The sequence below is a fragment of the Saccharopolyspora terrae genome (assembly GCF_004348435.1).
Lineage (GTDB): Bacteria > Actinomycetota > Actinomycetes > Mycobacteriales > Pseudonocardiaceae > Saccharopolyspora > Saccharopolyspora endophytica.
In genome coordinates this window covers 1-57,260 of record NZ_SMKS01000040.1, presented here as the reverse complement: position 1 = coordinate 57,260, position 57,260 = coordinate 1, and the positions used below count along the sequence as shown (strand labels likewise).

The 57,260-nt window shown below is 67.1% G+C and carries 50 protein-coding genes, 1 tRNA gene and 2 pseudogenes; 29 read left to right on the top strand and 24 right to left on the bottom strand.

The window, feature by feature from the left end; all coding sequences use genetic code 11:
• Positions 1-173 precede the first annotated feature (173 nt).
• Together E1181_RS20840 and E1181_RS20835 are read right to left on the bottom strand one after the other, a co-directional pair.
• Entirely contained in the window at positions 174-1,508 is a 1,335-nt protein-coding gene (locus tag E1181_RS20840; RefSeq protein WP_132677317.1) for an NAD-dependent succinate-semialdehyde dehydrogenase, read from the bottom strand.
• A gap of 871 nt (positions 1,509-2,379) precedes the next feature.
• Positions 2,380-2,982: a TetR/AcrR family transcriptional regulator gene (locus E1181_RS20835; RefSeq protein WP_132677315.1), complete on the bottom strand. Its 603-nt coding sequence runs from the start codon at positions 2,980-2,982 to the stop codon at positions 2,380-2,382.
• Between the two features lie 148 nt (positions 2,983-3,130).
• Between E1181_RS20835 and E1181_RS20830 the strand changes: the two genes are divergently transcribed.
• Together E1181_RS20830 and E1181_RS20825 are read left to right on the top strand one after the other, a co-directional pair.
• Positions 3,131-4,651, top strand: a complete 1,521-nt coding sequence (locus E1181_RS20830; RefSeq protein ID WP_132677313.1) for an APC family permease — start codon at positions 3,131-3,133, stop codon at positions 4,649-4,651.
• A 99-nt stretch (positions 4,652-4,750) separates the two neighbouring features.
• Complete coding sequence (locus E1181_RS20825; RefSeq protein WP_132677311.1) at positions 4,751-5,875, top strand: aromatic ring-hydroxylating oxygenase subunit alpha; 1,125 nt, start codon at positions 4,751-4,753, stop codon at positions 5,873-5,875.
• A 63-nt stretch (positions 5,876-5,938) separates the two neighbouring features.
• Here the strand turns inward: E1181_RS20825 and E1181_RS31520 are convergent, their stop codons facing one another.
• The gene (locus E1181_RS31520; RefSeq protein ID WP_165944697.1) at positions 5,939-6,511 is read right to left on the bottom strand and encodes a hypothetical protein; all 573 of its coding nucleotides are present in this window, start codon (positions 6,509-6,511) and stop codon (positions 5,939-5,941) included.
• Between E1181_RS31520 and E1181_RS20815 the strand changes: the two genes are divergently transcribed.
• The 12 genes from E1181_RS20815 (at position 6,414) to E1181_RS20760 (ending at position 19,854) form a co-directional block, all read left to right on the top strand.
• On the top strand, positions 6,414-7,250 hold the full coding sequence (locus E1181_RS20815) for an HpcH/HpaI aldolase/citrate lyase family protein (RefSeq protein WP_235876918.1): 837 nt from the start codon (positions 6,414-6,416) through the stop codon (positions 7,248-7,250). The two genes, E1181_RS31520 and E1181_RS20815, sit on opposite strands and share 98 nt — an antisense overlap.
• Positions 7,247-8,239, top strand: coding sequence for a hotdog family protein (locus E1181_RS20810; RefSeq protein ID WP_132677305.1), 993 nt, complete (start codon positions 7,247-7,249; stop codon positions 8,237-8,239). The genes E1181_RS20815 and E1181_RS20810 overlap by 4 nt, the downstream gene beginning before the upstream one ends.
• Positions 8,236-9,420, top strand: coding sequence for a CaiB/BaiF CoA transferase family protein (locus E1181_RS20805; RefSeq protein ID WP_132677303.1), 1,185 nt, complete (start codon positions 8,236-8,238; stop codon positions 9,418-9,420). Before E1181_RS20810 ends, E1181_RS20805 begins: the two co-directional genes overlap by 4 nt.
• Positions 9,417-10,847 carry an NAD-dependent succinate-semialdehyde dehydrogenase gene (locus E1181_RS20800; protein ID WP_132677301.1) on the top strand — a complete coding sequence of 477 codons (1,431 nt, stop codon included), beginning with the start codon at positions 9,417-9,419 and terminating at the stop codon, positions 10,845-10,847. Before E1181_RS20805 ends, E1181_RS20800 begins: the two co-directional genes overlap by 4 nt.
• Positions 10,844-12,199: a 4-aminobutyrate--2-oxoglutarate transaminase gene (gene gabT, locus E1181_RS20795; RefSeq protein ID WP_408010300.1), complete on the top strand. Its 1,356-nt coding sequence runs from the start codon at positions 10,844-10,846 to the stop codon at positions 12,197-12,199. Before E1181_RS20800 ends, gabT begins: the two co-directional genes overlap by 4 nt.
• Before the next feature lie 244 nt (positions 12,200-12,443).
• Positions 12,444-13,259, top strand: a complete 816-nt coding sequence (locus tag E1181_RS20790; protein ID WP_132677299.1) for a coniferyl-alcohol dehydrogenase — start codon at positions 12,444-12,446, stop codon at positions 13,257-13,259.
• The gene (locus E1181_RS20785; protein WP_132677297.1) at positions 13,256-14,260 is read left to right on the top strand and encodes a PDR/VanB family oxidoreductase; all 1,005 of its coding nucleotides are present in this window, start codon (positions 13,256-13,258) and stop codon (positions 14,258-14,260) included. The genes E1181_RS20790 and E1181_RS20785 overlap by 4 nt, the downstream gene beginning before the upstream one ends.
• Positions 14,261-14,276: 16 nt before the next feature.
• Positions 14,277-15,515: a cytochrome P450 gene (locus E1181_RS20780; protein ID WP_132677295.1), complete on the top strand. Its 1,239-nt coding sequence runs from the start codon at positions 14,277-14,279 to the stop codon at positions 15,513-15,515.
• Complete coding sequence (locus E1181_RS20775) at positions 15,512-17,032, top strand: aldehyde dehydrogenase family protein (RefSeq protein WP_132677293.1); 1,521 nt, start codon at positions 15,512-15,514, stop codon at positions 17,030-17,032. The genes E1181_RS20780 and E1181_RS20775 overlap by 4 nt, the downstream gene beginning before the upstream one ends.
• A complete protein-coding gene (gene speB, locus E1181_RS20770; RefSeq protein WP_207922237.1) occupies positions 17,029-18,045 on the top strand; it encodes an agmatinase in 1,017 nt (338 codons plus the stop codon). The genes E1181_RS20775 and speB overlap by 4 nt, the downstream gene beginning before the upstream one ends.
• A gap of 37 nt (positions 18,046-18,082) precedes the next feature.
• Positions 18,083-19,075 carry an Lrp/AsnC family transcriptional regulator gene (locus tag E1181_RS20765; RefSeq protein ID WP_132677291.1) on the top strand — a complete coding sequence of 331 codons (993 nt, stop codon included), beginning with the start codon at positions 18,083-18,085 and terminating at the stop codon, positions 19,073-19,075.
• Positions 19,076-19,080: 5 nt separating this feature from the next.
• Positions 19,081-19,854 carry an MFS transporter gene (locus E1181_RS20760; protein WP_165944695.1) on the top strand — a complete coding sequence of 258 codons (774 nt, stop codon included), beginning with the start codon at positions 19,081-19,083 and terminating at the stop codon, positions 19,852-19,854.
• A 399-nt stretch (positions 19,855-20,253) separates the two neighbouring features.
• Here the strand turns inward: E1181_RS20760 and E1181_RS20755 are convergent, their stop codons facing one another.
• The gene (locus E1181_RS20755; protein ID WP_132677287.1) at positions 20,254-21,522 is read right to left on the bottom strand and encodes a hypothetical protein; all 1,269 of its coding nucleotides are present in this window, start codon (positions 21,520-21,522) and stop codon (positions 20,254-20,256) included.
• A 1,448-nt stretch (positions 21,523-22,970) separates the two neighbouring features.
• Between E1181_RS20755 and E1181_RS20750 the strand changes: the two genes are divergently transcribed.
• Complete coding sequence (locus E1181_RS20750) at positions 22,971-24,479, top strand: tetratricopeptide repeat protein (protein ID WP_132677285.1); 1,509 nt, start codon at positions 22,971-22,973, stop codon at positions 24,477-24,479.
• Positions 24,480-24,931: 452 nt separating this feature from the next.
• Here the strand turns inward: E1181_RS20750 and E1181_RS20745 are convergent, their stop codons facing one another.
• A complete protein-coding gene (locus tag E1181_RS20745; protein ID WP_132677283.1) occupies positions 24,932-25,423 on the bottom strand; it encodes a hypothetical protein in 492 nt (163 codons plus the stop codon).
• Between the two features lie 236 nt (positions 25,424-25,659).
• Here E1181_RS20745 and E1181_RS20740 point away from each other — a divergent pair, with 236 nt between their 5' ends.
• Positions 25,660-27,294, top strand: a complete 1,635-nt coding sequence (locus E1181_RS20740) for a transcriptional regulator (RefSeq protein ID WP_207922236.1) — start codon at positions 25,660-25,662, stop codon at positions 27,292-27,294.
• Positions 27,295-27,332: 38 nt separating this feature from the next.
• On the opposite strand, the gene E1181_RS20735 is transcribed toward E1181_RS20740, so the two are convergent.
• From E1181_RS20735 to E1181_RS20710, 6 genes are all read right to left on the bottom strand, one after another.
• Positions 27,333-27,953 (bottom strand): TMEM175 family protein, encoded by a 621-nt coding sequence (locus tag E1181_RS20735; protein WP_132677281.1) that lies wholly within the window; start codon positions 27,951-27,953, stop codon positions 27,333-27,335.
• Between the two features lie 503 nt (positions 27,954-28,456).
• Complete coding sequence (locus E1181_RS20730; RefSeq protein WP_132677279.1) at positions 28,457-29,014, bottom strand: hypothetical protein; 558 nt, start codon at positions 29,012-29,014, stop codon at positions 28,457-28,459.
• On the bottom strand, positions 29,014-29,277 hold the full coding sequence (locus E1181_RS32945; RefSeq protein ID WP_408010305.1) for a PadR family transcriptional regulator: 264 nt from the start codon (positions 29,275-29,277) through the stop codon (positions 29,014-29,016). The genes E1181_RS20730 and E1181_RS32945 overlap by 1 nt, the downstream gene beginning before the upstream one ends.
• A gap of 324 nt (positions 29,278-29,601) precedes the next feature.
• Entirely contained in the window at positions 29,602-29,973 is a 372-nt protein-coding gene (locus tag E1181_RS20720; RefSeq protein ID WP_132677275.1) for a signal peptidase I, read from the bottom strand.
• Positions 29,958-31,487, bottom strand: coding sequence for a transcriptional regulator (locus E1181_RS20715; protein WP_235876917.1), 1,530 nt, complete (start codon positions 31,485-31,487; stop codon positions 29,958-29,960). The genes E1181_RS20720 and E1181_RS20715 overlap by 16 nt, the downstream gene beginning before the upstream one ends.
• A gap of 204 nt (positions 31,488-31,691) precedes the next feature.
• On the bottom strand, positions 31,692-32,075 hold the full coding sequence (locus E1181_RS20710; protein ID WP_132677271.1) for a helix-turn-helix domain-containing protein: 384 nt from the start codon (positions 32,073-32,075) through the stop codon (positions 31,692-31,694).
• A 385-nt stretch (positions 32,076-32,460) separates the two neighbouring features.
• Here E1181_RS20710 and E1181_RS20700 point away from each other — a divergent pair, with 385 nt between their 5' ends.
• The 3 genes and pseudogenes from E1181_RS20700 to E1181_RS32235 form a co-directional block, all read left to right on the top strand.
• Entirely contained in the window at positions 32,461-32,811 is a 351-nt protein-coding gene (locus tag E1181_RS20700; protein WP_132677267.1) for a WhiB family transcriptional regulator, read from the top strand.
• Positions 32,808-33,140, top strand: coding sequence for a hypothetical protein (locus tag E1181_RS20695; protein ID WP_132677265.1), 333 nt, complete (start codon positions 32,808-32,810; stop codon positions 33,138-33,140). The genes E1181_RS20700 and E1181_RS20695 overlap by 4 nt, the downstream gene beginning before the upstream one ends.
• A pseudogene (locus E1181_RS32235) lies at positions 33,137-33,472 on the top strand (hypothetical protein); the annotation flags it as partial. The gene E1181_RS20695 and the pseudogene E1181_RS32235, both read left to right, overlap by 4 nt.
• A 15-nt stretch (positions 33,473-33,487) precedes the next feature.
• On the opposite strand, the gene E1181_RS20685 reads toward E1181_RS32235, so the two are convergent.
• A complete protein-coding gene (locus tag E1181_RS20685; RefSeq protein WP_132677263.1) occupies positions 33,488-33,895 on the bottom strand; it encodes a transposase in 408 nt (135 codons plus the stop codon).
• 96 nt (positions 33,896-33,991) lie between these two features.
• On the bottom strand, positions 33,992-34,564 hold the full coding sequence (locus E1181_RS20680) for an IS110 family transposase (protein WP_132677261.1): 573 nt from the start codon (positions 34,562-34,564) through the stop codon (positions 33,992-33,994).
• A 318-nt stretch (positions 34,565-34,882) separates the two neighbouring features.
• Between E1181_RS20680 and E1181_RS31515 the strand changes: the two genes are divergently transcribed.
• The 3 genes from E1181_RS31515 to E1181_RS20670 all read left to right on the top strand — a co-directional run bounded on the left by E1181_RS31515 (position 34,883) and on the right by E1181_RS20670 (position 39,262).
• A complete protein-coding gene (locus tag E1181_RS31515) occupies positions 34,883-35,203 on the top strand; it encodes a hypothetical protein (protein WP_165944693.1) in 321 nt (106 codons plus the stop codon).
• On the top strand, positions 35,200-37,350 hold the full coding sequence (locus tag E1181_RS20675; protein WP_132677259.1) for an FtsK/SpoIIIE domain-containing protein: 2,151 nt from the start codon (positions 35,200-35,202) through the stop codon (positions 37,348-37,350). Before E1181_RS31515 ends, E1181_RS20675 begins: the two co-directional genes overlap by 4 nt.
• A 145-nt stretch (positions 37,351-37,495) precedes the next feature.
• A complete protein-coding gene (locus E1181_RS20670) occupies positions 37,496-39,262 on the top strand; it encodes a recombinase family protein (RefSeq protein WP_132677257.1) in 1,767 nt (588 codons plus the stop codon).
• Here the strand turns inward: E1181_RS20670 and E1181_RS20665 are convergent.
• A tRNA-Leu gene (locus E1181_RS20665) sits at positions 39,244-39,329 on the bottom strand. The two genes, E1181_RS20670 and E1181_RS20665, sit on opposite strands and share 19 nt — an antisense overlap.
• A 120-nt stretch (positions 39,330-39,449) precedes the next feature.
• Here E1181_RS20665 and E1181_RS20660 point away from each other — a divergent pair.
• Together E1181_RS20660 and E1181_RS20655 are read left to right on the top strand one after the other, a co-directional pair.
• Complete coding sequence (locus E1181_RS20660; protein ID WP_132677255.1) at positions 39,450-40,802, top strand: M20/M25/M40 family metallo-hydrolase; 1,353 nt, start codon at positions 39,450-39,452, stop codon at positions 40,800-40,802.
• 58 nt (positions 40,803-40,860) lie between these two features.
• Positions 40,861-41,820 (top strand): tyrosine-type recombinase/integrase, encoded by a 960-nt coding sequence (locus tag E1181_RS20655; protein WP_132677253.1) that lies wholly within the window; start codon positions 40,861-40,863, stop codon positions 41,818-41,820.
• Here the strand turns inward: E1181_RS20655 and E1181_RS20650 are convergent.
• Both E1181_RS20650 and E1181_RS20645 read right to left on the bottom strand, forming a co-directional pair.
• Positions 41,817-42,449, bottom strand: a complete 633-nt coding sequence (locus tag E1181_RS20650; RefSeq protein ID WP_235876915.1) for a VOC family protein — start codon at positions 42,447-42,449, stop codon at positions 41,817-41,819. The two genes, E1181_RS20655 and E1181_RS20650, sit on opposite strands and share 4 nt — an antisense overlap.
• Before the next feature lie 119 nt (positions 42,450-42,568).
• The gene (locus E1181_RS20645; protein ID WP_132677325.1) at positions 42,569-42,931 is read right to left on the bottom strand and encodes a hypothetical protein; all 363 of its coding nucleotides are present in this window, start codon (positions 42,929-42,931) and stop codon (positions 42,569-42,571) included.
• Positions 42,932-43,029: 98 nt separating this feature from the next.
• Here E1181_RS20645 and E1181_RS20640 point away from each other — a divergent pair, with 98 nt between their 5' ends.
• The 3 genes from E1181_RS20640 to E1181_RS20630 all read left to right on the top strand — a co-directional run bounded on the left by E1181_RS20640 (position 43,030) and on the right by E1181_RS20630 (position 46,244).
• Entirely contained in the window at positions 43,030-43,914 is an 885-nt protein-coding gene (locus tag E1181_RS20640; protein ID WP_132677249.1) for a glycerophosphodiester phosphodiesterase family protein, read from the top strand.
• Between the two features lie 105 nt (positions 43,915-44,019).
• On the top strand, positions 44,020-45,426 hold the full coding sequence (locus E1181_RS20635; protein ID WP_132677247.1) for an MFS transporter: 1,407 nt from the start codon (positions 44,020-44,022) through the stop codon (positions 45,424-45,426).
• 479 nt (positions 45,427-45,905) lie between these two features.
• Positions 45,906-46,244: an RNA polymerase-binding protein RbpA gene (locus tag E1181_RS20630; RefSeq protein ID WP_132619748.1), complete on the top strand. Its 339-nt coding sequence runs from the start codon at positions 45,906-45,908 to the stop codon at positions 46,242-46,244.
• A 298-nt stretch (positions 46,245-46,542) separates the two neighbouring features.
• Here E1181_RS20630 and E1181_RS20625 read toward each other — a convergent pair whose 3' ends face one another.
• Together E1181_RS20625 and lnt are read right to left on the bottom strand one after the other, a co-directional pair.
• A complete protein-coding gene (locus tag E1181_RS20625; RefSeq protein WP_132677245.1) occupies positions 46,543-47,316 on the bottom strand; it encodes a polyprenol monophosphomannose synthase in 774 nt (257 codons plus the stop codon).
• Positions 47,317-47,367: 51 nt separating this feature from the next.
• Positions 47,368-48,924 carry an apolipoprotein N-acyltransferase gene (lnt, locus tag E1181_RS20620; protein WP_235876914.1) on the bottom strand — a complete coding sequence of 519 codons (1,557 nt, stop codon included), beginning with the start codon at positions 48,922-48,924 and terminating at the stop codon, positions 47,368-47,370.
• A 250-nt stretch (positions 48,925-49,174) separates the two neighbouring features.
• Between lnt and E1181_RS20615 the strand changes: the two genes are divergently transcribed.
• A complete protein-coding gene (locus E1181_RS20615) occupies positions 49,175-49,939 on the top strand; it encodes an alpha/beta fold hydrolase (RefSeq protein WP_132677243.1) in 765 nt (254 codons plus the stop codon).
• Between the two features lie 225 nt (positions 49,940-50,164).
• On the opposite strand, the gene E1181_RS20610 is transcribed toward E1181_RS20615, so the two are convergent.
• The 3 genes from E1181_RS20610 to E1181_RS20600 form a co-directional block, all read right to left on the bottom strand.
• Entirely contained in the window at positions 50,165-51,511 is a 1,347-nt protein-coding gene (locus E1181_RS20610; protein WP_132677241.1) for a vWA domain-containing protein, read from the bottom strand.
• Positions 51,508-52,380, bottom strand: a complete 873-nt coding sequence (locus tag E1181_RS20605) for an AAA family ATPase (RefSeq protein ID WP_207922235.1) — start codon at positions 52,378-52,380, stop codon at positions 51,508-51,510. The genes E1181_RS20610 and E1181_RS20605 overlap by 4 nt, the downstream gene beginning before the upstream one ends.
• 77 nt (positions 52,381-52,457) lie before the next feature.
• Complete coding sequence (locus tag E1181_RS20600; protein ID WP_132677237.1) at positions 52,458-53,960, bottom strand: molybdopterin-dependent oxidoreductase; 1,503 nt, start codon at positions 53,958-53,960, stop codon at positions 52,458-52,460.
• Positions 53,961-54,096: 136 nt separating this feature from the next.
• On the opposite strand from E1181_RS20600, the gene E1181_RS20595 reads away from it, so the two are divergent.
• Entirely contained in the window at positions 54,097-55,149 is a 1,053-nt protein-coding gene (locus E1181_RS20595; protein ID WP_132677235.1) for an NAD-dependent epimerase/dehydratase family protein, read from the top strand.
• 22 nt (positions 55,150-55,171) lie between these two features.
• Here E1181_RS20595 and E1181_RS20590 read toward each other — a convergent pair whose 3' ends face one another.
• From E1181_RS20590 to E1181_RS20580, 3 genes and pseudogenes are all read right to left on the bottom strand, one after another.
• Entirely contained in the window at positions 55,172-56,200 is a 1,029-nt protein-coding gene (locus tag E1181_RS20590; RefSeq protein ID WP_132677233.1) for a sensor histidine kinase, read from the bottom strand.
• On the bottom strand, positions 56,200-56,898 hold the full coding sequence (locus E1181_RS20585) for a response regulator transcription factor (protein ID WP_132677231.1): 699 nt from the start codon (positions 56,896-56,898) through the stop codon (positions 56,200-56,202). The genes E1181_RS20590 and E1181_RS20585 overlap by 1 nt, the downstream gene beginning before the upstream one ends.
• Before the next feature lie 5 nt (positions 56,899-56,903).
• Positions 56,904-57,122, bottom strand: a pseudogene (locus E1181_RS20580) (hypothetical protein); the annotation flags it as partial.
• Positions 57,123-57,260: the final 138 nt, after the last annotated feature.

The following is a 57,260-nucleotide window of genomic DNA, read 5'->3' as shown; positions in this document are numbered from 1 at the left end:
ACGCCACAGAGCTGGCCGCCCCGGCCAGCGCACTTCCGGCTACATTGCCTGCCGAGGACAACGCAGTGTGACACGGTCATTGAAACGTCTGAGTGCGGTGATCTCCGCACGGGTGGGTTCGTCGATGACTTCGTCGATGACGAAGCCCGCCAGCGCGGAGTCACCGGCCGCTCCTACCCGATTCGGATCAGCTTCTTATTGACGAACTCGTCGATCCCGTAGCGGCCGAGTTCGCGTCCGAAACCAGAGCGCTTGACTCCCCCGAAGGGCAGTTCGGCTCCCTCGACGCCGACCGCGTTGACGAATACCATCCCGGCCTCGATCTGATCGGCAATGCGGCGGGCCTGGTCTGCATCGGTTGTGTAGACATAGGAACCGAGCCCGAAGGGAGTGTCATTGGCCAGTTCGACGGCTTCGTCCTCGCCGCTGACTCGGTAGACGGCTGCGACCGGTCCGAACAGCTCTTCTCGGAAGTCGACGGGTAGATCGCTGAGGACGCCGGGTGGGAAGTAGGCTCCGTTGCGTTCTCCTTGTGTCACGAGTTTGGCGCCAGTGGCTACGGCTCGCTGTACTTGCTCGTCCAGGCGCTCAGCTGCCGCCACTGATGAGAGCGGAGCGAGGTGGTCGGCCTGCTGCAAGACTTTCGCGGTGAACTTTTCGAGGAATTCGCCGTAGATGCTGTTGTCGATGATGAAGCGTTTGGCCGCGTTGCATGCTTGACCCGTGTTCTCGAAACGGCCTGCGACGGCGGCATCGACGGTGGTATCGAGGTCGTCCGAACTGAGCACGATGAACGGGTCAGAGCCACCGAGTTCGAGGACGACCTTTTTGAGATGCCGGCCCGCTATTTCGGCGACGGCCGATCCAGCGCGTTCCGAGCCGGTGACGGAAACGCCTTGTACACGTGGGTCAGCGATGATGCCGGCGACTTGTTCGTTGGTGGCGTAGATGTTGACGTAAGCGCCATCGGAGTATCCCGCGTCGTTGAAGATCTGCTGCAGTGCGGCCGCCGATTCCGGACACTGGGGTGCGTGCTTCAGCAAGATTGTGTTTCCAAGCGTCAGGTTGGGTCCGACGAAGCGGGCAACCTGGTAGCTGGGGTAGTTCCAGGGCATGATGCCCAGGAGCACGCCCACCGAGAAGCGGCGGACCAGCGCGCTACCAGTCCCGGTAAGCAGAGAGATGGGCTCGTCTGCCAAGAACCTCTCGGCATTGTCGGCGTAGTATTTATAGATCGCCGCGCTGAATTCGATCTCGCCGATGCACTCCTCGAAGGGCTTGCCCATCTCGCGCTGGATGATCTGTGCCAGCTTGTCCTTGCGCTCGGTGTGCAGCTGGGACACGCGACGGATCAACGCGGCACGTTCGGTCACCGTGGTGGCACGTCCCCACTCCCGGTGTGTTCGTGAGGCTGCGGCGAGTGCGTTCCTGACCTGCTCATCGGTAGCCGTCGGATACTTTTCGATCACCTGACCCGTCGATGGATCAGTCACTGCGTACACAGTCATGAAGCCTTCTCTCTGCGCGACAGCACGCCTTCGGCCAATTCACGTGCGCTTGCGGATCTACGGCTGCGGCCAGCTTCCGATACGCCGCGTGGGCGCCTGGTGGTCTGACCCATCCGTGCGATGGCGTGGAGTGGCTTGCTCACCGGCGCGGCTTGCCTTCGGCGGGTCACGATGAGGCGTACTCGTCGTTGCTGGCGCCCGGTGTGGGCCCCTCGATCGCCATGACCATGACCAACACGCAACCGAGCGATCAGCAAGCCCGGTGCCCATAATTTGTGACAGTGCCATATAAGCATCCCTCGCGCTGAGTGTCCAGAGGCCCGACTGGGGCGCGAAGAGTTGCCAGTGGGCGCTGGGGCCTCAGGGCGCTATCGCGACAGGGGGTGCTGCTGGTACGCGGCGCATGGTCCGCTCGCCGGACGATATGCAATGTTTCCATCCAGATGAACGCATCCTGGCTAGAGAAACAGTCATACAGTTGCTGATTGACAAGAGTTTTAATCAGACCTAAGGTCTCGCGGTAACTGAGCTGAGAGGGCGGTCACATGGATTCACCTGCATCAGATGGGCTCGGCGCCGACGCCCCCAGTCGACGCTCCAGCAACCGATGTACCCGAAGTGGGGTAGCTCGCCGTGCGCGAGGTCCTGTCCGAGCGACATGTCACCAAGTTGCTGAAACTCCCAGGTTCCGCCATCGGCGAAGCAGGTTCCTGCCTGCGAACACGTCGAGGTTGTGGGGGCACGACGCCTTGTCGCTTACGGGTTTCTGGTGGTTCGGCCTGTCTTGTGTCGGGTGCGTACCCGAGAGCGGCCGCGTTCTGCTCGGTGAAGCGACGTTCTGCTGCTCGCGGGGCATTCAGCGTGGCCCGCCTTATGTTGCGCAGTCGAACCCCATGGCCTGCAGGAACATCCGCAGCGTTGACTCCAGCGTATCGGCGCTGTAGGTGTCCGGGTCCAGTGTGGCGGCGATGCCGAGGCCATCTACATATACGGTGATTTGCCTCGTCAGGGTCTCTGCGGGGAGCGGCGTGGAGACGCGGGCCGCTTCAAAGCACTCGTGAACATGGTCGAGGACTGCGGAATGGTAGTGGCTGTGTTCGCCGAGGACGGCCTTGGCCAGCGAGGGATCGTCGGCGACGCGTCCCATGAATCCCAGCCAAATTCGCAGATCCAATGACGCGTCCTTGTCGATTGGCAGGGCGCGCACGAGTAGGCCGACGAGGCGCTCGACGGGATCGGGCTGTTCTTTGGCGGTGGGAGCGCGTTCGAGTTCGCGCGTCAGTGCTAGGCGATAGGCAAAGAGCAGCAGGTCATCGCGGTTCTTGAAGTAGTGCGCGATCATCCCGTACGTCCAACCGCATTCGGCGGCGACGGCCCTGACGGAAGCGGCGTTGATTCCATCTCGTTGGACGACGGTCCACACCGCTTCAGCGACCTCGATACGTCGAGACTCGTGATCGACGATCTTTGGCATGATCCTCGCCCTTCCTCTGGTGTCCTCGTTGCGCGTCCGGAGATATCGGGTCGTAGACCCTGGCCTCAGTACCAAGGCCGGAACTCACACGAGACCGGCCGAATCCGAAGTGTTCCCTTCCTCTTCGGTGGATGACCTGTAGCGGTCAATGATGACTGTCTACCTACTCGAACGGGTTGATCTCTTGTCGGAAATCACTTCCCATCATGACCCCGAGCCGACCCGCCTGAAGGCTGGCGCCATTGGAGTACCCGGCGTCGCATTCATGGTGCTCTCGGCTGCGGCTCCACTGTCCCTGCTGGTCGGCTACGGCCCACTCGGGATCCTAGTCGGCGGTGCCGGAGCGCCCGCTGGATACCTGCTCGCAGGTGCTGTGTTGACGTTGTTCGCGGTGGGGTTCAGTGCCATGGCGCGGCGGCTGAGTCAGGCCGGCACCTTCTACGCCTACATCGAGCGCGGCTTCGGCCGCAGGGTGGGTCGCGGAGCCGCCGCAGGTGCGTTGTTCGCCTATTTCGTGGTTCAAGTCGGTGGTGTCGGTGTCTTCGTGGCCGCCGCAGGCTCGTCAATGGAGCACTTCTTAGGTGTCAGCGTGCACTGGATGGTTCCTGCTGTGGCGGTAATCGTCACGGTGTGGGCGATCGGGAGGCGCGGCATCGACGTGGGGGCCAAGATCCTTGGGGTCCTGCTCATTCTCGAGGCCGCGATCTTGCTGGTGCTTGCCGTCGCGATCGTCGTGCGGGGTGGCGGGCCCGAAGGGCTTTCGGTTGAATCGTTCGCCCCGTCGAACGTCTTCTCACCTGGGATGGCGGCCGCCTCAGTGGTGTGGTTCGGAGCCTTCATGGGCATTGAATCGACCGCGATCTACCGCAAAGAAGCGCGCAATCCCATGAAGACGGTTCCACGCGCGACCTTCCTGTCGATCGGTCTTCTGATTGCCTTCTACACCTTCGTTAGCTGGGCACTGATCCAAGCGTTCGGCACGACTGGAGCGATCGTCGCGGCCGAGCAGCACCCAGAGGAAATGATGTACATCGCCGCCGAGGAGTTCATGGGCGGCTGGGCTGCGAACGCGCTACGGCTGTTGATGATCGCCAGCACCCTGACCAGCGGCCTCGCCTTCTACAATGCCATCAACCGTTACGCGCACTCACTTGCACTCGACGGGGTATTCCCCCAGAGGATGGCGCGAGTGCATCCGGTCCACCGCTCACCCAACTTCGGAACTACTCAAAGTCTGATCACCTTGGTGATCGTCGCGTGTTTCGCAGGCGCGCAACTAGACCCGTACGGTCAGATGACCGTGTGGACCTCAACCCCGGGCGTAATCGGCATCGTCACTCTGCTCGCCGCGACCGCAGCTGCTGCCGCAGTGTATTTCTGGGGTCCGCATGCGTACCCCTCCCGGCGTCGGGGCCTTCTGATCACCACCTCAGCGTTGGCCGCTGCACTACTGGTGGGGGTCGTCTACCAGATGATCGAAAACGTAGCCCTGATGACGGGTACCGATAGTCCATGGACCAACATCCCGTGTTCGTTGGCCCCGTTCGTCGTCATCGCCGCAGCTGCGGTCGCAGCGTGGAAGACACGTGCGAAAGGTAGCGCGGACACTGAGTCTGACGTTTCTTCCGCTGCTCCGTACGAGAGCGAGGCAAGGCCGGCAGTGGAGTGAGCAGGGCAGCTCGCCGTGCTTGGTTTTTATGTCGCTGTCATATAACGTGGGGTTGCCGCCGTCCCCCGTCTCGCTCTGATCGACTGAGAAGGACTGATCATGCCGACCACACTTCCACCATGCACTGGTCTCGGACTGCCTCGGGAGGCCTACGTCTCCGAGAAGGTCTTCGACGCGGAACTGAAGAGGTTCTTCTACACGACCTGGTTGTACGCCGGTCACGAGTCGCAGGTGCGCGAGCCCGGCCAGTTCATCCGATTTGCTCTCGGCGATGCCGATGTCATCATCATTCGGGGCCGTGACGGCGTGCTGCGGGGCCTGCACAACACCTGCCGACACCGAGGCGCCCAGCTGCTAGGCGACAGCAGCGGGACGTGTCGGCGCGCGATCGTCTGTTCGTACCACGCTTGGTCCTACGACTTCGACGGCAAACTTAAGGGTGCGCCGAAGATGGGCTCGGACTTCGACCCGACCGTGCACCGCCTGCGACAGGCCGAGGTCGAGGTATGGAACGGCGTGGTGTTCGTCCACGTTGGCGGTGGAAATCCGGCACCCGTGGCCGAACAACTGGCCGGGGTGCAATTCGCCAACACCGACATCGCCCGCTCCAAGATCGCGAAAGTGGTTGACTTCGAGCTGACGACCAACTGGAAAGCCAGCTGGGAGAACGCGCTCGAGTGCTACCACTGCGCGGTGAACCATCCCGAGCTGGGCCGGATCTTCGACGTCGACGCCGATGGTGAAGATGGGCAGGGCTTCCCGGGCGGTCCGGAGTACATCTTCATCGAGAACACGTTGCGCCCGGGTTCGGTCTCGGTTACCCCGTCCGGACAGATCGAATCCAAGCGCCCCTACAAATGTGACCCCGAGGCTGGAATCGAACGTGGGTTCCTGCAGTGGCATCGCAGCGCCTTCGAGATGATCGCAAGCCCTGATCACGTGGCTCTGATGACCTACAAACCCTTGTCGCCGAGCAAGTCTATCGTGACCCAGACCTTCCTCGTCCCCGAAGAGGCTCAGCCCGGCGCCGAATTCGATCCCGACGAGCTGTTCGACATGCACATTGTGACTCGGCAACAGGACAATGCTTTGTGCGAGCAAATCTATGCCGGGTTGCGCAACATCGCCTACAGTCCAGGTCCGTTTAATGGCTCACTGGAACAGGAGAACTTCCGGTTCTTGTCGACTTACCGCTCGGTGATGGGCGACATCATCGCCGACTGAGTGGATGTTCTGGCGGTTCAAACCATCGTTCGTTTGCCCGTCCCGGGCCGGCGCGGCGGAACCTCAAATCTCCGCGCTGGCCCGGGAGCCGACTCGTGCTGGGCGGTCGTCGGCGATCTGCAGCGCTGCCCAGAGGTTCAGGCGAGTGGTGAGGTACATACCGATCTCGTCGGCGACGACATGCGCCCGCCCGTGATGACGGATGAATGAGATGGCGATTCGGTTCAGTTCGGCGCGGCCGGTTGGGGTGCCGTCCAGACGTCCGAGGAAATCCTCCGCACAGCCGCAGTCGTCGCGGAGGGAACCAATGGCCCCACCACTCCCGAAGCCGACGAGGTGGGCTCCCGGCTCGCGAACCGCGTGACCGCAGTGTGGCAAATCGTGCGCGAATTCGTGGCCGAACGCCACGGTTCGCTGCAAAAGGCCGCCACCACCGCGCTCGCCGTTGAACGCGTGGCATTGCCTAACCAGCTGCGCGGGCTCTCCCTGTGACGAACTCGCCGCTGTCACCAATCCGACCCGACAGGAGTTGAACATCGTGCCGACAAGCTCGCCGCCCCGCTCGCTGCTGGCGGTTCCAGCGGACAATCCGAGGTTGTTGAGTTCCGCCTTACGCAGGCCGGCCGACGCGCTCATGCCCGACCTGGAGGATGCCGTCGCACCGGCCGCGAAGGAACACGCGCGGGCGGAAGTCGTGCGCTTTCTGACCGATCCGGCCACCGTGGACACTACGCTGCTGGTGCGTGTCAACGATCCGGCGAGTGAAGCCGGTCGTCTGGACCTGGCAGCGCTTGCTCCGAACGCCGGTCGACTAGCCGGAGTGGTCGTTCCGAAGAGCAGCCGCCAGTCGGTGGCCGCGGTACGCGAAATTCTGAACGTACCGGTTCTCGCACTGATCGAGACCGCTGTCGGAGTCGAGGAAGCCTACGGCATCGCACGGCAGGACCACGTGGTCGGTGTGCTGTTCGGGTCCGTGGATTACACGGCCGAACTCGCCTCTCGGGGCGGACTGCACGTTAGCGAGCTCGGCTGGGCGAAGAGCCGTGTCGTCAACGCTGCGGCGGCCGGGGGAGTGTGGGCTGTGGCAGGACCGCGGACGGTTCTCGATGACGAGCCGGGGCTGCGGGGTGAGGCCGAGACGGACCGATCCCTGGGCTTCGCGGGCAAGCTGTGCGTTCACCCAGGGCAGCTTGCGGTCGTGAACGCGGCGTTCGCGCCATCGAGCGAGCAGCGGGCGTGGGCCCGGCGGGTGTTCGACGCTCTTGAATCGGATGGTGCCGCCGGTGTGCTCCGCGTCGACGGTCAGATGATCGACCGGCCCCTGATCGAACAAGCACGTAGCGTCCTCAGCGGGCCCCGGGCGGTGGTCGCATGAGCCTCGATGGCCCCTTCGCCGACGACTTCACGCTCGGCGTTTCACTGCCGGCCGCCCCGTCGATCACCATCGACTCCGGACTCGCGGCCGGCTACCAGGCAATCACCGGAGATCCACTCCGGTTGCCGCTGAGTGCTGTGGACTCCACCGCGGTGACCGGAGGCGATGCCAGGCTTGCCAATCCCGGCTTGGTGCTGCAAGTCGCGATCGGGCAGTCCACTGTGGCGACGCGACGGGTCATCGCGAACCTGTTCTACCGCGACGTGGCGCTGCACCGGCAGGTGCACATCGGCGACACCATCACGACGACGGTGACCCCTGTCGCGGTCAAACTCACCCGGCCGGGCTCTCGGGCGCGACGGGCGAAGGTCCTGCTGCGGATTGAGACCGTCGATCAGCAGCAGCGGCTGGTGGCTCGGTTCGAGCGGCTGGCGCTGTTGCCGTGCCGTGATCCCGACGGCGTTGACGAGCGTGGCGAGATCGGTGGGCCGACGCTCGATCGTCCGCTGGACGACTACCTGCCATTCGTGCCTTCCGACTGGAAGCTCGGTGTCTTCCCCGGCCACTACACCGGAATCGGTGACAGTGTGGCCGATCCACTGGCCGATACTGTCAGCGGCGCTCTTGAACTTGTGCGGTTGACGCAGAACCAGGCGGCCGCCCACCGCGACCCGACCCGCGGTCAGGACGGCAGTCGCCTGGTCTACGGCGGGCACGCCATCGGTCTTGCGCAAGCCTCGCTGGCGCGGACCGCTCGTGGTGTTGCCACCGTCGTCGGCTGGCGATCTTGCGATCATCTCGCGCCGGTCTTCGAAGGGGATGTCCTCGACTTTCACGTGAAGGAACTCGATCGGGTCCAGCTCGATGACGCGGCGGCGCTCGTCGGGTTCCGGGTCGTGGCGGCCGCGCGAGACCGCACCGAGGTCCTGGACTGGCGGCCGGTGGCCCTGGTCAACACCGACAGCAACACTTCGGGAGCAACATCATGAGTGGTCTTGGCCTTCTGCGGGGAGTCCGCGTCGTCTCGCTCGAGCAGTACATCTCGGGCCCCTACTGCACCTCGATCCTCGCTGACGCGGGTGCCGAAGTCATCAAGGTGGAACGCCCCGGGGCCGGCGACCCGCGTCGCACCTACGACCCCCGGCTGGGGCCGGAGGACGACTACGTCAGCGGCGGTTTCGCCTCCTACAACCGTGGGAAACGGTCTTTGGAGCTGGACCTGCGCCAGGAAGACGACGTCACCACGCTGCGCCATCTGCTGGCCGAGGCGGACGTCTTCGTCTGCAACAACCGCCCCGGCTCGCTGGAACGACTCGGGCTCGGCGTCCCGGCTTTGTGCGAGCAATTCCCGCACCTGGTCATCTGCGAGATCTCGGGTTTCGGCACGACGGGCGGACCCTACGCCGACCGGCCGGCCTTCGACTCCGTGATCCAGGCGATGAGCGGAATGAGCAGCCTGATCGGTGCGAGCGCAGACAGTCCGCCCGATCTCGCGCCCATGGGCACCATGGACCTGCTCTCGGGCATCTACGCCACGCTGGGCATTCTGGCTGCGCTCGTCCAGCGCAACCGCACCGGCCAGGGCACGCACGTCGACGCCGCCATGTACGACATCGGTGCCGCGTTCCTCGAACGCCCGCTCACCCTCCACGAATTCACCGGTGAGGTGCCCACGCGCGGGATCGACCGGTTCAGCCCGGTGGGTGCCTTCCGAGCGGGAGACGGTGGCTGGATCTCCATCGTCATCCCGACCGACGACATGTGGCGCCGATGCTGCGCGGCCATGGGCAGGCCGGAACTGGAGACAGACCCGCAGCTCGACACGGTGCTCAAGCGAGCTGAACGCATGAAGGATCTCGTCGTGCCCGCGTTGGAGAGCTGGGCCGCCGGTATGACTCGCGACGAGACTGTGGCCAAGCTGCAGGCTGCGGGTCAGCCCGCCGGTGCCGTGCAGACCATCGACGAGGTGCGCCATTGCCCGCAGCTGGCGCACCGAGGCTTGTTTATACCCATGGCCGACGAGCGCCTGCGACGTGAGGACGGCAGCCATCCGGCGCTGCCGCACTTGCCGCTGCTGTTCGACGGCCAGTCCGCCGAACCCGGTCTCGTACCGCGACTGGGGTCCGGCAACGAGCTGCGCTCCACCACCGGAAGCGATGTGACGCCGTGAGCACCCCGACAGACCTCTACATCGACGGCCGCTGGGTCCCTGGCTCCACCGGGCGGCGGTTCGACGTCGAGAACCCTGCCACACGGACCGTGCTCGCCACCGTCGCCGACGGCGAGATCGCCGACGGTAGGGCGGCGGCTCACGCCGCGGAGCGCGCCGCCGACGACTGGCGCGAGACCGCACCGCGCGAGCGAGCCGAGCTCCTGCGCGCGATGTACGCCGAGACCATTGCGCGCACCGAGGAGATCGCGGCGCTCATCGTGGCCGAGAACGGCAAGCCGATGGCCGACGCCCGTGCCGAGGTGGCTTACGCAGCCGAGTTCTTCCGCTGGTACAGCGAGGAAGCGGTCCGGCTTCCCGGTTTCCTGTCCAGCTCGCCCAGTGGAGCGCGGCGGATCATGGAGATCTCGCAGCCGGTCGGCGTATCGCTGCTGCTGACGCCGTGGAACCTCCCGGCAGCCATGATCACCCGCAAGATCGCACCCGCGCTGGCGGCCGGCTGCACCACGATCGTCAAGCCCTCATGGCAGACCCCGCTGACCGCCTTGGTCATCGCCGAGATCGCCGACGACGTCGGTGTTCCGGCTGGTGTGATCAACGTCGTGCCGACCACTCGCGACGTCGACGTCGTCGGCGACCTGATCGCCGAGGGGCCGGTGCGTGCGTTGTCGTTCACCGGATCGACGCGGGTGGGAAGCCAGTTGCTGGCTCAGGCCAGCAACCGCGTGCTCAAGTGCTCGATGGAGCTGGGCGGCAACGCGCCGTTCATTGTGTTCGACGACGCCGATCTCGACGCGGCCGTCGAAGGTGCCGTCGTGGCGAAGATGAGGCACAACGCCGAGGCCTGCACGGCGGCGAACCGGTTCATCATCCACCGCTCGGTGCACGACGAGTTTGTGTCCCGGCTCTCCGACGCGCTGTCGGGTATGAAGGTCGGCTCGGGAACCGACGCGGACGTCGAGGTCGGCCCGATGGCCAGTGGCTCCGCGCTCGAATCGGTCCGTAAGGCCGTCTCGGCCGCCGTTGCCGATGGTGCACGCTCGGTGATGTGCGGTGAGCAGGTCGATGATGGGTACTACGTCGCACCGAGCCTGCTCGTCGACGTCGCTCCGGATGCCGCTGTTTTGCAGCACGAGATGTTCGCCCCGGTGGCACCTGTGGTGCCCTTCGACACCGAACCCGAGGCTCTGACGATCGCCAACAACACCGACATGGGATTGGCGTCGTATGTGTACAGCGGGGACCTGGCGCGCGCACTCCGCGTCGCCGAGCGCATCGACGCCGGTATGACTGGAATCAACACAGGTGTGCTGTCGGATCCTGCTGCTCCTTTCGGCGGCACCAAGCACAGCGGTATCGGGCGTGAGGGCGGCCGTCACGGCATCACCGAATTCCTCGAGACGAAGTACATCGCGGTGACCTGGTGACCGCGCCGATGACCAAGAACGGAGAGAACATGACCCAGCGCCGCCTGCTCAAGACCGCCATCCCCGGTCCGAAATCGCTCGCGCTCGCCGCACGGCGGCAAGCCGCGGTCGGACGCGGAGTCGCCTCGGCGCTCCCGATCTACGCCGCCTCGGCTTCCGGGGCGGTGGTCACCGACGTCGACGGGAACCAGCTGATCGACCTCGCCGCCGGTATCGGTGTCACCACTGTGGGCGTGTCCGCACCGCGCGTGGTGGACGCCGTCCGAGACCAGGCCGCAGCGGCCACGCACACCTGCTTCATGGTCTCGCCCTACGAGCCCTACATCGAGATCTGCGAGCGGCTCAACAGGCTCACTCCGGGTGATCACCCGAAGACCACGGTGCTGTTCAACTCCGGTTCCGAGGCCGTGGAGAACGCCGTCAAGGTCGCCCGTGTGGCCACCGGGCGGCAGGCCGTCGTGGTTCTCGACAACGCCTACCACGGACGCACCAACCTCACCCTGGCCATGACCGCGCGGTCGGCGCCGTTCAAGCAGGGATTCGGTCCCTACGCTCCGGAGATCTACCGCGTGCCCGCGTCCAACCCACTGCGCGACGGGCTCGACGGTCCGGCGGCGGCAGCCCGCACGGTCGAGGCGATCACCACGCTCGTGGGCGCTGGCCAGGTGGCCGCCATCGTCGCCGAGCCCATCGCGGGAGAGGGCGGCTTCATCGTGCCCGCTGCCGGTTTCCTCGCCGAACTGGCCACTTTTGCCCGCGACAACGGCATCCTGCTGATCGCCGACGAGGTCCAAAGCGGAATCGGCCGCACCGGGCAGTGGTTCGCGATCGAGCACGAAGATGTTGTGCCTGACATTGTGGCCATCGCCAAGGGGGTTGCCGGCGGCCTGCCACTGTCAGCGATCACCGGACGCAAGGACGTCATGGACAAGGTGGGACCCGGTGGGCTGGGAGGGACCTACGGCGGCAACCCAGTTGCTTGCGCCGCGGCTATCGCGGCGCTCGAGACGGTCGAGGCCGAGGGCCTACTCGAACGGGCACGTTGGATCGAGACCGTGGTGCGGGAATGCCTGGAGCCGTTGGTGGCGGCCTACCCGAGTGTGGCCGAGGTTCGTGGCCGCGGCGCAATGGTCGCCGTGGAGCTGGTCGATGAGGACGGTGCTCCCGCCACCGATCTGTGCGCGCGGGTGATCGCCCGTTGCCACGCTGAAGGCGTGATCGTCATGAACTCGGGTCCGCACCGCAACGTCGTGCGCCTCCTGCCTGCGCTGGTCATCGAGGAGGACCTGTTGCGCGACGGACTCGAGGTTCTCGCGAAGGCCATCGTCGCGGAGGCGACCGCCACACGGTAAGCGCGCTAGGACCGGACGTTCTCGCACGTCAGCTAGAGAAGAGCCCTGCGGTCCGGCCGGGAAGCCCGGCCGGACCGCTTTTCGTTGTGCACACCTTGTTGTGAGGAACACTCGAGCCCCCACTGCCGGATGACTAAAAGGCGCGTAAAACTTGCTTCTAGTGGTGAAATCGCTTGACTGAATGGGATTGTATGACTTAAACTCTCTTCATTGGCTCGTGACTGCAGGGTGGAGGCACTGATCAATGGCGAACAGCAGACGCGTGGTGATCACGGGTGGAGCTTCGGGTATCGGTGCCGCGACGGTGGCGCGGTTCGCCGAGTCCGGCGACGAGGTGGTCGTGGTGGATCGCGTTCGCGGCGACGCCGGCCACCGGTGGATCGAGTGCGACCTCACCTCGGGGGAGGCCATCGCGCGTGCTGCGGCTGACATCGGGGACGGCGTCGACGTGCTGTGCAACATCGCGGGTGTCGCCGGAACCGCGCCGGTCAAAACGATCGTCGGTGTCAACTTCCTCGGGCTGCGTGCCTTGACCGATCTCCTGGTCCCGGGCATGACGCCGGGCGGCAGCGTCGTGAACCTCGCCAGCACGGCTGGCTGGAACTGGCGCATTGCGCTGCCCGCCGTGTCGGAGTTGATCGCGACACCGGACTACCGCAGTGGCCTCGACTGGGCACAGAAGAACCTCGCCAGCGGCTACGACGCCTACGAGCGCAGCAAGCAGGCCGTCATCGTGTGGACCAACGTGGCTTCCCAGCGTCACCTCGGCCACGTTCGGGTCAACAGCGTCAGCCCGGGTCCCATCGAGACGCCGCTGCTGGCCGAGTTCTACGAATCCATGGGGCATGCCGAACTCGATCCGCTCACCGAACGTGCCGGCGGCCGCAACGGCACGCCTGTGGAGATCGCGAATGTGGTTGCTTTCCTCACGAGCCAGGACGCCTCCTGGATCAACGGAACAGACATCGTCACCGACGGCGGCGCGGAAATGGCCGTTTCCCTAGCGGAGCGGGGAGTCTTGCGCACGCCGGATGGCGCCGCGATGGGAGATCCGCGATGACCGCGCCCGAGAAAGCAGCAGCTGTGCAGAACACGACCCACCCCATGTCCGTCACCGCCCGACGTGAACTCAGCGACGGCGTTGTCGAGCTGGAACTGACCCACGTTGACGGCCACACCATCGAGTGGGAGCCCGGCGCGCATCTCGACGTGGTGTTGTCCTCCGGGCTCGTTCGGCAGTACTCGATCTGCGGTGGCGAGGGCCACCGCGGTGTCGTCCGGATCGCCGTTCTGCGCGAGGAAGAAGGCCGAGGCGGTTCCCGGGAGGTGCACGAAAACCTGCACCCCGGAACCGAGATCGGGATTCGTGGCCCTCGCAACCACTTCCGCCTCGTCGAGGCCGACCGTTACCTGTTCATCGCCGGCGGCATCGGCATCACGCCGATCCTGGCGATGATCGACCAGGTGACTCGCCAGCGCCTACCGTGGACGTTGCTCTACGGAGGACGTAACCGCAGATCCATGGCTTATGTGGACGAGTTGACACGTTTCCGGGGCAGTGCTGCCTCGTCTGCTGAAGTCATCGTTGTGCCAGAGGACGAAGAGGGTAGGCCGGATCTGCGTACCGCACTCACCGACCTGGAGGCGTCGACCGCGGTCTACGCATGCGGGCCGGAACCACTGCTGGTCGCGCTCGAGGAACTGGCTGAGGAACTGCTCGAGCCGGGACAGCTGCACCTGGAACGCTTCGGTGCGGCCCAAAGCGCGGTCGACACGACCGGCGACGGCGGCCTGGACTCCTTCGAAGTCGAGCTCGCCTCCACCGGTGAGGTGCTTCAGGTCGGTCCTGATGACCGCCTCATCGACGTCGTCCGCACGGTCGAGCCGCAGGTACCGTTCTCATGCGAGGAGGGCTACTGCGGTTCGTGCGAGACCGGTGTCCTCAAGGGGCTTCCGTGCCACCGCGACCAAGTGCTCAGCGACGAGGAACGCGAGCAGAACGACACCATGATGATCTGTGTCGGACGCTCCCGGACTGAACGCCTCACGCTCGACCTGTGACCTATCCGGAGCGATCATGACTTCGAATTTGACTGATCTGTCCCTCGCCGACCCGCAGCTGTGGCAGCGCCGCGACCGACTGGAAGTGTTCGCGCAGCTGCGCAGGGATCACCCGGTCTCATGGCACGAGGAGCCGAAGACCGACTGGTTCCCCGAAGGCGGGCGGGGATTCTGGTCCTTGGTGCGTTACGACGACGTCGTGGCCGCGAGCAAGAACCAGGAACTGTTCACCTCCGACCAGGGTACCGAGATCGTCGACATGGAGCCGGAGATGCAGCACATCTTCGGCGGCATGTTGAACATGACCGGCGATGAGCACACCCGCCATCGCTCGATCGTCAACCGAGTGCTCACACCGCGCACCGTGGAGCGGATGACGGACAATATCCGCACGCACGCCCGCCGCTGCATTCTGCGGATCGCGGATCGCGGATCGGCCGATTTCATGGCCGACCTTGTTGGCGATTTCCCGGCGCAGATCATTTGTGAGCTGCTCGGTGTCCCGGTCGCCGACCGACCCCGGTTGATCGAGCTCACCAACACCGCGCTGAGCGGTTATGGAACAGCCGATGCGTACGGGGCCGTGCTCGAGATCGTTGACTACGCGCAGACGCTGCTCCGGCAGGTTGGCGACGCCCCCGCGCCCGACGCCGGTTTTCTGGCGAAGCTCCTCGCCGCCAAGATCGACGGCCAGAGCATGTCCAGCCATGAGATCGCCGTGTTCTTCGCGCTCCTGGTTACCGCAGGCATCGAGACGACCACAACCAGCATCGGGCAGGGCATGTTGGCCCTGTCCCGCTACCCGGAGACGCGCCGCCGGTGGCAAGCGGACTACGACGGGCTGGCCCGTATCGCGGTTGAGGAGATCGTGCGCTGGACCTCGCCGGTCATGCATTTCCGCCGTACCGCCACTCGCGATGTTGAGCTGCACGGCCGGCGGATCCGCAAGGGCGACAAGGTCGTGCTCTGGTACATCTCCGCCAACGGCGACGAGTCCGTATTCCCGTCCCCGGAACGGCTCGACTTCGACCGCGGCGAACAGCAGCACGCCGGATTCGGTGGTGGCGGCCCCCATTTCTGCCTCGGTGCGGTTCTCGCCCGCAAGGAGATCACGGTGTTCTTCCGGGAGCTTTTCGAGATCCTGCCCGACATCGACGTGAGCGGCGAACCCGTGCCGCTGGTGTCGAACTTCGTCAACGGATTGCAGTCACTGCCGGTGTCGTTCACTCCGCGAAACCAGGAGGAGGTCGCATGACCCTCGCCGAGCAGGTCCGGGACAGGACCACCGAAGCCACGGCGCAATGGCTCGCGGCGCCCCCTCCTGGGCAGGTGATCGGCGGGACCGAGCGCACCGGCGCGGGCGCCGAAATCATCGATGTCGATCCCGGTCGCGGCGAGACCATCGCGGTGCTCCCCGCAGCGAGCGAAGACGACGTCGATGAGGCCGTGCGCTCGGCTCGGGCGGCCTTCGACGACGGCCGGTGGTCCGAGGCCGATGCCGAGCACCGCGAGCAAGTCATGCACCACATGGCCGACCTGCTGGAACGTGACCTCGAACTCGTCACCGAACTGGAGGCACTCGACACCGGCAAGCCGCGGGCCGAGGCAGACGAAGACATTCGCGAGGCGATCTCGGTGCTGCGGTACTTCGCCGGCTGGGCCACCAAGCACGAGGGCACCGTCATCCCGGCTCCGCGTGACCTCTTCGCCTACACGACCAACGAGCCACTGGGAGTCTGCGCCGCAGTGACCCCGTGGAACTATCCGCTGCCGATCCTGACCTACAAGCTCGCGCCGGCGCTGGCGACCGGCAACGCCGTCGTCGCCAAGCCGTCCGAGCTCGCCTCTCTGTCCACCTTGCACCTGGCGCGCCTGGCTGTTGAAGCCGGTCTGCCGGCCGGCGTGTTCAACGTCGTCACCGGCGCCGCTACCACTGGCGCCGCCCTCGCAGCTCACCCGGGCATCGACAAGATCGCGTTCACCGGTTCCACCGTCACGGGCCGCAAGGTCATGGAGGCGGCCACGAGCAACCTCACCAAGGTCTCACTGGAGCTGGGAGGCAAGAGCGCCAACGTCGTGTTCGCCGACGCCGACCTCGAGACTGCGGCAGACACCGCACTGGTGGCGATCTTCACCAACGCCGGTCAGGTGTGCGTGGCCGGCAGTCGGCTGCTGGTGCAGGAGAGCATCCACGACGAGTTCGTCGCCAAGCTCGTCGAGCGGACGAAGAAACTCGTCGTCGGACACGCCCTCGACGAGGGCACGGAGGTCGGCCCTATCATCTCGGCAGCTCATAAAGCGAATATCCTCGACTTCCTCACCGAGGCCAGCGCCGACGGAGCGAAATTCGCGACCGGCGGCAACGCAATCGACCGCTCGGGGTTCTTCGTCGAACCGACCGTGGTCACCGGTCTTCGGCCAGACTCGGCGATGGCGCAGCAGGAGATCTTCGGTCCGGTGCTGACCGTGTTGCCGTTCCGCGATGACGACCACGCCGTCGAGATCGCAAACGGAACGGCATACGGCCTCGCCGCGGGGGTGTGGACCAGCGACACCGGCCGGGCGCACCGGCTCAGCAGGCGGCTGCGAGCCGGAACAGTCTGGATCAACACCTACGGGCTGTTCCATCCGACGCTGCCGTTCGGCGGTACCAAGGGAAGCGGGTTCGGACGCGAGCTCGGTGCGTCGGCGGTCGGCCAGTACACCGAAGCCAAGACCACGGTCCTCGACACGACCGTGAGCCGGAGCACCACCGATCAGGAGAAGCGATGAGCTCCGAGTCCCGCCCGTTCTGGGAACAGCCCCGCGTCCGCATCGGAGACGTCGTCGGTCCGGTCGACACCACCCGAGTCCCACGAACCGCGATTCCCGCGACGTTCGCCGGACTGCCACGGGTCGACGAGGTCAGCCAGATCGACGCAGGTGTCGTCGGGATCCCCTTCGACACCACCGTCAGCTACCGCCCCGGCGCTCGCTTCGGCCCGAACCACATCCGTGCGTCATCAAGGCTCCTGCGCCCGTACAACCCGGAAGCCGACGCCTGGCCATTCGCCACGCAGCAAGTCGCCGACTTCGGCGACATGCCCGCACACCCGTTCGACATCCCCGAAGCGGTCGACCAAATCGAGAGAGGCGCTCGTGACGCGCTCGAGCGCAGCAAGCGGCTCCTCGTCCTCGGCGGTGACCACTCCATCGCCCTGCCCGTGCTGCGCGCGATTCACGCCCACCACGGGTCGGTCGCGGTGGTGCACTTCGATGCGCACCTCGATACCTGGGAGGGCACCTTCAACACGCCGGTCCAACACGGCACGCCGTTCCGCCGCGCCTCCGAGGAGGGCCTGCTCGACCTCGAAGCCTGCATGCACATCGGCACCCGCGGCGGTCTGTACGGAGCCGCCGACATGGACGACGACCGGGCGCTCGGGTTCGCCGTGTCGCGGTGCGAGGAACTCGACCTCACCGGCGTCCGGGGTGTGATCGAGCGACTGCGCTCCAGGGTGGGGGAGCGGCCGGTCTACGTCTCGGTCGACATCGACGTCCTCGACCCGGCGTTCGCCCCCGGCACAGGCACGCCGGAATCTGGCGGACTGACCAGCCGCGAACTGCTCACGATGCTGCGCGCCACGGCAGGGCTCAACGTCGTCGGCGCCGATATCGTCGAGGTCTCTCCGGCCTACGACCACGCGGAGATCACCGGGATCGCGGCAGCCCACGTCGGATACGAGCTCCTGTCGTCGTGGGCACCGGCCCTGCAAGGCGACGCCGCTGCCATCCGGACCCGGTAACAAACCGTCAGGTAACACTCTCGATAGAGTGCCTTCCATGAAACCGACCAGCAGCGACCCCGGCCAGCCCGCCGGGCACGCCGCGCTGTCCGGGGTCGATCGCAAGCTGGTGGACCTGCTCAAAACCGACGGCCGAATGAGCTACGCCGACCTCGGCGTCGCGGTCGACCTCTCGGGAGACGCGATCCGTGAACGGCTGAAGCGGCTCGAGTCCGCAGGGGTTGTGTCGATCATCGGGAGCGTCTCGCCGAGGGTTCTCGGTTACTCGACCTTCGCGCTGGTCGCCATTCGCGTCCAAGGACCGGCTCGGGCCATTGCGGAGCGCATCGCCGCAGTTCCGGCAGCCGATCTCGTGGTGTGTGTGGCGGGGCCGTACGACATCATTGCCCAGATCGTGTGTCGCGACGACAGCGCACTCCTGTCCGTCCTGGATGAAGAGATCCGCAGCGTGCCCGGCGTCCAGATCGCCGAAGTGTTCACCTTCCTGACGGTGGACAAATACTCCGCTGGGTTCGATGCGGAGACGACCGGACCGCGGCAGAAGGCCGCCCCTAGCCTGGATGAGGCCGACCACGCCCTCATCCGGACCTTGCAGAAGGACGGCCGGGCGACTTTCCGGAATCTCGAGCAGGCGTCCGGGCTCAGCTACAGCAGTACCCGCCGGCGGGTCCAGGCACTGCTTGATTCTGGTGTGGTGCGGATCGTGACCGTTGAGAACCCGTTGACCACGTCGTCACGCGTTCAAGCCGGTATTGGGCTCACTGTCAGCGGACCCGTGGAAAAGGTTCGCGCCGCGCTGCGGGAGATCCCCGAGGTGGAGGTCGCGATCAGTACTGCCGGTTCATTCGACCTGATGCTGGAAGTGACCTGCTCCGACAAAGCGGTGCTCGGCGAGCTCACCGGCGAACGCCTTCGCCGGATCGACGGTGTGCAGAGCTCGCGCACCTTCCAATACCTCGAACTCGTCAAATTGCCGTTCACCTGGGCTGGACTCGAAGAAGCGACGTTTGGCGGCCCGGCCCGACCGTGAATTGCGTGGCTGCTGTGCGTTCACGGCAGCCAAGGCGGTGGGCCAGCGCGATCCTCATCGTGGTCGGCCTGTTCATCCGACTGAAGGTCGCCGAGAGCCCCGTGTTCGAAGCGGTCCGCGACACAACCACGGTCCGGTTGCCGATCGCGGAGGTCTTCCGGCGACACCCTCGCCAGGTGGCACTGGGCGCTGGTGCCTTCCTGGTCCAGAGCACGGTCTCCTACATCTTCATCGCCTACCTCGCCACCTACGGAACCACCGTCGTCGGCGCCTCGCGCACCAGCGTCCTCGGAGTCATCGTCCTATCAGCTGCGATCAGCACCGTGCTGCATGTGGTCGCCGGGGCGGCCTCCGACAGGTTCGGACGAAAACCGGTCTACATCTGGGGAGTCATCGGGATGGGGGCGTTCATCTTCCCCGCGTTCGCGCTGTTCGACACGGGGCAGTTCACGCTGATGCTCGCAGCCCACATCCTGGTCTTCGGCGTGGCGCTGAGCCCGTCCGGTGGGCCGACGGGAGCGATGTTCGCCGAGATGTTCAGCACCCGGGTTCGCTACAGCGGCGCCTCGGTGAGCTACCAGCTCGCCGGCGTGCTCGGTGCCGCACTGGGCCCGATCATCGCCGCGAGCCTGATCGAAGCGACAGGGTCCGGATACGCCATCGCCGGCTACATCGCCGCGGTCGCCGCGATCTCGCTCGTGTCCATCGCACTGATCCGAGAACCTCGACACAACGGCCACCTCGAACCAGAAATCAAGAGCCCGGTTAACATCAGATGACGGAGTCCCGCCAGCGAGCCGATGGCGTACCCCAGGCTGGGTATGTGAGTGCCCAGTCCGGGAACGGTCGTACTAACGGTTGGCCAAAGAACAACCGCTTCGATGTCAAACCTTGCTGAACACCATCCTCAGTCGTCTGTGTCCCCGCAGCATTGCCGAATCAACGCTGGCGTAAGGGTCCGCCAGCGGCGCTGAGCACAACCTTTCGTAGCTCCTCCTCCTGTGCTGTCTTAGGCAGGGGCTCGGGAAAGCAGTTCGAGCACCAGAGTGGCGAGCTGATCCCGGTGGCCGCCTCGGGCCTGACCTGCAGTACATCAACAACGGCGGCCCATCGAACTTGAGGTGAGCTTTCAACACAATGCGTTGGCGTCGAAGTCGTCGCTCGGCGTATGACGGACGTCAGTGAAGTTCGAAACTACCGCCGCGGTACTTATTCTCCCGGTGCCATTGGAAGTACTTTGCATTTGCGCTGGTGAAGGCGCTGCAGGGTGCGCCGGCTAGTCTGGCGAGCGCGCTGGAGATGAAGTTTCCGTGCAATTCGTCTGCGGATGCTGCGACGATCACCCCGGACGGATCAACGCTGATATAGCCGAGCTCGTACAGGTCGTCGCAACCGAACTTGCACGCCAACATTCCGATGTTGACCAGGTCGCTTTTCTCCTCGTCGCTGCAAAGGCTGCGTTGTTTGATGTGGGCGGCGACCAGAAACTCGATGGGCATTTCCTCGCCGCACAGCGCGCACTGGGAGATCGACTTGTTCCCGACCAGGCTGCGCCGCAGGGCCGGCTGTTCGGTGCGCGTGTTCCGGGTGACCTGCTTGTCCAGCGGGCCGCTCGGCATGGATGTGCCCCTGCCGGGACGTGCGGTGCTTCTGTCGGAAGGCGGCTCGAGCGAGATCGTGGGCGGTTGCAGCAGCAACTGGGTGCCCGGCAAGGTCCGGAGCACTGCGCCGATGAAAGTGCTGTGATCACCCACGTGCTCTGGTTGGCAGATCACCGAGCTGTCGCGCTGCAGCAGATCCAGGGCTCTCTGAACGTCGGAGACGGGGACCGATTGGCTTTGGGTAGCGCCAGTCGAAGAAACGATCGCCTTGCTGCCACGCACTGCGGTGATGGTCTCGTTGTCTCCGTCGAAGGTGAGAAGCTGCTCGCCGATGAGGACTCGGAGCAGGTTCTCCGCGCCGCCCGCGATTTCTGCTGGGACTCTCGCTTCGATCTCGACGCCAACGGGAAGGCGGTCGGCAAAGTGGCGAGCAAACTGCGCGAACCACTCGATGTCGACCTGGTAGAGGTAGCCCTGCACAACGCCGCCATGTTGGTTGAACATCGGCTGTGCCTGTTGATACCGCATCATCGGCGGAATTTCGTCCAGCGTGATCGGTTGGGCGAGATCGTTCATATCCACTGGGAGTAGCCAACCGAGCTGATCCCACACGCCGTCCGGCAGGGAGCTTGGCCTGGGTGCATCCGAAGCGCTCGCAGTTGCACGGCTGATGGCTCGCACTGCCCCCTTGGCGTAGTGGAGAACTACATCAGAAGGCCGGACCATGCTCATTGTCTGCCAGTGGCCGAAAGACCTGCCGTTCTTCCCGGTCTTGGGCGCCCACAGGAAACCGTCGCGTCGTTCGGCAGCGAACGTCTGTCCTTGATTCACCCACCAGTAGCTCACAACCGAAAGCTAACCAGACAGGTCTGACAGGTTTGGCGGTGCCTGCCAGACTCAACATGTGACACTGGACGAGCTGTTAGTCGGGAGTCAATCGCCCGACTGTCGGGTGCAGAGCACCTGTTCTCCAACTGGAGGCTATTGACCCGTTCACAGTGCTACTTGGCGGCAGTGCATGACCGAATAGGCGCCGCTGCGCAGTCGCACGACGGGGACGGGGCAGCAGACGGATTGATGGTACAAGCTGGAGCTTCTTCCGTCATCACTGGCGCTTGTTTGCTCGGTTCCTTCCACCCTGCTCAGGCTGGTCAGGACTGTTGATTCGTCCTGCTTGGTGGCTCTGCGGAATCTCGCGGTGAAGTGCGCTCGGCACGGCAGTCCGCTCGGTAGGCTCTGACGGCCACGACGACACCTGCGAGGGTCGCGAACAAGCTGAGAACCCCAGCAGTCTGGTTCGCCGGTCCAGCCCCAGAGCGACGAGGAAGAGGACAAGGCCGACGGTGGGCAAACTCAAGCTTGCCCAGAGGATCCATCGGCGCCACTGTGATTTCGATGTCATCGGGCTCAATAGTGCCATCGAGAGTGACGTTTAGGAGCCGAACGGAAGATGTACCTATTGACGTTACGACGCGGACACCACGATGACCGGATGGGGTGATTGCTGCCGCAATCAATGGATCGTGGTCACCGAAGTGACCAGCAGGCCGTGTTCGTCCGTAGGGGTTGTGCGACGCCCGCAGGTCAATTAAGGCAAACTGATCGTTTATGCGTAGGCACAAGGTGCACAACGAGGTGGGATCTGCATACGTTCATTCGCTGCTCCAGACGGGTGAGATGAACGGTGATGTCCACGTGAACCAGCCCGCGAGGCGTCCCACGGTCATACCTCGTGAGTTGCCCGGAGCTCCAGGTGCTTTCGCCGGCCGGAGTGAGGAACTCGCTGCTCTCACCAGTGCGCTGGATGCTGAGACCCAGCGGGGCTCCACCGTCGTCATTTCCGCCATTGGCGGCGCCGGAGGGATCGGTAAGACGTGGTTGGCCCTGCACTGGGCGCATGAGCACTCCGAGCGCTTCCCAGACGGACAGCTTTTCGTCGACCTACGCGGCTTCGATCCGGTCGACGAGCCGCTGTCGTCTCGTGAGGCTGTGCGAGGGTTTCTCGATGCCTTGGGGGTTCCGGCGAAGGATGTCCCGCAAGACCTGGACGCACAGGTTGGCTTGTACCGAAGCCTGGTCGCTGATCGCCGAATGCTCATCGTGCTGGACAATGCAAGGGACAGTGCTCAGGTCGCGCCGTTGCTGCCCGGGACGCCGAGCTGCACGGTATTGGTGACGAGTCGGGATAACCTGGCCAGGCTGGTAACCGCCCACAGCGCACGTCCAATCGCGGTCGCACCCTCGGCGTGGAGGATTCGCGCGCGCTACTCGCGCGACGTCTTGGACAAGCGCGGTTGGAAGCAGAAGCCGATGCCGTGGCGGAGCTCGTCCGTTACTGCGCGGGCCTCCCGCTTGCGCTCAGCATTGTCGCGGGACGTGCGCAGCTCAATCCTGAAGTTCCCCTCGCAGAGCTTGCCGCGGAGCTTCATGGCCGGTCCTCTCGACTCGACGCCTTCGACGCGGGGGAACCGACAGCGTGCCTGAAAACGGTGCTGTCCTGGTCTTACCAGGCACTCGATGAGCAGGAGGCTCGCTTGTTCGGCCTTATGGGGATTGCGCCAGGGGCTGATATCAGCCTCGCTGCGGCAGCAAGCCTCAGCGGCATCCCGGTGCATGAGCTGCGTTCCACCTTGCAGGCTTTGGTAAGCGTGTCCTTGGTCAGCCGCGGTGCGAAGGACCGGTACCGGATGCACGACCTCGTCCGTCTCTACGCCGGGCAACGGGCACGCCGCGACCTGCCGGACGGCGACGTCGATGAGGCATGGCGCCGGCTCGTCGAGTTCTCGGCCCACACCGCGCATGCTGCGGACCTGCTTATCGCACCCCACCACGCGCCCATTGCACTTTCCGAGCTCCCGAGCGGATGCCAGCCACTGAAGCTCTCGAATGAGGGGGTGGCGTGGGGATGGTTCGTGGCGGAACGGGCCAACCTTCTCGCCGTCCAGCAGAGCGCAGTTGAGAAGGGATGGCACGCCGCGGTTTGGCAGCTCGCGTGGGCGATGACGACCTTCCAACTCCGCCAGGGCCACTTTCACGACAACCTGGCAGCTTGGGAAGCCGGTGCCAGAGCGTCGCACCATCTCGAGAGCGCCGAGCTTCGGACTCGCTCCTACCGGCATCTCGGGCGAGCCTGTACGCAGCTCGAACTCCACGAAGCTGCCCTCGCCCACCTGAGCGAAGGGTTGGCTGGGGCGGAGCGTGACGGCGACGAGCTGGGGCAGGCGCACACCCACCGAGCGATGGCGGCTGAGTGGGGCAAGCAGGGGAACGACGCCATGGCTCTCGAGCACGCGAAGAGTGCGCTGCGCCTGTACGAGAAACGCAGTGTCGAAGTGAGCGGTGCGCATGCTCTGAACGAAGTCGGCTGGTGCACGGCGAAGCTCGGGGACCACGAGCAGGCTCAAGAGATCTGTGCCGATGCCCTTGCACGGTGCCAGCGCACCCAGAACCGCAGCGGGGAAGCCGGCGCTCGAGTCAGTCTCGGCCACATCGCGGGGTGGAGTGGGCAGTATGAGGAAGCCGTTGAGCACCTGGAGTTGGCGCTAGGACTGTATGAGGAGCTGGGCGACACGGCTGGCCAAGCCGACGTGCTGGTGCAACTGGGTGTTGTGCATGAATTCGAAGACTCGTCGAAGACCGAGTCATGCTGGCGGAGTGCGATCTCGTTCTACCGAGGGCAGGGACGCTCGGCGGAGGTTGCCCGCATCTCGCAACGGCTAGAAGCGCTCAACGCTCGTGCCAGGACGCGAGTCGATGGAGAGAACGACGCCGTGGAGGCTCGCTACATCGAGCACAGCGGTTAGCAGGCGCGCTAACGCCGACCTGGGATTACCACCTGTGGCCATGAGCCGGCGGACGTCTGTGATCGCTGCGTCGACCTCTTCGAGCGCGATCCAGTCCTGACCGAGCGCCTGCGCGCGTAACCGGGCTCGGTGTGCCTTCTGCCGGCAGGCCGGTCCGTGGTAGCGGGCGGGGCGGCCGCGTGGGGAAGGCGGCGGTAGTGGCTCGCCGCAGCCTTTGCAGGTTGGTGCCTGCATGTTGTTTCAGCTCCGTCGGTTGTGCTGTTGGAGTGGCTAGAGCCGTTTGAGGCCTTCCAGCACAGCGCGTAGGACGCCGAGCGAAGGCCGGGTTGATGCCCAGTTGTCGCTGCGGTCCGGGGCGTCGATGCGTGGCAGGCGTTGTGTCGGCAAGTCCGGGGCGAGATTGCCTGTCCAGGCGGTTCTGTATCCGCACTGGCCGGGGCTCGTCTTGGTCATCACAGTTGAGATTGAGTTTGTGGGTGCTCGGCGACGTCTCTTTGTGCTGGAGCTTGTTCGCGGATCAACCCGGCGAGTTGGTCGAGCGTGGCGGCGAGCGCGTCTCGCTCCCGCTGGGCGTAGTTCCCCTGTGGGAGGTAGTGCGCGGCGTCGTCGAGCAACCACTGGGCTTTCCGGAGTACGACCGCGAGCTTGCTGTCGTCGGACGCTTCTGAGTCGTGCGCAGTGGGGACAGTGCCGGTATCTGTCGCGGCGGTTAGGCGCAGAAGGCACGCGGCGCACGGTGCGCAAGCAGGTGCCTTCTCGGCGGTCACGGGTTCCCCGGGCCCTGCGGCCAGCTCGAGGTTTGCAGGATCGAACTTCAGCCGGCACCAGGACTGAACCGCGGTGTTGGTGCTGGTTGGAGCGGCGCAGTGGGCGACGCGGAGGGATTCGACCACTACGCCGGGGCGGTACTGGAACCAGACGGCCTGCTCTGCTGATGCGTTCATTCGTGATCTCCGTTCGAGGGGTGGCCGCGGCCAGGCCTGGAGGTGTGCCTGGCCACGGCCGGCATCCGGCGGCGGTAGGGGAGTGGTTGCGCAACGCCGCCGGAGGGATTTCGTGACCGTTTGTGAGCGGCCCATGTCAGACTGAAATCATGCTGACATCAGCTCTCGGTCAGCGGAACGACGCGAAGGCGACGTACCCGTGACTTGGCGGGAGCGGCTGTGGGGAAGGGGTTGCAATGCAGGCGGCGCGCACGGTTCTCGAGCAGAAGATCTGGGAGCGGCGGCAGACGCTGCAAGAGTTCACGGAGTGGGCCGAGGCGTTCGCGCGCGAGCACGACGAGCCAGGAACGTTGAGCGTCCGCCACCTGCAGCGCCTCGTCGCCGGCCAGACGGCGAGCGGAAGGCCAGTCGGACGACCTCGACCGGCGACGGTGAGGTTGCTCGAAGCCATCTTCGGTGTGGGCATCGATGTGCTGTTGGCTCCGCCAGAGTCTGATACCGCGCACGAGGACGCTTACACGTCGGGGCAACCCTTCCTCAACGTTGGAGCAGCGCCGACGAGTGCTCGGCGGGAAACGACACCGGCAGTTCAAACCCCTGATGCGCGGGTCGACATGGCGCAGTCATTCGCGTGGCTTGATGCCCGAAGTGGGTGGAGCTCTGAAACGACGCGACGGAAGGTGACGTCCCGGCTGGCCTCTTTGACCGCCGATGAAGTGCTCGACAGACCCGCGCGGCGCCGCAAGGTCGGCCGAAGCGAGATCGCTAAATCGGTGGCTGACTATTACGGGACCGCGGAGACCGGGCACCACTTCTACAGCGCAACCTGCGGCGACTCCGAGATCCGCACAAGTGTTCTGACCTGCGACCGCTGGCTCGACCTCGGATGTCAGCTCGGCAGAGGGAATGACAAAGTCGCACTGCGCACCGACACATCGGTCGCTCAACATGTCGTCACGTCAGACCGAGCGATCGATCGGCTCGCCGAAGCCACGGCACAGGGGATTCGGATGGCGAATATGCCTCTCTACCGGCTGCTGAACCTGGAGGCACGGCCAGGCGCAATCTCAGCCGAGGTCGGAACGGTGCCTTTCATCGAGTACGCGGTCTCAATGGATCTTCTCGAGAACGAGCTGATCGATGCTCTTGCCGTCGGCGCGTCAGGCCAACTCCCGCTGCGGGACTACTACCTGCCGAACCTCGACTCCGTGCTCAACCTCTCCGGGCGGCTGTGCGCCGGGGGAGTGCTCGCGCTCTGCGCTATCGCACGCCCGCCAGACCCGTATCGCCGCGAGCGTGACTTCGCGATCGTGGTTCAACAGCGGTCAAGCCACGTACTCAACGCTGCGCAGAGGCTCTCGGTGATCCCGAAGGGATTCCATCAGCCAATGACGGACCTGCACGCGGATGCTCAGCTGACCTCGACGCTCCTGCGGGAGATGGAAGAGGAGCTCTTCGGCCGGACCGATGTCGACAACACCCTGGAGGGCAATTGCGCAGCGGCCCCACTGCATCGAGGACGCATGTCCGAGCCGATGCGCTGGCTCATGGCGGACCCGGCCCGGGTACGCATGGAGTGCACCGGATTCGGCCTGAACCTCGTAAGCGGCAACTACGAGTTCGCGTGCCTCCTGGTCATCGAGGACGACGAGTTCTGGACCCGCTATGGCGGAGAAATCGAAGCGAACTGGGAAGCGTCAGGGCTACGCTTGTACTCCAGCCTTGACCATCAACTCGTCGGCGAACTGGTCACAGACGAGTCCTGGAGCAATGAAGGTATCTTCGCGTTCTTGCAGGGCATCCGCCGGCTACGTGAAAGCAGCGATGTACGAACGAAACTGCCCTTCATTCAGGTCAACCCTGGCGAATGAGGTCGAACGCGATATTTCCTCGGCGGGAGGAGTGTCGGCTAGGACTTCCGGTGGTTCCGGGCTCTGCGTTTTTCGATGCGGTCGATGGTCGCGTGGGCGGGGATCAGCAGGAGCCAGCAAGCCGGCGCCCAGGTGGGAGACACCAGCGCCACGGGCATGGACGCGGCGAAGCCGACGATCGTCACTGCGGAGGGTGCGTAGGCCGACAGTGCCTGCGTTCCGGCGCGGAAGCTCCCGGTGTGACGGGCGATGGTGACGATGACCAGCTGCAGCGTTGAGATCGCGGCGACGTTGGTGGCGTAGCTGATCACCGCTACCGGTTCGTCGCCGTAGTTGGCCAGCAGCGACGAGGGGAACGGCAGCAGTGCGACGAAGCCCAGCAGCACCACGTTCACCGCTGCGACGGAGGGGACGATGCGCCGGATGTCGCTGAACAACGCGCGGTGTCCGAGCCACAGCACGCCGATGACGAGGAACGCGATCGCATATCCGGCCAGGTCGGGGGCGAGTCCGCGCAGCGCGTCGTGCAGGCTGCTGGTGTTGAGCCCTTCCGGAACGCGGATGTCGAGGGCGAGCAGGGTGGCCGCGATCGCGAAGACGCCGTCGGACAGGGCGAGCACCCGCCCGTCCTGTCCCGAGTCGTCGTCCTCGACCGCCACACCCCGAGACTGACCGAAATCCCGCGGTCGAGCATGGTGACCTAGGTCCGGCTGGTTTCCACCGGCGTGAGATCAGAGGTGCTTCCGCCAGGCAAAATGTGACGTTGATGCACTGCCTAGCTGGGCTGCCTCGCTGGGCGCGTGTTCAGAGTTTCTTTTCTTCATCAAGGGCGGGCCCTGCGGGCCCGCCTGCCTGCGATTTCCGAGGTCGGCGCAGCGGGGCCCCGCCGGGGGCCCGCTTCCGGCACCCCGGCACCCCGCGCGCCGACCAGATCGGATGGCTGGAGGGCCCGGCTCCGCCAGAAGAAAGCTGCACGCTCAGACACAAAGAGATGTCCTCGCCGGGCAGGCCAACAGGGTGAGGGGGCAGGCACATCGGCTGCGGTTCGGTCGTGGCTGCTCCGTCCTCACCGCATCGACCTCCACACGGGCTGATGAGGGCTTCGCCAGGTCGATGGGGTGAGGACAGAGGCCCTCCCTTGTGGGCAACGGCATTAACCCAGTCACGGCCGTACGTCAGGCCTTGTTTCCGGTCTAATCCCCTCGATCAACAACCGGCGGGCAGTACGGCGGGCGTGCCACCTACGGAACCGGCCCTCAACTGATTTTTCCTGGATGAATGCCGAAGTCAACGTCGTGACTAGATAGTGGTTAGCGGGGTCGTCTACCGCCCGGCCTCGCAGGCCGAACATGACACTGAAGCGTCTCAAGGTTTCATCAGGGCCAAACAGCTCAGCGACAGTCCGATAGGCCACTGGGAGGCCTGGATCAGGAATCCGGCGTTTGACCTGGGTGCGAACGCGATCGCGCGACCGGAGTACAGATCTGACGCGGTGCGGGAATCCCTCGAACAGAACTGTCTCCAGCTGCTCAGCAACGAACAACAAACGTTCCAAGCGACTGAGCTCGTAGAGTTGTGCAACGAGCTCAGTGCGGCGCGGATCATCCTTAGGATAGACCAGGACCAGCAAGCGCAATACGAAGCCGGGTGCGAACCCAAACACGATCAACGCCAATCCTAGGCTTCGCCAAGACGTCATCGCTTCAATCAGTTCGGTCATCACGCTAACCCCAGCTGAAGGCCCCGGAACCGGGCATCAGACCGAGCTTCTCGCAGCACCGCCCCCAACTCTAACTTGCCCTTCTCGGTTAGCTCGTAGTAGCGCCGTGGTGGCCGACCTTGGATGGTTGACGCGTCCTCCCAGCCGTCGACCATCCACCCCTGATCAAGCATCCGAGTCAACATCGGATATAGCACCCCGGAGCGAACCCCGGCCCGCTTACTGAGCTCGTACCCCCAATGCTTGGCCGCAGGGTCGTCCATCAACGCCAACGCGACTTGCACCAGGGAGTTGGTCTTCCTCATAGAGCGTACTCTACATAGCCCCTAGCTCGTAGTCTACCTAGGTAGGTCCGAGCGGCGTGCCAGGTGATCTGGTAAGGGTCAGCTCCCCGCCGTGCACTTTATGTGTACGAAACGACGAAAAACGTCCGCAGATGACCCACCGGGATGGGCATTTGCAGACGCAATCCGTGCTGATCGCGATCCATACCGGCAACCGATGTCAGACGACCGTAGAGGCGGAACCCGTATCCGTCAGATCATGGGTTATTGGGATACTGCAAAGAATGCACCCGACGTCAGGCGCTAATTCGAGGCAGAAGGCCAGCGCACGGTGACGACTACGGCGTCGGTAAGGGCTTCCCAGGAGTGGTCGATGCCCGGTCCCCAAACCGCGTAGTCGCCCTGCTTTGCGAGGTCTACGGTGCCTTCGGTGAGGTGGAGGCGGAAGTGACCCTCGACCAGGAGAAGCATGGTGGTGCGCTGGTCGTCGGTGGTCCATTCGGGGCGTTTGTCGCCGGCGGGGTGGGTGCCCCACTTGACTTCGAGGTCCTTGGTGGAGCGGACTCCACCTTCGGTGGGGTCGATGAAGTGGCCGAGTAGCCAGCCGCGGGTGTCGCTGCCGTCTTCTGCAGCGTTTCCGTGATGCCAGTTGCGGCTCACTACCGAACCTCCCATTCGATCGACGGCAGACTCACCCGGTCGCCGCCGATCTGGGCGAGCCGTCGAAGTCCTTGCAGCAGGGCGAAGAGCCCTTCGTTGCTCCACGCTACATCAGCGATGAGCTCGGAAATCAGGTCGCCGTCACGGCTCGAGTACTGGTGCAGGCCGGCAGCTTCCCAGTTGGCTTCGACCCGGCCGCCGTAGCGCTCCCAGAACTCCTCGTCGTCGATGACGATCAGGCTCGCGAACTCGAAGTTGCCGCTCAGGAGGTTCAGGCCGAACCCGGTGCACTCCATGCGGAGTCGGCTCGGATCCTCCATGAGCCACCGCATCGGCTCCGAGACCCGGCTCGGGTGCATCGGGTCGGCGGAGCGCTGTTCGCTGGTCGTGTTGTCGATCTCGTCTCGGCCGAAGAGTTCTTCCTCGACTTCTCGCCGCAGGGTCGCGCCGATCTGAGCGTCGACGCGCAGGTCGGTCATCGGTTGGTGGAAACCCTTGGGGATGACCGCCAGTCGGCGTGCTGCATTGAGCACGTTGCCCGAGCGCTCTTGCACCAGGAGCACGTAGTCGGCTTCGCCGCGGAATGGGCTCGCAGGCCGGGCGATTGCGAACAGTGCGAGCGGACCGCCCGAGCAGAGTCGGTTGGCGACGTCGGTCACGGAAGCGATGTCGGGCAGGTATTTGTCTCGCAGCGGTAGGGACTCGTGTGCCGTCGTGGCGTCAGCTGAGATCGCGTCGACCAGCTCGCCCTCGAGCAGGTCCATAGTGACTGCGTACTCGACGAACCGCGACGTGCCCACCAGGCCGTTGATCGCATCCGGCGAGGGGGAGATGTCGAGCAGGCGGTAGAGCGGCTTGTCGACGAGCCGTGTTCCCATGGCCAGGGTTTCCGCCAGTCGCTGCGCCGCGCGGCCGGCCGCGCCGGAGTCGAGCTCGGCGAACACGTCGCGCGCCGAGCTCGTGACCTTGAGCCGGTCGTGCGCCGCGAACAGCGGACACGCCAGATCGAGCCAATCAGAGCAGGTCAGAACGCTCGTCTCGGTCTGGGCATCGTCGTAGCGGGCCGCGTACCGGCCATGCTCGCGAGTATTCGCGCCGTAGTACTTCCCGAGCACCTCGGCGACGCTGCGCTGATCAACGTGCCCTCGTCGGCTTGTCCTGGTCTCCAGCTCGCTCACGTCGAGGCGTGCAAGCCGCGTCGCAACCTCCTTGCGTGCGGTCCCAGGCGTCCAACCTGCGTGCGCATCCAGCCATTCGAGAGCTGCACCGATGTCGGGATCAGCGCTCAGTCGCTTCTCGGCGTCGGCCGCTGCGGCCTCGTCGACCGCCGGCTCCGCCGGGGCGTCGGCGGTGTCCTTCACCAGCTCCGCGAACCGGGCCTTGATCGCGTCGTCTTCCTGCGCCAGGGCCGTGTCCAGGGTGCGCTGCATCTCCGACTGCGGTCGGCGGTTCGGCTTCTCGTGCCAGCCGGCGACCGTGCGCAAACCGATTCCCAGGTGGGCGGCGAACTCGTCGTTGCTCATTCGCATCGCAGCTTGCAGCGCGCAGGCGGTTCGCCCCGTCCAGCTGGACACCACATTCATCGCGCTCGGCCCTTCGCGGTGGGTTTGTGCACTGGTTGAGCATCGGTTGAGCACTGGCTGAGGGGTTTTCGTGCATCGGTTTCCCGGCGGATTCGGCCTGGAATTAGAGGCATGGAAAACGAAGCAATCAGCAAGCGAAACCACCCGGCGCTAACGGTTCTTACGGACGTGCTCGATGACGGTCGCGAGGTCGCCCTTGAGGTCGTCGAGCCGCTCGGTGATCTCTTCCATGCGCTGCTCGAGGGAGTCCAAACGGGACCAGACCGTGTCGGCGCTGTCCGAGATCGGTTCGTCGGCTTCGGGCGGCTTTCGGCCTTGCAACAGGAAAAGCAGGTGCTGGGGGTGCCAGCCGAGCGCGATGGACAGCGACTCCAGCGTGCGGGCGCTGCGCCTGCGCTCCACCACGTGGTGCTGGATCTCGCGGACGATCGCCTGCGAGACGTTCGAGCGCTCCGCGAGCTCACGCTGTCGCCACCCGAGCTCGTTCACGCGCTCGTTGATGGCCTTGGCGACCGCCGCCCAGTCTTCCGACACCTATTCCTCCGCGCTCCGCCTTCGCGCAGAGGTTAGCCGTTCCGTGACGCATTTCGTGACATGACCGCGCCTGAAAGGGCGTGGCCCGGATTTCTCATGCTTATTGAGAGCTGAAATCAACCAATAACGGTTGAAATCAGCTTCCCCAATCTTTCGAAGGGCTTTCTCCAATGGGTACTTCCATGCCGAAAAACGGGCGCCGTGACTTCTACTCGGTCCGCCGGGCCGCCTGGATCCTCAACCTTCCGTCGTCCGCCGTTTCCCGTGCCATTCGCGTCGGGGAGCTGCGGGCCGAACCCAGGAACGGTCGACTCGTCATCCCCGCGACCGAGCTGACCCGGCTCCTGTCCGGTGCCGCGGTGGCGCAGGACGGAGGTCGAAAGTGATGACCTCCTACAACGACCTCTGGCTGATCGGCATCGCGTGGCGGCTCGACCGCCTGCGCTGGGCACCGACAGCGCTGCTCACTGGCTGCGTTCGCAGCCACGGCCTGTGCATGGCGGAGTTCCCAGCTGACGAACCTGCTTGGCTGGACCAGCAGCTGACCGACCGCGAGCTCGCCGCTGCGATGTGCCAGGGCTGCCCGGTCACAGACGAATGCCTCGAACTGGAACTCCGCTCCGGTGGTGCCGACACCGGCGGTGTCTGGGGTGGGCTGTCCGCGGACGACCGTCGGGAGCTGCACGCGCACTGGCTTTGCCGCGGCGAGCGTGCCGAGCGGGGTGTTGCGCGATGATGCTTCAACTGACCCCCGTGGAAGTCCTGGCTGTGCTCGGCGGCTTGTTCGCGCTGGTCATGGTGTGGCGGGCGAGTGCGAAGGCCACCCGGCGAGCGAGCGAAGCCGCTCGGACGAGCGTCCGGTTCATGTCCCTGGCCGGGCGCGTGGTGGTCACGGCTGCGGCGATCGTCGGCGTGCAGTGGATCGTGATCAAGCATCCCGGCAACGAAGGACTGCTGCTCGCGGTGCTCGGCGTCCCGGCTCTGTTCGCGTCGTACACGCTGACCAGGGCGCTGACCGTGACTGCTGTCGACATGCCGCAGCAGAAGAAGGGGCGGCGTCGATGAGCGCCCCGCAGACAGCGGGTGAGCGGCGCCGGCCGCTCACCCGCCCCGACGCCGAAGCAGTTGAACAGGTGCGCAGGCAGGTCGACCGGCTGTGCTGGAGCGGGATCTTGCTCGGCCTGGCGTTCACGATGACCAACGTCCAGAGCTTCGCTGCTAACGGTGCTGCGGCTTGGTCGCTGCCGTGGCTTGCCGCGTGGCTGCTCGATCCGATGGTGTCGCTGGTGCTGCTGGCGATCCTGCGTGCCGAGCAGGTCACCGCGCGGTACGGGATCCGCACCGGCGGTTGGGTTCGTGGCGCGAAGTGGTTCACGCTCGCGGCCACGTACGTCATGACGCTTCTATGTGTGTCAAGGAGCGGTGGGTGTCTCTCGGGGCGGGTTTGTGGCGGTGAGGGTGCGGAAGAGTTCGCGGGCGACGTAGCGCTTGAGCATGCGGCGGATTTCGCGGTCGGAGCGGCCTTCGGCGCGGCGGCGGTGGATGTAGGTGTGGGTGCGTGGGCAGCTGCGCCATCGGGTGAGCACGATGGCGTGCAGGGCGCAGTTGAGTGCACGGTCGCCACCCCGGTTGAGCCGGTGCCGGATGGTGCGTCCGCTGCTGGCTTCCAGCGGGCTGGCTCCGGCCAGGGCCGCGAAGGCTGCTTCGTTGCGGCAACGTCCGTGGTGCGACCACGAGACGAGAGCTTGGGCCGCCGAGACCGGTCCGATGCCGAGTTTGGCCAGCAGCTCGGGAGCGAGCTCACGCACGATCTCGGTCATGCGCCGGTGGTTGGTGGCCAGTTCGGTGGCGGTGTCGCGGACTCGCAGCGCCCGGCGGCGTGCTTCATCACGGCGAACGGCCTGTTCCCGGCTCTCTCAGGTGGTCGCCTCGCGGTGGATAAGGGTGTGCAGGCGCGCGTTGCTGAATTGCTTGGCGCGGGCCAGGTGGCGATCGTGGTCGTCGCCGGTCAGCAGCAGTGCGCGCAGCTGGTTGATGGCGCGTCTGCGGGTCATGGTCAGCTCTTGGCGTGCGCCGAGCAGGATCCGCAGTGCTTCGCGGTCCCCATCGGCGCGTGGAGTGGGCAACTGATCGGCATCCAAGCGCAGTGCCTGCAGCGCGGCCAGGTGCGCATCGATTGGGTCCGACTTGCCGCGCCGGCGTTGCCGGACAGTGGGTTGCTCAGCCTCGATCACGCGCACGCCGGCCGTGTTGAGCGTGCGGGCCAGACCTACGCCGTAGCTGCGGCTGCCCTCAACAGCGGCGGCGACCCGTGGTCCGGGTGCGTGCTCGGTGATCCAGGACAGTGCCCGTGTTGCGCCCTCGTCGGTGTTGGGGACGGTGATCGTCGCCAGTGTGACGCCGCTCGCGGTCGTCATCTCCAGCGTATGAGTGTCGCGGTGGGTATCGGCTCCCACGACGGCATCGATGACATCGGCCAGCATGACCATCCTGCGGCAGAGCTCCTTCCCACATCGGTATGGGTTGGGGCACCGGCCTGGCAGGAGACCGCCGAGCGGCACTTCTGTGAGGAGTCACGCGGACAGGTCCGCGGACAAGCTTCTGATCAAGCCAACCAGCGGAACAGGACGGCACCAGCGACCGAGAAGACATGTCATGACCAAGGCACGCCGCGCTGTTGCGGCGACCAAAACACTTGTGGGTCATTCCCGATCACCGGCACCGATCCTGCAGGCGGACCAGACCGAAACCGCCGACCAACACACTCACAGAACACCTGGGGCGCCTACGCGGCCAGAGCTGCAGACATGGTGGTCCTTCATTCCGTGCCGCCACTGGTCGTCTTCGTCGCTGCTGAGGCGGTCACGGATCTCCGGGACAAGCTCACCGCGGCTGTCCGCGCGGCGTCCGTGAATGCCGATGGCGAGCCGGTGGCGGAACCGGTTGTCCCTCGTTCACCGGACTCCAAGCGGCGCATCTCGTTCGACGAGTACCTCGGCCGCGCTCGAGAGGCATGGCGTCCGGACATCACGGTCACGCCGGCCTGGATCCGCGAGGTCACAGGCTGCTCGCGCGGCTTGTCTTCCCGGCTCGCCGCTGCGCTGATCGAGGAGGTGGAGCAGCGATGAACGACAAGACGGCGCCTGCTCCGGCGGCGTCGCGGGAGGTTGAGCGCCACGTCTTCGACGCCGAACTGATCGATGACGTCCCGGAGCCCGAACCGCAGCTCAGCCGCTGGCAACGGTTCATGAACTGCTGGCTGCGTTCACCGCGTGTTCCTGCGGCGCTGAAGTCACGTCAAGCCGCCAAGCATGCGCTCATGGACGGGCTGTCGTTCCTGATTCGCTCGCCGTGGTGGTTCGTCCGGTCGGTGGCCCGTGGGCTGGTGGCTGCGGTCCGCGGTTGGCGGCAGTGGGTTCGCGTTCACGACTACCGCGAGGCTGCAGAGCAGTCCGAGAAGCTCGCGGACAAGTTCACCGAGATCCGTGAACTCACTCTGTTCCGCTGGAAGGTGACCGGTGCGGTCACCTTGGCCGCGGGAGCGGTGCTCGCGGTCGGGTACGCGGTGTACGGCGGACACGCGATGTGGGCTGCGGCCGGAGTATGCGCGGTCGCGTTGGCCGGCTACGGACGACGAAAGGACGGAGCGCCCGGGCGTAAGCCGGTGCTCGCCGGGCCGCGGACGCTGACCTGGACCATGGATCCGCAGATCCTCGTCGACGCGTTCCGGGACGCGAAGCTCATCGGGAAGGACGAGTCGCTCCGCCTCGTCGAACGCGCCGCCCACGACGGCTCCGGGTGGGCGGTCACCGTCGACCTTCCCGCCACGCGCAAAGCTGCCGACGTCATCAAGCACCGCGAAGCACTGGCGTCGGCTCTGGCGGTGGATGAGCTGCAGCTGATCGTCGAGCGAGTCCGGGGGAGAGGCGGTCATGCAGGCCGCGTGTTCCTCTGGGTGGCTGACGAGGACCCGTACTCAGGTCCTGCGTTGCGGTTCCCGCTGCTGGACATGGAGTACTGGGACGCTTGGCGAGCCATTCCGTTCGGGCGAGACGCGCGCAGTCGACGGATCGATTTGCAGCTGGTGTGGACGTCGCTGATCGTCGGATCGATCCCCCGGCAGGGCAAGACCTGCGCCAGCCGGTTGCCCGCCGCTGGCCTGATCCTCGACCCGTTCACGCAGCTGTACGTCTTCGACGGCAAAGGCGGAAAGGACTGGCAGGCAGCAGAAGCCGTCGCCCACCGCTACGTCTGCGGTGACGAGCAAGAACAAGCTGAGGCCGTCCGCGACCACCTGGTCGAGTTGGTCGCCGAGGTGCAAGCGCGGTTCTCCCGGATGTCCGCGCTGGACGACGAGATCTGCCCGGAGTCGAAGATCACCCCGGCCATCTCTCGGGACCGCGAACTGGGCATGCCCATCACCGCCGTGATCATCGACGAGGTCCAGGTCTACCTAGAGAACCCGACCAAGGAGGAGATCGGGGGCAAGAAGACCACCCTCGGCGCCTACATCGCCGATCTGCTGACCTACCTCGCCCGGAAGGGACCCGCTGTCGGGATCGTGGTCATCCTGGCCACGCAACGACCGGACTCCAACACCATCCCCTCTCGACTGCGTGCTGTGTTGGGCTCTCGCTTCGCGCTGCGGGTGATGGACTGGCGAGATTCCAACATCGTCGTCGGCGAGCAGATGAACACCCGAGGCTTCGACGCCTCGACACTGCTACCCAGCCACAAGGGAGTCGGCATCCTCCGACCCGACGGTGAAGCCGACTCCGGCGGTGACACAGTCGCCGTGACGGTCCGGACCTTCTACATGGACAACGCCGAGTGGCGATCGATCTGCGAACGCGGCCGGGCACTGCGAGAGGCAGCGGGCACCTTGAGCGGCCACGCGGCCGGGGACGACAGGCCACGCGCGATCGACCCAGCGGCCGTCGTCAAGGCGCTGGGCAGCGGACCAGGCGGCTCCGACCGCACGGTCGTCGAGCTACCTGAGCCGCTCGCCTCCGTCGTCGACCACCTCGGAGACGAGCTCGACCAGCGCGAGTTCGTGCCGAGCGCCGAACTGACCGAAGCACTGGAAGTCGAACCCGGCACCTTCGCCAAGCAGATGGGCCAGCTCGAGTGCCGACCGACCAGACACCGGATCCCGGACGAAACGGGTGAGCTCCGACGAGTGCGCGGCTACTTCACCGCGGACATCCGATCCGCCGTGGGCCGCATCTCTGATGAAATCAGCTCAACAGGTGATTCGGAGGCTGATCAGCAATGACGGCCGACGATCGAGACGAGGAGGCCGTCACGGTGCGGGTTCCAGACGAGCTGCCTGTACTAACACCGGAAACGAGTCGCATACTGCTAGCAATACTGATCGAGCTGACCGAGGCTCCGGATGGGCCTCCGGGTGAAGGGATAACATGACTGTTGAAATCAGCGGAGACCCCTGGTCGACGCTAGATGAGCTGCTCGGTGTCGACGCGGTCGAGCCCGTCGAGGAAGGGATCGGGCCCGTGGCGTTCTACGGGCGCTGCTCGACCGAGGACAACCAGGACCCCGAGACGTCTCTGGGATGGCAGCTGGGCAACGCGAGCAAGTTCGTCGAGCCGCTGGGCGGCACGATCGCGGCCGAGTATTTCGACGTGGGGCAGTCGCGGTCGGTGCCGTGGGAGCGGCGTCGCGAGGCGCAGCGTCTGCTGGCGGCGCTGAAGGACCCGAACCGCGGGTGGAACGCGGTCGTGGTCGGCGAAGGGACTCGGTGCTGGTTCGGCAACCAGTTCTCACTGATCGCCCCGAAGTTCGCCGCCCACGGAGTCGAGCTGTGGGTGCCGGAGCTCGGCGGGAAGTTCGACGAGCGCAACCCGTCGCACAAGATGTTGATGAACGTGCTCGGCGGCATGAGCGAGTCGGAGCGCCAGCACGTGCAGGCCCGAGTGCGGGCGGCCATGGATGCACAGGTACTCAACGAAGGTCGCCACCAGGGCGGCCGGGCGCCGTACGGCTACAAGGTCGTGGACGCCGGCCCTCACCCGAACCCATCGCGCGCCGCCGACGGTTACCGGCTGAAGGTGCTCGCCATCGATGAGGAGGTCGTCGATGTCGTGCGCCGGATCTTCGCCGAGTACCTCGGCGGCAGGGGAGACCGCGCGATCGCCAACGGGCTGAACCGCGACGGCATCCCATGTCCCTCGGCTCGTCGGCCGGAGCAGAACCGGCACCGGCTGGCTGACGGGTGGCAGGGCAGCACGGTCCGGGCGATCCTCGAGAACCCTCGCTACACCGGCTACGCGTTCTTCGGGCGATGGACCAGGCAGGAGCAGCTCATCGATTCGGACGACGTGGCCGCCGGGTACGTGATCCGCTTCCGCCGGGCCGGCAGCGAGTCCGTCGTGCGCTCCCGCAAGCCCGCGCACCCTCAGATCGTGAGCGTTGAGGACTTCACCCAAGCCCAGCTCCTGCGCCGTTCGAAAGGCGCGGGCAAGTTGCGGGCCGCTCGCAAACTCGAACGCAGCGGGCGAGCCACGACGCGGACGTACCTGTTCCGAGGCCGGGTTCGATGCGCCGTGTGCGGGCGGAAGATGGAAGGCAGCCCGCGCGCGCACGGCATGTACTACCGGTGCCCGGCCCGGACCCTCGCCCCCGGATCGCCGGTGCTGACCGAGCACCCGCCCGCGGTGTACCTGCGCGAGGACCTTCTCCGAGAGTCCGTCAACGGGTGGCTAGGCGGCCTGTTCGCGCCGGACCAGATCGATCACACGGTGGCAGCGCTGATCGAGTCTCAAGAGTCGGACGGGGCCTCATCTGCGTCCGTCGAGGCAGCCAAGACTCGACTGGCTGACGCCGAGGCTCGGCTGCGCCGGTTCCAGGACGCGATCGGTGCCGGAGTGGACCCTGCGGCGCTAACTGATGTGATCAACACAGCCCAGGCGGAACGCGCGGCCGCTCGTGCCGAACTGGAGAACACGCCGACGACGAGCGGAGTGATCTCCGAGGCCGAGATCTACGCGATGGTCGATTCTCTCGGCGACGTCCGCGCGGCGCTGTCGAGCTCCAAACCCGAGCGGCTTGCCGGCCTCTACGAGTCCGTTGACCTGCAGGTTCGCTACGAGCCGGGTGAGAGAGCTGCCGAAATAAAAATTCACCCGGCGAACCGGGTGAATAGTGTGCGTGTCCGAGGGGGGACTTGAACCCCCACGCCCATTAGTAGGGCACTAGCACCTCAAGCTAGCGCGTCTGCCATTCCGCCACTCGGACATCTCGGGTCTGCCGCCGTTTCCGGTGCGTTCCCGTTGTGTTGTGTTAATAGATTAGCTCATGGTCATCTGGCTCTCGCAGGGACCCCCCTCTTGGCGCAGCGGGTGATAGAAATGCCTGGTGAGCGAGCACAACGGGATCTCCGGTACTGATCAGGACGCGGGGTTGGCGCTGGCGCAGGACGAGGTCGTTCAGCTGGCCAGTGACCTGATCCGCATCGACAGCACGAACACGGGCGACGCCGACACTCTCGTGCCTGAGCGGGCCGCGGCCGAGTACGTGGCCGAGAAGCTCGGCGAGGTGGGTTACGAGGTCACCTACGTCGAGGCCGGCGACCAGGTGGGGCGGGCGAACGTGGTGGCGCGGTTGCCCGGGGCCGACCCCGCTCGGGGCGGCCTGCTGGTGCACGGGCACCTCGACGCCGTGCCCGCGGATCCGGCCGAGTGGTCGGTGCACCCGTTCTCCGGCGCGGTGCAGGACGGCTACGTGTGGGGGCGCGGGGCCGTGGACATGAAGGACATGCTGGCGATGAGCCTGGCCATCGCCCGCCGCTACAAGAGGGACGGCATCGTGCCGCCGCGCGACATCGTCTTCGCGTTCGTCTCCGATGAGGAGGCGGGCGGTTTCCAGGGGGCGCAGTGGCTGGTGGACCACCGGCCTGAGCTGTTCGAGGGCTGCACCGAGGCGATCAGCGAGGTCGGCGGGTACTCGCTGACCCTTAAGGACGGCGTGCGGGCGTACCTGGTTCAGACCGCCGAGAAGGGCATCCGCTGGCTGAAGCTGCGCGTGCGCGCGCGTGCGGGCCACGGGTCGATGGTGCACCGGGACAACGCGGTCACGCAGCTGTCGGAGGCCGTGGCGAAGCTGGGCAACCACCGGTTCCCGCTGGTCATGACCGACAGCGTCCAGGAGTTCCTCGACGGGGTCAGCGAGATCACCGGCTGGGACTTCCCGGAGGAGGACCTCGAAGGTTCGGTGGCCAAGCTCGGCAACATCTCCCGCATCATCGGGGCGACGCTGCGCGACACCGCCAACCCGACGATGCTCACGGCCGGTTACAAGCACAACGTCATCCCCTCGGTCGCCGAGGCGGCCGTGGACTGCCGCATCCTCCCCGGCCGTGAGGAGGCGTTCGATCGCGAGCTGGCGGACCTGCTGGGACCCGACGTCGAGCGCGAGTGGGTCGGGCTGCCGCCGGTGGAGACGAAGTTCGAGGGCCGGCTGGTCGAGCAGATGCAGGCCTCGCTGCTGGCCGAAGACCCGGGCGCGAAGGCGCTGCCGTACATGATGTCCGGCGGCACCGACGCGAAGTCCTTCGCGCGGCTGGGCATGAACTGCTACGGCTTCGCGCCGCTGCAGCTGCCCGCCGATTTGGACTTCTCCGCGCTGTTCCACGGCGTGGACGAGCGGGTCCCCGTCGACGCGCTGAAGTTCGGCGTGCGGGTGCTGGACCGCTTCATCCGCAACAGCTGACTGTCGGTGCCGTCTGGTTACATCTCCCGTAGTTGATCATCGTGTCGGGAGGTGTGGCGTGGACTTGGCGCGCTTGGTGGAGAGCTACCTGGAGCACTTGCAGGCGCGCAAGCTCGCGGCCAACTCGCTGCGCGCCTACCGCCGCGACCTGGAGTCGGTGGCCGGTGAGCTCGCCGAGCTCACCGGCACGCCGACCGAGCGGATCGCCGTCGACGACTTGGAACCCTCGATGCTGCGCTCGGCGTTCGCGCGGTTCGCCGCGCGCCGCTCGGCGGCCACGGTGACGCGGGCCTGGTCGACGTGGAACGGGTTCTTCGGCTTCGGCGTCATCGAAGGTGCGGTGTCGGGCAACCCGATGCAGCTGGTGCCCAAGCCGCGCAGCGCGCCCGCCGCGCCCAAACCGCTGCAGGGGGAGGAGACCCCGGAGCGCCTGCTGCGCCAGGTCGCCGCCGGGGTCCGCAAGGCCCGGAACCCGTGGCCCGAACGCGATCTGGCGATCCTGGCGACCCTGCTGTGCACGGGTGTGCGCTCGGCCGAGCTGCTGGAGCTGACCGTGTCGTCGCTGGCCGGCCGGGCCGGTGACCGGCGGCTGCACGTGCAGGGCAAGGGCGGCAAGAGCCGGTCGATTCCGATCGAGGACAGCCTCGACGGGCTCATCCAGACCTACTTGCGCACCCGCAAGCAGCGCTTCGGCAACCGGCTGCCCGGCGCCGAGCCGCTGTTCGTCGACCACCGGGGCGAGAAGCTCCAGCGCGGTGGCCTGCAGTACCTGGTGCGGCGTTCGTTGCAGGCCGCCGGGGTGTCCGACCGGGTGCAGCCCGGGGCGATGGTGCACGCCCTGCGGCACACCTTCGCCACTCGGCTCGCCGAGGACGGGGCCAGCGCCGCCGAGATCGCCAAGCTGCTCGGCCACTCGTCGATGAACTCCAGCCAAACCTACATCGACGTGACCGCCCGCGAGCAGCGGCTCTCGGTGAAGGCCAACCGCACTCTGCGAGTTCTGGGCGAGCTGGGTTAGCCCCAGGTGGAGGTTTCGGCGAGGCCGATGCGGGCGCCGGAGTCGTCGGTCAGCAGCATGGCCTTGCCCAGCGCGGGGTGGTCGAGGCGTTCGACCTCGCCACCGCGTTCGGCGGCGTACCCGGCGACCTCGTCGAGGTCGGTGACCGCGAAGTAGCACAGCCAGCCCGGTTGCCTGGTGGTCTCGCTGCGCCCGGCGATCGCCCGGCCTCCCGAGAAGTAGGTGCCGTCCTCGACGGTCCAGCCGAGGGTGTCGGCCCAGAACGCGTCGGCGCGTGCGGGTTCGGTGGTGGCCAGCTCGGCCCAGCACGGTTCTCCCGGGCGCGGTTCCGGTGCCTGCGGGCCGTGCTGGGCGCGTCCCTTGGTGACCTGGGCGAGCGCGTTGTCCGGGCCGGTCAGCGAGCAGTCCATGGGGGCGCCGGCGAAGACCAGGCGGAAGCCGGGGACCTCGTCGGCACGAGGTTTGCGGATGAAGGCGCAGCGGCGGTTGCCCACCCAGCAGTCCAGTCCGGTTTGTACGGGCACCGGCGACCAGTCGAGCACGACCCGGTAGAAGAGGGCAGCAGCCATCGGATCGCGACTGAGCAGGTCGACGCGACGCAAGCCGCGGACCGCAGGACGTGCGGGCACCGTCGTTTCCTCGCCACCGGGGATCAGTTCATCTTGCCACCCGCGCATGCCGGCACAATGCTCCGTTCGTCCCAGGGCATCGTGAGTCGTGCCGGGTGCGCGTGGTGGTGTTCGGGAGTTCAGCGCAGGCGCTCTAGCTCAGCGGCGACGTCCACGACCTGGGCCGCGAGCTTGCGCAGGTCGGACCGGTCGGCATCGTCGTCGACCGCGGTCACCACGTCCTCGGCCGCGCAGCGCAGCTGGAACAGGCGGTCCTGCAGATCAGCGAGCTCGGCGGCCGAGAGCACCACCGAGTCCTCGGGGAGCCCGCCTCGCTGCACCGCCGTCCTGCGCTCGTAGGCGCGCTGCCGGCAGGCCTGCGCGCAGTACAGGCGCGGCCTTCCCTGCCGTCCGGAGTCGGGTACGCGCCTGCCGCACCAGGCGCAGTGACGCACCTGGCGAGCTCGTCGGGTGGGCTCGACGGAGTTGTCCACGGTGATCACGTTAGTCAACTCCGGTGATCTTGGTGGAGTCGCCACGCCGACTCCGACGCCACCGGCCCGACACCGGCCGGTCACCTGCGTGCGGCAGAGTGGCGAGCGTGACGCATCCCTTCCTGGACGGGCCGTGGCCGCGCGCGTTCGCCCACCGCGGCTGGCACCTCGGCGATCTGGCCGAGATGGAGAACTCGCTGAGCGCCTTCCGCGCCGCCGCGAACGAGGGCTACCGCTACATCGAGACCGATGTGCACGCCACCAGCGACGGCGTCGTCGTCATCCACCACGACGCGTCGCTCGAGCGCACCACCGATCGCGGCGGCGACATCGCGAGCCTGCCGTTCTCGGAGGTGGCCCGCGCCAGGATCGCCGGGCGGGAACCGGTCGCGAGCCTCGACGCGGCGCTGGAGGAGTTCCCGGACCTGCTGTTGAACATCGACGTCAAGGCCGACAGCGCCGCCGGGCCGGTGCTGCGGACCGTGCGCAGGCACAACGCCTGGGACCGGGTGTGCCTGGCCTCCTTCGTCGACCGGCGTCTGACCCTGCTCCGCAAGATCGGCGGCCCGAGGCTGCTGACCTCCACTGGTCAGCGCGGCGTCGCCGCCCTCTGGGGGTGGTCCCGACTGCCGGTAGCCCCATCGCCGTCGGTGATCTCCTCGTTGACCGGATTTCAGTGGAAGTCCGGACTCCGATTTCCACTGAAATCCGGTTCCGGACTTCAGCGGAAATCCGGTGAAGGGGGTGAGCGGGGGTTGATCCGGGGTGCGGCTGTGCAGGTTCCCGCTCGGCACAAGGGGCTCGATGTCGTGGACGAGCGGTTCGTCGGGTTGGCTCATCGGTGGGGTGTTGAGGTGCACGTGTGGACGGTCGACGAGCCGTCGGAGATGCTGCGGTTGCTGGACCTGGGCGTGGACGGGCTGGTCAGCGACCGCCCGGACCTGCTGAACCAGCTCCTGCGGGAGCGGGCCGCGGACCCCGCCCGGAGCTGAGCGGACGGAGTTTCTCCGAACGTGCGCGAGTGCGTCTCACGCGGGAACCGGTAGCCAGTATGGTGCCTCCAATCGAGTGATCCACTCCGCGGAGGACCGAACGGAATGAGCGTGATGGACAGCGAAGCGGCACCGGGGGCCGCGCAGCGCCGCCGGGAACAACGCGGGTGGTGCTGGTACGACTGGGCCAACTCGGTCTTCCCGACGTCGGTGACGACGGTCTTCCTCTCGCTCTACCTGACCTCGGTGGCCACCGCCGCGGCCAAGGCCGACGTCGCGCGCAACGGCCTCAACGCCTGCGCGGGCGACAACTCCCTGGTCAACTGCGACATCTCGATCCTGGGGCTGGCCTTCCCCGCCGGTTCGCTGTGGGGCTACCTGCTGTCGGTGGCCACGGTGGTGCAGGTGGTGGTGCTGCCGATCACCGGCGCGATCGCCGACCGCACCCAGAACAAGCGGCTGATGCTGGCGCTGTTCGCCTTCGGCGGCGCGATCACCACGGGACTGCTGGCGCTGGTGGCCGGGCAGAACTGGCAGCTGGGCGTGGTGCTGTTCATCATCGGCAACATCTGCTTCGGCGCCTCGATCGTCGTCTACTACTCGTTCCTGCCGGAGATCGCCGACGCCGACGAGCGCGACAACGTCTCCACCCGCGGCTGGGCGATCGGCTACCTCGGCGGGGGCACCGCGCTGGCGCTGCACCTGGTCATCTACCTCGGGCACGACGCCGTCGGCCTGTCCGAATCCGCGGCTGTGCGCCTGATCTTCTTCTCCTCGGGCATCTGGTGGGCGGTGTTCACGCTGCTGCCGCTGACCGCGCTGCGCCGGCACCAGGCCGCCGAGGGCGGCGACAAGGGGGCCGCCGCGGTCACCGCGGGCTTCAAGCAGCTGATCGGCACCCTGCGCGAGGCCAAGCACTTCCCGCTCACGCTGGCGTTCCTGGGCGCCTACTGGATCTACACCGACGGCATCTCGACGGTGTCCCAGGTCTCGGCGCAGTACGGCAGCCTGGAGCTCAAGCTGCCGCAGGACTCGCTGATCGTGACGCTGCTGATCGTGCAGTTCATCGCCTTCGTCGGCGGCGTGCTGCACGGCGTGCTGGCCCGCCGCATCGGGGCGAAGAAGACCATCCTGGTGAGCCTGGCGACCTGGTTGCTGGTGCTCGTGGCCGCCTACTTCGTGCAGGCCGGGCAGGAGATGCAGTTCTACGGACTGGCCGTGGGAATCGGCATGGTCCTCGGGGGCACCAATGCGCTGTCCCGTTCGTTGTTCAGCCAGATGATTCCACCGGGCCGCGAGGCCGAGTACTTCTCCCTCTACGAGGTGGGGGAGCGCTCGACGTCGTGGCTGGGGCCGCTGGTGTTCGCCGGAGTCGGTCAGGCGACCGGTTCGTTCCGGCTGGCCATCATCTCGCTCGTCGTCTTCTTCGCGGTCGGCCTGGTGCTGGTCGCGCTGGTGCCGGTCCGCAGGGCCATCGAGGCGGTGGGCAACCGGGCACCGGAACTGCTCTAGCGCGTGTGCGCAGAGTGATCAGGCGTGTTCGTCTCGCGATCGAGCGGGCATTGCTCCATGCTGGTGATCTAGGAGTGCTGGGGAATCCGCAAAAACGGAATATGCCAGTACGCTGCGTTGTGATCACGGGGAGGATCATGGCACTACGAACGGTCACGTAGTGGATGAAGGGATCGGCCGTACGGGTCGTGATCTGCATCCCACAATGACTAACAATCCAGGGTCCTGCTTGGCGATGGTGACCGGACATCTGGCACTATCACCCGTTCGAACCCACTTGTAGATTGCTGTCGGGAGAACGCGTCACGAACGCCGCTCGACCGCGTCTCTAGGAGGACAGCCGTTGTTGACGGGTGAACAATGTCACCGACGGCGACCAGCAACACGACGCCGGGAACAGACGACGGGTACTCCGTCGTTGCACACGGTGAGCACAACCGCTCGGGCTCTCAGCCCGGGCCGAAGGGAAAGGAACCGTCATGGCCGACCGCGTTCTGCGTGGCAGCCGGCTCGGAGCTGTCAGCTACGAGACCGACCGTAACCACGACCTCGCACCGCGCCGGACGGTGCGCTACGCCTGCCCCAAGAGCCACGAGTTCGAGGTGCCCTTCTCCGACGACGCCGAGGTCCCGCCGACTTGGGAATGCCGCCTGCACGGCACCGAGTCCAAGATCATCGACGGCAACGAACCGGAGCAGAAGAAGGTCAAGCCGCCGCGCACCCACTGGGACATGCTGCTCGAACGGCGCACGATCCCGGAGCTGGAAGAGCTGCTCAACGAGCGACTGGAGCTGCTGCGCGCCCGTCGCGGCCGGTGACTTGTCGATTGCATGGTTAAGCGCCCGAGCCCCTTGGTGCTCGGGCGCTTACGTGTGTTTTCGCTTCTTTTGATCCATGCTCAGTGGTCTTTTTGCCTCGCGGTGCGGGTAGCGGAACCTGACACGCCTTCTGGCTCCGGGATCCGAGGCTTGTGTATGCCCAATACACGGCACGTCGGCTGTCCTCCCCAGAAGACGTGTCAGAACCCGCGTCGGTGCCGGTTGATCAGGTGGGGTGCTGAGAAACCGGCTTCGCCGGTTGCCTGGCGGCGGGGGAGTGGAAAGTGCCCCGCCTGCGTCAGGGCAGCAGGGAGCGGATTGCTCCTGCTGCTTGGCCGCCTCTGCGGCGGAGGCCCCACTTGGTGACTCGGAGGAGGGCTTCTCGCACGACCTCCGCGTCCATCTTGGAGGCGCCGAGCTCGCGTTCCACGAAGGTGATCGGGACCTCGACGACCGTGAACCCGGCTTCCACCGAGCGCCAGGCCAGGTCGACCTGGAAGCAGTAGCCCTGCGAAGCGATGTTGTGCAGCTGGACGGTCTCCAGGACCTCCCGCCGGTACACGCGGTAGCCGGAGGTGATGTCGTTGATCGGCACGCCCAGCGCCAGCTTCGAGTAGACGTTGGCGCCGCGGGACAGGAACTCCCGGTACCAGGGCCAGTTCACCGTGCGGCCGCCGGTCACGTAGCGCGACCCCAGCACCACGTCCGCGCCGGTCCCGCTGTCGCCGAGCATGCCGACCAGGCGCGGCAGGTCCTCCGGGGCGTGCGAACCGTCGGCGTCCATCTCCATGATCGCCGTGTAGTCGCGGGCCAGCGCCCACTCGAACCCGGCGACGTAGGCGGCCCCCAGACCGGCCTTCTCGGTGCGGTGCATGACGTGCAACCGGTCGTCGGAAGCCGCCAGCCGGTCGGCCAGCTCGCCGGTGCCGTCCGGGCTGCCGTCGTCGACCACCAGCACGTTCGCCGCGGGCAGCGCGTCGAACAGCCGCCGCACGATCGGTTCCAGGTTCTCCCGCTCGTCGTAGGTGGGGATCACCACCAGCACCTTCTCGGCCGGGGCTTGCCTCGCCATCCACATCCTCCTAGCCGGTCACCGCGGACCGGCCGTGCACTCGTTCGTCGATCAGGCGTCGGACTTCCTCGACCGCCACCCGGCGGCCGCGATCGCGCCCACCCCCAGCACCGCCAGTGTCCACATCGGAACCGAGCCGAGCTCGGTGGCCGGTGTCCGGTTCGCGCGCAGCGGAACCTCGGCGGTCACGTTCTCCTCGGTGAACAGCTCGGTCTGCGCGGTCACCGAACCGTCCGGCGCGACCACCGCGCTCACCCCGCTGGTGGCCCCGACCAGCACCGCCCGCCCGGTCTCCACCGCGCGCAGCCGCGACATCGCCAGCTGCTGGTAGCTCATCTCCGAATGCCCGTACCAGGCGTTGTTGGTGGGCACCGCCAGCAGCGTGGCGCCCTGCGCCGCGGCCGGCCCGAAGACGTCGTTGTAGGCGACGTCGTAGCAGATCCCCACGCCCAGCTTGAGGCCCGCGACGTCGATCACGCCCGGTTCCTCGCCCGGGCTCATGTCCGACTGGAAGCGGTCCACGAACGGGCTGACCAGCCGCGCGACCTCCCGCATCGGGATGGTCTCGGCGAAGGGGACAAGGTGCTTCTTGACGTAGCGGTCGCCGAACCCGGTTCCCGGATCCCAGCGCACGACCTGGTTGTGCAGCTGCCCGTCGCGGTCCTGGCCGAGCCCGCCGACGATCAGCGGTACTCCCAGCTGGGAGGCGATCGCCGACAGCTCCGGATCGGTGCGGGAGGGGCCCCAGCTGCCGACCTGCTCGGGGAACAGCACGAAATCGGGTCGTGGGGTCCGTCCAGCGCGCACGTCGTCGACGAGCTTCTGCGCCGCGCGCACGTGGTTGTCGTGCAGGACATCGTCCTCGTAGAGCAGCCCCAGACCGAGGTTGGGGGCGTTGCCCTGCACGATGGCGACCCGCGCGGTCCCGGCGTTGGCGTCGGTTCCCACCAGCGGCCAGCACGCCAGCCCGCCCAGCAGCGGCACGGCGATCGCGGCCGCCGGCACCGCCCAGCGGCGCGGGTTGCGCACGAGCTCGGCCAGCCCGCCGCCGATGAGGGCCACGGCGAAGGAGATGAGGGTCGCGCCGCCGATGGCGGCCAGCGACAGCAGCGGTCCGGTGTCCTGGGTGAAGGCCAGACGGCCCCACGGGAACCCCCCGAAGGGGAACGCGGAGCGCACCGACTCGGCCGTCACGAACACGGCCGCCATCCACACCGGGGCCGCGGGCAGTCGGCTGACCAGCGCCATCCCGGCACCGGCGAGTCCGATGAACAGCGCCTCCACCGCGGCCACGCCCAGCCAGGGCCAGGGGCCGAAGTCGGCGCCGAGGAAGTCCTGCAACCAGCCCAGCAGCGGCAGCAGGAACGCGAAGCCGAACACCACGCCGTAGCCGAAGCCGGCGCGGGCCCTGCGGTGGCGGACGACGGCGGCCAGCACGGCCAGCGCCAGGGGAGCGACCCACCACGCCTCGCGCGGCGGCGAACCGGCGTAGAGGGCGAATCCGGCGGCGACCGCCGCGACCAGGCGCAGCGCCCAGGCGGCCCGTCGTCCGGGAGTGCGGCGATCCGGCTGCGCGACGTCCTGCGCAGGAGCCGTGGGGACTACCACCCGACCAACCTTCTCGGTGCTTCTCGGCCCCGCCCGGGACCGCCAACGTTGCCGCGTGCCCAGGCACGCCTTCGCCCAAATGTACGCGCCGAGCGGGTCTCGCTCGGCACACAGGCCCTGACCAGGCGATTGACCACCGCGTGTGACGCCGCTTACCCTCGGCCGGCCCGGTGATCATCGGTGTGCTCGCGGAAGGCGCACCTCAGCGATGGTCGCGCGACGACCGACCGATCGAACGAAAAGGGGATTGATGAGCACCGGACACGAGGAGATCGGCGGCGGAGCGCACCCGGTCATCGCGCTGCACGGCTGGTTCGGCTCGGCAGCTGCCTGGCGGGTCCTGCACCCGCACCTGGACACGAGCCGGTTCCGCTACGTCTTCCCCGACTACCGCGGCTACGGCGCGCGCGTCGACGAGGCGGGCGAGCACACGCTCGCCGAGGCCGCCGCCGACGTCCTCGCCCTGGCCGACCGGCTCGGGCTGGACACGTTCTCGCTGGTCGGTCACTCGATGGGCGGAGCGGTGGCGCAGCGGGTCCTGGCCGACGCGCCGCAGCGGGTCCGGGCGCTGGTCGGCATCTCCCCGGTTCCGGCGGCCGGTGTGCCCTTCGACGATCAGGGTTGGGCGCTGTTCTCCGGTGCCGCCGACGATCTCGCCAACCGCCGCGCCATCATCGACCTGACCACCGGCAACAGGCTCACCGCGGTGTGGCTGGACGCGATGGTCGAGCACTCCCGGAAGCACTCCGACCCGGCCGCCGTCGCCGACTACCTCCGCGCCTGGGCCAAGACCGACTTCCACGCCGAGATCGAGGGGAACCCGGTGCCGGTCAAGGTGATCGCCGGAGAGCACGACCCGGCCCTCGGCGAGGACACCATGAAGGCCACCTTCGCCCAGTGGTACCCCCACTGCGACGTCGAGGTCTTCCCCAACGCAGGCCACTACGCGATCGACGAAACCCCGATCGCCCTGGCCACGACCCTCGAACGCTTCCTGACCACCAGCGCCCTCTAGCCCCTGTCTGAAGAATGCGGCGGAGGCCGCTGTTTCAGGTGTGGGACTCAGCTGGCACCGCCGCGGGTTCGCCAGCGGCTTCGTGGCGAGTACGCCGGGACGCCGATGTCCACCCCTGGGGTAAGCGGAATGCATCAGGAGCGGCGCACGGAGTCCACGGAGCCGCTCAGGTTCTGCCACTGGCACCGCCGAGCAAGGCGCATTGTTCAACAGTTGAGCCCCGGCTCAGACCGGTAGGAGGGTGGAGACCAGGTGGGTGAGGCGTCTCGTGTTGCGGCACTCGTGCATCTCGGCGATGCGGGCGTAGTCGCGGGCCGCTGAATCGCCCGTCGACCAGCGCGGCTCCGGTTCGGGGTTGAGCCAGAACACGTGGCGGGCCCGCTGCTTGATGGTGTGCAGGGCTTCGAGGTTGGGGTTCCAGCCGTTCGTCCTGGCATCGCCGAGGACGAGGACCGACGTGCGCGGCCCCACGGCGTCCAGGTACCTGTCGGTGAACTCGGCCAGCGCGTTGCCGTAGTCGCTGCTGTCGTGCCAGCCGGTGACCTCAGCCTCGGAGAGGATGCCGCGGCCCAGCTCAACGGGATCGGCCGCACCCGGCGTGATCATGCGGGTGACCTCGTCGGTGCGGTTGACGAAGGCGAAGACCCGGACCTTGCTGAACTGGTCGTGCAGGGCTTGGACCAGCAGCATCGTGAAGTTGGCGAACCCGGCGACCGAGCCCGAGACGTCGCACAGCAGCACGATCTCGGGCCGTACCGGGCGGTGGTGGGCGTAGGCGGGGCGCAGCGGGACGCCGCCGGTGGACAGCGATCGGCGCAGCGTGCGGCGCAGGTCGATGGTTCCCCTGGCGGCGCGACGTCGCCGGGCGGCCATGCGCGTGGCGAGCTTGCGCGCCAGCGGCTGCACGGCGCGGCGGAGGTCGGCCAGCTGCTCGCGGCCGGCGTTGAGGAAGTCGACCTGGTCGGCGCTGGGCGCGATGGCGTGCTTGGCGACGTGGTCGGCGCCGCGCAGTTCCGCGGAGCGGCGGCGCGCCTCGGTGCGGACGCGTTCGCGGAAGGTGTCGATGCGGCGACGGATCTCGTCGCGGTCGAGCCGATCGGTGAAGTCCTCCCCGGCGTCTCCGCGCATCGCCGCGAGCACTCGGGCCAGCAGCGTCTGCGGCTGCAGCCGTTCCAGCGTCTGGTGCGCCGACCAGCCCTGCGGGCCGTCCGCGCCGCCGAACCGCCCGAGCGCATCGACGGCCTCGCCGGCGAGCTGTCCGAGCGCGCCCGAGTCGTCGCCTGCCAGGGCGTGCACCAACCGCTGTTCGAGGTCGGATTCGTCGCCGTTGCGGGCGCTCTCGGGCGCTCCCACCCCGGCGGGGAAGTAGAGGTCGAACGCGGCGTCGAAGGCCTTGCGCTGCCCGTCGGCGCGCAGCAGGGCCGCGGCCAGACCCTCCCGCAGGCGTTCCCGGTCGGCCATCCCGAGGACTTCCACCACCGCTGCGGCGTCGACGGTTTCGCCCGGGCCGACGCGCACGCCCTGCTCGCGCAGCGCCCCGGCGAAGCTGACCAGGCGGGCCTGCAACGTCATGGCACGACCAGTTTCTCGGTGGCGCGGCGGACGTCGTCCTGGTGCTTGAGGATCACCCCGAGGCTGTCGCGCACCACGTCCTCGTCGAGGGTGTCCGCGCCGAGCGCGAGCAGCGTGCGGGCCCAGTCGATCGTCTCGGCCACCGATGGCGACTTGCGCAGCTGCATCCCGCGCAGCGCCCCCACCACCTCGACGACCGATCCGGCCAGCGCCTCGTCGAGACCGGGCACCTTGAGGCGCACGATGCGCTGCTCCAGCTCGGCGTCGGGGAAGTCGATGTGCAGGAACAGGCAGCGGCGGCGCAGGGCTTCGGACAGCTCGCGGGTGGCGTTGGAGGTCAGCACCACGAACGGCCGCTGCGACGCGCTGATCGTGCCGAGCTCGGGAACGGTGACCTGGAAGTCGCTGAGCACCTCCAGCAGCAGCCCTTCGACCTCCACGTCGGCCTTGTCGGTCTCGTCGATGAGCAGCACCGTGGGTTCGTCCCCGCTGATCGCCGTCAGCAGCGGCCTGGACAGCAGGAACTCCTCGCTGAAGATGTCGGTGCGGGCCTCGTCCCAGGTCTCGTCGCGACCGGCGGTGATGCGCAGCAGCTGCTTGGCGTGGTTCCACTCGTAGAGGGCCCGCGCCTCGTCGATGCCCTCGTAGCACTGCAACCGCACCAGCCGCGCTTCGGCGACGGCGGCGACGGCCTTGGCCAGCTCGGTCTTGCCGACGCCTGCCGGGCCTTCGACGAGCAGCGGTTTGCCGAGCTTGTCGGCGAGGAACACCGTGGTGGCCACGGCGGTGGAGGCCAGGTAGCCGGTCTCGGCCAGCTTCTCGACGACGTCGTCGACCGACTCGAAGATGCCCGTTCGCCCGTCGGTCACCGCACGCTCCCCTCGCCGAATCCCATACCGAACGGTTGCTCAGTGCGCGGGTTCGTGTCCAACGGAAGTGATGCCGGTCACGTGCAGCGGAAAGTGGTTTCGTGCAAGCCCGTCGCGCCGTCGGGGACGACGCCCTGACGCGCTTCGGTCTGCGGTGTTCCGGTGCGGTCGACGGCGCGGCACTGCACCACGTGCTCTCCCGGTGCGAGGTCGAGCCTGGCCCGCCACATGCGCCAGGTGTCGCGCCCGACCTCGGTGGCCAGCTCGGCGGCCTGCCACGGGCCGCCGTCGACGCGGACCTGCACGGCGTCGATGCCGGTGTGCTGCGCCCACGCGATCCCCGCGACCGTCACCGGACCGGCCTGGAGCTGCGCTGCCCGCTGCGGGCGGTCGATGCGCGACTGGGTCTTGATCGGCCCCTGCTGGGCCCAGCCGCGCTGCTGCCAGTAGGCGCGACGGTCGAAGGTGGTGACCTCGGCGTCGACCAGCCACTTGGTGGCCGAGACGTAGCCGTAGAGACCGGGAACGACCATGCGCACCGGGAACCCGTGCTTGGCCGGCAGCGGCTCGCCGTTCATCTCGAAGGCCAGCAGCGCGCCCCGGTCGGGTTCCAGCAGCACGTCGACGGGGGTGCCCGCGGTGTAGCCGTCGGTGCTGGTGGTCAGCAGCTGCTGCGCTCCCGGCCGGACCCCGGCCTCCAGCAGCAGGTCCCGGACCGGGACGCCGACGAAGTGGGCCGTGGAGATGAGGTTGCCGCCGACCTCGTTGGACACGCAGGCGAGGGTGATCGTCCGCGACTCCAAACGCCGGTTGATCAGGTCGGTGAACGACAGGTCCAGCTCGCGGTCGACCATGCCGTGCAGCCTCAGCCGCCAGTTCTCGGCGCGCAGCTGCGGCACGACCAGGGCGGTGTCGATCCGGTAGAAGTCGCGGTTGGTGGTCAGGAACGTCGGCGTGCCGTCGGCGACGAAGTCCGCACCCGCCGGGATCGGGGGCGGCGGCACGTTCGGCAACCGGCCCGCCACCGCCTCCCGCGAGGCCGTCACCCCGGAACCCTTCGACAGCGAACTCCCTCCGATGCCGGCCAGGCCCGCCCCGACCACGACCAGACCGGAGGTCGCCAGGAACCGCCGCCGGTCGATCTCGGTGGCCACCGGAGCCCGCCCGGCGCGGTGCAGCCAGGCGAACACGCCCACTCCGACGGCCCCCGCCGCCAGCGAGGGCAGCGGCCCGCCCTCGGGGCGGCTCACCGCCGCCACCACGCCGACCAGCCCGAACGCGCCGATCAGCAGCGCGCCGGGCAGCACCGAGCGTCGCGACGACAGCCCCGCCACCACCGCGAGCGCGGCGATGACCAGCGCCATGCCGACGATCAGCGCGAGCTTGTCGGCGGTGCCGAACACCGCCACCGCGAACTCCTTCAGACCCGGCGGCACCAGGTCGATGAAGGCACCACCGACGGCCACCGGGGGAGAGGTGCGCGGATCGCCGAAACCGGCGACCAGGTGCCCGACGGCCAGAGCGGAGCCGGCCGCGAGCAGTCCGATCGTGGCCGCACGGCCACGGGAGAGCGAAGTCATGCCTCCATTCGAGCCCCGTTCACCGGTCGGGGCCAGAGTTCGAGCTCGTGCGTAAGAGAGCCGAAAGTTCTTGTGGAAAGATGACATCGCCGCTCGATCGGGGACGTCGCGGCCGCCGCCGTCCTAGCGTCGGGGCGTGCGAATTCTGCTGACCGGCGCCGCCGGGTTCATCGGCTCGGCCATCGCCGACACCCTCACCGCCCACGGCCACGAGATCGTCGCGCTCGACGCGCTGCTGCCCCAGGCCCACGGCGTCCCTCCCGAAACCCGGCACCCGCTGGTGCGCGGGGACGTGCGCGACGCCGAGCTGGTGCGCGAGCTGCTGCGCGGGGTGGACGCGGTCTGCCACCAGGCCGCGATGGTCGGCCACGGAGTCGACCCGTCCGACATGCCCGACTACGCCGCCCACAACGACCTCGGCACGGCGGTGCTGCTGGCCGCGATGCACGAGACGGGCGTGCGTCGGCTGGTGCTGGCCTCCTCGATGGTGGTCTACGGGGAAGGCCGCTACCGCTGCGCCGAAGACGGTCTGGTCCGTCCCGGTCAGCGACGTGCCGAGGACCTCGATGCCGGTCGGTTCGAGCCGCCGTGCCCGCACTGCGCCGAACCCCTGGAACCCGAGCTGGTGCCCGAGGAGGCCGTGCTCGACCCGCGCAGCACCTACGCGGCAACCAAGCTCGCGCAGGAGCACCTGGCGGCGGCCTGGGCCCGCCAGACCGGCGGTGAGGTGCGAGCGCTGCGCTACCACAACGTCTACGGCCCCTGGATGCCCAACGGCACCCCGTACGCCGGCGTGGCCTCGCTGTTCCGCTCCGCGCTGCACCGGGGCCTGGCCCCGACGGTGCTGGAGGACGGCCGGCAGCGGCGCGACTTCGTGCACGTCCACGACGTCGCCGTCGCCAACCTCGCCGCGCTGGAGACCTCCGGGCCGCCGGGGGAGCTGGACGCGGTCAACATCTGCTCCGGGCAGCCGCGCACCATCGGAGAGCTCGCCGAGTCGCTGTCGCTGGCCTGCGGCGGTCCCGCTCCGGAGGTGGTGGGTGGGGCTCGGCCCAACGACGTCCGGCACGTCGTCGCCGATCCGGCCAAGGCCCGGCGGGTGCTCGGCTTCCGCGCGACGGTCGAATTCGCCGACGGCGTGCGGGAATTCGCCGAGGCTCCGCTCCGCGTCGGCGAGAAGCAGGTGTGAGGTTCAGGTTCCGCCAAGGCTCCTACGCGAGGCCGTCGGCCAGCGGTAGCCGCACCTCGAACCGGCAACCGGGGCCGTGGTTGCGGGCGTGGATCTCGCCGTGGTGGGCCTGCACCAGGCCGCGCGCGATCGCCAGCCCGAGCCCGGCCCCGGCCGGTTCCCGCTCGTTGTCGCCCCGCGCGTGATCTCCCCGGTAGGCCACCTCGAAGACCCGCTCCAACTCCGCGGCGTCGATGCCGCCGCACCCGTCGTCGACCCGCAGCCACGCCTGGTGGCCCTCCCGGCCCGCGGTGAGCACCACCGAACCGCGCGGCGGGGTGTGCCGGATGGCGTTGGACAGCAGGTTGCGCACCACGCGCGCCAGTTCGGGATCGCTGCCGGAGACCACCGGCCACTGCTCGGTCTCGGTGGCCAGCCGCACACCGCGCCGCTGCGCCCGCGGGTGCTCGGCGGCGACGGCCTCGTTGACCACGTCGTGCAGCGGCACGGCGGAGAACTCGAGGTGCAGCGCCCCCGCGGTGATCCGCGAGAGCTCGAACAGGTCGTCCACCATCCGCGACAGCCGTTCGGTCTCGCCCTGGATGCGGCTCGCGTAGGAGCAGATCTCGTCGGGTTCGTCCACCACGCCATCGGCCAGCGCCTCGGCCATCGCGCGGATGCCCGCCAGCGGAGTCCGCAGGTCGTGGCTGATCCAGGCCACCAGCTCGCGGCGGGAGGCCTCGGCGGCGCGTTCGCGGGCGCGGGCCTCGCGCTCCCACACGCTCCGGCGCGCGATGTTGCGTCCCAGCACCACAGCGACCGGGACGGTGATCACCCCGACGGCGGTGCAGATGACGACCACGGTGGTCAGCAGCGGGCCGAACATGAACCCGGTGACGCCCAGGACGCCCGCCATGGTGGCCAGCAGCGGCACCAGCACCAGCACCGTGAGCGCGGTCGCCAGCGAGCGGTGCCGGAGAAGGTAGAGCAGTCCGGCCCCGATCAGCGCCACCGGCAGGGACAGGCCGATCGCGTACGGCGCGACGTGGGTGAGCTCGGTGAGCAGGTCCATCAGCCCGCCTCGGGGTCGTAGCGGTAGCCGACGCCCCACACGGTGCTGATCCGGTGGGGTCGGTCGGGTCTGGGCTCGATCTTCTCCCGCAGTCGTCTCATGTGGACGGTCACGGTGGACTGGTCGCCGAAGTTCCAGCCCCACACCGATTCCAGCAGCTCGGCGCGGGTGAAGGCCCGGCGCGGATTGCGCATCAGGTACGCCAGCAGGTCGAACTCGCGAGTGGTCAACGACAGCTCGGCGCCGTCGAGCGTGCAGCGGCGGGCACCCGGATCGAGCACCAGCGCGCCGTCCACGACGGACTCCTGCGCGGCGGGCGGGGAGTGGGTGGCGCGGCGCAGCACCGACGTCACCCGCAGCACCAGCTCCCGCGGACTGAAGGGTTTGACGACGTAGTCGTCGGCGCCCAGCTCCAGACCCGCGACCCGATCGGACTCCTCGCCGAGCGCGGTCAGCATCACCACCGGGACCGGCCCGCGCTCGCGCACCCTGCGGCACACCTCCAGGCCTCCGATGCCCGGCAGCATCAGGTCCAGCACGATCAGGTCCGGCCTGCGTTCGGCGTTGCTGCGCAGGGCCGTCTCGCCGTCGTCGGCGAGATCGACCTGGTAGCCGGCGCGCTCCAGGTAGCGGCGGACGACATCGCGCACCGCGTGGTCGTCGTCGACGACCAGCACCCGTCCGGACTGTTCCCGCATCCCGATCACCAGCTCGTCGCGATCACGTGGTTGACCGCCAGCGCGGTCACCGCCTGCGCCCCCAGCCACCACCGCCGGGAACCGGCGGGCAGCAGGGCGCCTCCCACAGCGAACCACACCCCGAACGGCAACCAGATCCGCTCGACCTCAGCCTTGCTCAACCCGGACAGATCCGCCACTAGCACAGCCACCCCAGCCGCCAGTACGAGCCCTCGCACCGCATCAACCCGCGAAACGCCGACAACCGCCCACCGAATCGCCTCCCCGACCCCACGAGTTCCCCGTCCACCGGTCCTCGACGCCACCGCACCCGCCGAGGGTGGTGCCCCGATTACGGCCGTATTCCGGGACCTGATTACGGC

Bases quoted from the DNA above. Each gene is read 5' to 3' on its own strand.
- E1181_RS31520 (WP_165944697.1), bottom strand. From the start codon at position 6,511: ATGAGCGCGTCGGCCGGCCTGCGTAAGGCGGAACTCAACAACCTCGGA.
- E1181_RS20635 (WP_132677247.1), top strand. From the start codon at position 44,020: ATGAGCGTGATGGACAGCGAAGCGGCACCGGGGGCCGCGCAGCGCCGC.
- E1181_RS20835 (WP_132677315.1), bottom strand. From the start codon at position 2,982: ATGCCAAAGATCGTCGATCACGAGTCTCGACGTATCGAGGTCGCTGAA.
- E1181_RS20825 (WP_132677311.1), top strand. From the start codon at position 4,751: ATGCCGACCACACTTCCACCATGCACTGGTCTCGGACTGCCTCGGGAG.
- E1181_RS20685 (WP_132677263.1), bottom strand. From the start codon at position 33,895: ATGACCGAGATCGTGCGTGAGCTCGCTCCCGAGCTGCTGGCCAAACTC.
- E1181_RS20680 (WP_132677261.1), bottom strand. From the start codon at position 34,564: ATGGTCATGCTGGCCGATGTCATCGATGCCGTCGTGGGAGCCGATACC.
- E1181_RS20840 (WP_132677317.1), bottom strand. From the start codon at position 1,508: ATGACTGTGTACGCAGTGACTGATCCATCGACGGGTCAGGTGATCGAA.
- E1181_RS20715 (WP_235876917.1), bottom strand. From the start codon at position 31,487: ATGCGAATGAGCAACGACGAGTTCGCCGCCCACCTGGGAATCGGTTTG.
- E1181_RS20785 (WP_132677297.1), top strand. From the start codon at position 13,256: ATGACCGCGCCCGAGAAAGCAGCAGCTGTGCAGAACACGACCCACCCC.
- E1181_RS20610 (WP_132677241.1), bottom strand. From the start codon at position 51,511: ATGACGTTGCAGGCCCGCCTGGTCAGCTTCGCCGGGGCGCTGCGCGAG.
- E1181_RS20740 (WP_207922236.1), top strand. From the start codon at position 25,660: ATGCAGGCGGCGCGCACGGTTCTCGAGCAGAAGATCTGGGAGCGGCGG.
- E1181_RS20695 (WP_132677265.1), top strand. From the start codon at position 32,808: ATGATGCTTCAACTGACCCCCGTGGAAGTCCTGGCTGTGCTCGGCGGC.
- E1181_RS20830 (WP_132677313.1), top strand. From the start codon at position 3,131: ATGATGACTGTCTACCTACTCGAACGGGTTGATCTCTTGTCGGAAATC.
- E1181_RS20765 (WP_132677291.1), top strand. From the start codon at position 18,083: ATGAAACCGACCAGCAGCGACCCCGGCCAGCCCGCCGGGCACGCCGCG.
- E1181_RS20600 (WP_132677237.1), bottom strand. From the start codon at position 53,960: ATGACTTCGCTCTCCCGTGGCCGTGCGGCCACGATCGGACTGCTCGCG.
- E1181_RS20675 (WP_132677259.1), top strand. From the start codon at position 35,200: ATGAACGACAAGACGGCGCCTGCTCCGGCGGCGTCGCGGGAGGTTGAG.
- E1181_RS31515 (WP_165944693.1), top strand. From the start codon at position 34,883: ATGGTGGTCCTTCATTCCGTGCCGCCACTGGTCGTCTTCGTCGCTGCT.
- E1181_RS20625 (WP_132677245.1), bottom strand. From the start codon at position 47,316: ATGGCGAGGCAAGCCCCGGCCGAGAAGGTGCTGGTGGTGATCCCCACC.
- E1181_RS20630 (WP_132619748.1), top strand. From the start codon at position 45,906: ATGGCCGACCGCGTTCTGCGTGGCAGCCGGCTCGGAGCTGTCAGCTAC.
- speB (WP_207922237.1), top strand. From the start codon at position 17,029: ATGAGCTCCGAGTCCCGCCCGTTCTGGGAACAGCCCCGCGTCCGCATC.
- E1181_RS20670 (WP_132677257.1), top strand. From the start codon at position 37,496: ATGACTGTTGAAATCAGCGGAGACCCCTGGTCGACGCTAGATGAGCTG.
- E1181_RS20590 (WP_132677233.1), bottom strand. From the start codon at position 56,200: ATGGACCTGCTCACCGAGCTCACCCACGTCGCGCCGTACGCGATCGGC.
- E1181_RS20730 (WP_132677279.1), bottom strand. From the start codon at position 29,014: ATGACCGAACTGATTGAAGCGATGACGTCTTGGCGAAGCCTAGGATTG.
- E1181_RS20585 (WP_132677231.1), bottom strand. From the start codon at position 56,898: ATGCGGGAACAGTCCGGACGGGTGCTGGTCGTCGACGACGACCACGCG.
- E1181_RS20780 (WP_132677295.1), top strand. From the start codon at position 14,277: ATGACTTCGAATTTGACTGATCTGTCCCTCGCCGACCCGCAGCTGTGG.
- E1181_RS20775 (WP_132677293.1), top strand. From the start codon at position 15,512: ATGACCCTCGCCGAGCAGGTCCGGGACAGGACCACCGAAGCCACGGCG.
- E1181_RS20745 (WP_132677283.1), bottom strand. From the start codon at position 25,423: ATGAACGCATCAGCAGAGCAGGCCGTCTGGTTCCAGTACCGCCCCGGC.
- E1181_RS20720 (WP_132677275.1), bottom strand. From the start codon at position 29,973: ATGGGAGGTTCGGTAGTGAGCCGCAACTGGCATCACGGAAACGCTGCA.
- E1181_RS20805 (WP_132677303.1), top strand. From the start codon at position 8,236: ATGAGTGGTCTTGGCCTTCTGCGGGGAGTCCGCGTCGTCTCGCTCGAG.
- E1181_RS32945 (WP_408010305.1), bottom strand. From the start codon at position 29,277: ATGGACGACCCTGCGGCCAAGCATTGGGGGTACGAGCTCAGTAAGCGG.
- E1181_RS20615 (WP_132677243.1), top strand. From the start codon at position 49,175: ATGAGCACCGGACACGAGGAGATCGGCGGCGGAGCGCACCCGGTCATC.
- E1181_RS20700 (WP_132677267.1), top strand. From the start codon at position 32,461: ATGACCTCCTACAACGACCTCTGGCTGATCGGCATCGCGTGGCGGCTC.
- E1181_RS20790 (WP_132677299.1), top strand. From the start codon at position 12,444: ATGGCGAACAGCAGACGCGTGGTGATCACGGGTGGAGCTTCGGGTATC.
- E1181_RS20810 (WP_132677305.1), top strand. From the start codon at position 7,247: ATGAGCCTCGATGGCCCCTTCGCCGACGACTTCACGCTCGGCGTTTCA.